Source organism: Cognatundibacterium rugosum (assembly GCF_014284365.1).
Lineage (GTDB): Bacteria > Pseudomonadota > Gammaproteobacteria > Burkholderiales > Burkholderiaceae_D > Undibacterium > Undibacterium rugosum.
In genome coordinates, this window is record NZ_JACOGG010000002.1 from 114,592 (window position 1) to 172,262 (window position 57,671).

Genomic DNA, 57,671 nt, shown 5'->3' on the forward strand with positions numbered 1-57,671 from the left:
TCCTTGCCCGCCGTCACGATCAGATCGCAACCGATGACCAGATCCGCCATGCCGGTACCAACCCGGGTCGACTGAATATCACTGGCTTTATCTGCCAGACGCACATGGGACATCACGGCGCCACCTTTTTGCGCCAGCCCAGTCATGTCCAGCACGGAACAGGCTTTGCCTTGTAAATGCGCGGCCACCGCCATGATTTGACCTATCGTGATCACACCGGTACCACCCACACCTGTCACCACGACGCCAAACGGTGTGGCGGTCGATGGCAATGCCGGATAGGGCAGCATTTTCACATCGAGTGCGTTACCCGCTTCAATTTTCAGCTTGGCTGGCTTTTTCAGCTTGCCGCCTTCCACCGTGACAAAGCTAGGACAGAAGCCATTCACGCAAGAAAAATCCTTGTTGCAGGAAGACTGGTTGATCTGGCGCTTACGGCCGAATTCGGTTTCCAAAGGCTCGACTGACAAGCAGTTAGATTGTACTGAACAATCACCGCAGCCTTCGCATACAGCTTCGTTGACGACAGCACGTTTGGCCGGGTCAGGAAAACCAGGTTTACCATTTTTATCGATTTTTTTGCGGCGACGGCGTTTTTCGGAAGCGCAAGTCTGGTCGTAAATCATGGCCGACACGCCCTTGCATTCGCGCAGTTCGCGCTGTACCGCATCGAGTTCTGAACGATGGCGCACCGTCACACCGGCTGCCCACGGATAACCGGCCGGATATTTTTCCGGTTCATCGGTGACGACGATAATCGGATTCACGCCTTCGGCTGCGATTTGACGTGAGATCATGCCCGGATCGAGCGGACCATCGAATTCCTGGCCACCAGTCATGGCGACGGCATCATTGAACAGAATTTTATAAGTGATGTTAACGTCGCCCGACACGGCAGCACGGATCGCCAGCAAGCCGGAGTGATAGTAAGTTCCGTCACCCAGATTACAGAACACATGCTTTTCATTGGTAAACGGCGCCGCGCCTACCCAGGTCACACCTTCACCGCCCATGTGGGTGAAGGTGGAGGTTTCTCTGTCCATCCAGGTCACCATGTAATGGCAACCGATGCCAGCCAGCGCACGGCTGCCTTCCGGTACACGGGTCGAGGTATTGTGTGGACAACCGGAGCAGAAATGCGGTACGCGGTCCTTCATCGGATCAGGCTTGCCGACATTCGCCAGCGCTGCTTCTTTGGCCTCCAGGAAGGCAACGCGCTTCTTGACGCTTTGCTCAACCGGATGACCGGCGAAATAGCGAGTAACGCGCGAAGCAATCGCACGTGCAATCTGGGCTGGGCTCAGTTCATAGGTGGCTGGCAGCAGCCATTCGCCATGGCCGGAACCATGCAGATTGCTCCATTCGCCGCTGTCATCAAACTTACCGACCACGCGTGGACGGACTTCATCAGCCCAGTTATACAACTCTTCTTTGAGCGCGTACTCCAAAATCTGGCGTTTTTCTTCGACGACTAGAATTTCTTCCAGTCCTTGCGCAAACTCACGCACACCTTCGGATTCCAGTGGCCAGGTCATGCCTATCTTGTACAGGCGGATACCGATGTCTTTGGCGACCTGTTCATCAATCCCCAGATCTGCCAACGCTTCACGGGTATCAAGATAGGATTTACCGGCCGTGATAATACCGATCTTGGCATGCGGGCTGTCCCAGATGATCTGGTTCAGTTTATTCGCGCGCGCATAGGCCAGCGCGGCATACCATTTGTAATTATTCATGCGGACTTCCTGCGCCAGCACAGGGTCCGGGGTACGGATATTCACACCGTCCGCAGGCAATACAAAATTGTCAGGAATAACGGGTTGTACGCGGTCAGGATTGATTTCCACCACAGCGCCGGATTCGACGATATCGGTCACGCATTTCATCGAGACCCACAATCCTGTATAACGCGACAAAGCGATACCATGCAGGCCGTAGTCCAGGTATTCCTGTACGGTAGACGGATATAACACCGGAATGCCGCAGGCTTTCAAAATATGCTCAGACTGATGTGCTGCGGTCGAGGATTTTGCAGCATGGTCATCGCCCGCCACTACCAATACGCCACCATGTTTGGAGGTGCCCGCCAGGTTCGCATGTTTGAACACGTCGCCACAACGGTCAACCCCCGGGCCTTTACCGTACCACATCGCAAATACGCCGTCGTATTTCGCATCTGGGAACATATTGACCTGTTGCGTTCCCCAAACCGAGGTGGCGGCCAGATCTTCATTCACACCTGGGTGAAATTTGACGTGATATTTGCCTAAATGCTTCTTGGCTTTGGCGGCGGTCAGATCGACATTTCCCAGTGGCGAGCCGCGATAGCCGCTGATAAAGCCAGCGGTATTCAAACCCGCTTTTTCATCCGCCTGACGTTGCAGCATCATCAGGCGTATTAAGGCCTGTGTGCCCGTCATGAAGGCGTGTCCGCGTTCCAGCGTGTATTTGTCGTCCAGGGCAATAGAATTGTCGATCAGCGCCTGCTGCTCGGCTTGGTGAGGTGCGTTCATGGGGTCTCCGTGCTTTTTATATATGTATCGGCGAATGGTCTTCGCCCTGCTGCAGAATCACCTTGTGGGTGCATCATATCCTGTTCAGTCCGCGCGCACATTAACATGCTGTTTGCACCATCCCCATGTACAGGTACGCATAAAAAGATCGGTACAGTATGACTGACACTTTCGCAAAGTGTACTGGCCCGCTCACAGGAATCGCTTGCTCAAATTTCAGGCATGTTGTTTTTTATCACTATGTGCATTTCCTGATTGAAATATGTAACAATTAGCAACCTGCGCTACTCTGCATACAACAGGAGGATTCGATGTCCACGCTGTTAAGTCGCTTACTCGCACCCGCCGTTGCCCTCATGAGCCGTCTCAGCCTGCGGGTAAAGTTACTGGGCATGTTCGCCACTCTGATGATTCCCATCCTTGGCCTTAGCCTGTTTATTCTGAGTAAAATCAATGCAGAACTCAGTGTGGCAGAAAACGAACATATGGGTGTCACCGTCAGCCACCATGTCATGGCGCTGGTGATACAAACGCAGAAACACCGTGGCCAGGTAAATTTGAAATTTGCCGCAGCACCCATCGACGACGCATTAAACACTACCCGCTCGCAACTCTCTGCCAGTCTGAAAACCATCAACCAGGATGTTAACCAGCACCCGGACTGGAATCTGGATAAAGACTGGGCGGCATTACACACTGAGCTTGCTCAACTCGCGAATGGCCAGATCGCTGCCACTGCCGCAGACAGTATTCGCCAGCACAATGCTTTAGTCAGCCGCATTCTGGAATTTTCCAATCTGCTCGCTGAGCAAAGCGGCTTGCTGCTCGATCCGGCCGCGAACACCTATTTTCTGATGGATGCGACGATATTAAAAATCCCAGTCTGGGCCGAGCATCTGGCTCTGCTGCGTGGTTTAGGTGCGGGCTATATCCGTAGCGGCAAAATGGAATTCAATGAGAAAGCGGGAATCTACTCGCGTATCGACGCACTGCGCGCAGCCATGAAAGCACTCTCCAGTCTGGAAGGACCCTTGCAACGTTCTGGAGAAACCATACTGAGCTCCCGTAAAGACGCGTTTGAAGCGAGTGAGTCCTTTATTGCACTGGCGACCAAATCGCTGCTGGCAGATGAAGTAAGTGGCGATGCCACAGCCTACTTTGCACAAGGCACGAAGACCATAGAACAGGCATTGGCATTACAGGAAAAGCTGGAAGACCGGCTGGCTAGCTTACTGAGCGAACGTGTCAGCGACTTGCAATTCAGTCGCAATACCATTGTGGTCACGACTGCGCTGAGTTTTATCGCTGCGCTGTACGCACTGATGGCATTTTATTCGGGTTTTATGGTGGCCTTACGTGCACTCAATATCTCCGCTCAGTCAGTTGCAGCAGGCGACCTCACACGACGCATACATATTGACGGGAAAGATGAACTGGCGCTGACTGGTGGCAAGCTGGAGAGTATGAATGATCAGTTGTCGACACTGGTGGCCAATGTACGCAGTAATTCCTGCATGGTATCGCAACTGGGTGAGGACCTGGCGGCCGGCATCAGTGAGCTGTCAGCACGCACGGAACAACAGGCCTCCAGCCTGGAACAGACGTCTGCCAGCGTGGAAGATTTGGCAGACACGGTTAGAAAAAATGCTGACAGTGCGACTGCGGTCGATCATTTGGCCTCAAAAGTGCAGGCTATTGCGGAATCCAGCGGCACCACCATGCAGGAAGCGGTTGTGTCCATGCAAGGCATACAAAGCAGCGCCCTGAAAGTGCAGGATATCATCAGCATCATTGATGACATTGCGTTTCAGACCAATATCCTGGCGCTCAACGCTGCAGTCGAGGCAGCCAGGGCCGGTGAACAGGGACGCGGATTTGCAGTGGTCGCCTCAGAAGTGCGTGGACTGGCACAACGCAGTGCTGATTCATCGCGCCAGATCCGGCAACTGATCGAGGAATCTGTCCATCAGGTAAAACATGGTGTAACACAAATCAATCAGGTCAATCAGACCCTGACTGATATCGTAACCGGCATCCGTGAACTGGCCAGCAATATCAACCTGATTTCCAACGCCTCCGTGGAACAAAGTAACGGCTTGGCTCAGATTTCAGAGGCCTTACATCATTTGGATGAAATTACGCAAAGCAATGGCAAGATGGCGGATCATGCCAAATTCAATGCAACTGAACTGGAAGAACGTGCAGGCTTGCTGGCCAGGTCGGTATCCACCTTCAAATTGCGCCAGGGCACTGCCGATGAAGCATTGCATATGGTAAAGCTGGCCGTCGCCCTGTATCGTGACAAATCCCAGGCAGCCTTGTCACTGATTACCGCCAACCAGCAAAAGCAGTTTGTGGATCGCGATATGTATGTATTTGCGTTTGACCGCCAGGGTCAATACCGCGCATTTGGTGGCAATCCGGAAAAACTGAAAGTCAATTTATTCCATGTTCCCGGCCTGAATGGTCAGGCATTAGTACAGAATGCGTTCGCATTGCCCGGGAAAAGCGGCTGGGTTGACTACAGCATAGTCAATCCACTGTCTCAGAAAGTCGAAAACAAGAGCTCTTACATCGAACGGGTCAGCGAAGATCTGGTGATAGGCTGCGGTGTCTATAAACCCTGAACACCAATGAAAAAAAACGGCTACTGAATACAGTAGCCGTTTTTTGACAAAACCCAGACTGAAAAACTGACTCTTAGAACGAGTAAGTTACGCCAGCGCTGAAGTTTTTAGTGTCGCTAGCTGGTTTTTGGAATTCCAGACGTGCACCGATGTTTGCTGTGAACTGGTACTGAACGCCAACGCCATACAGGACGCCGGAATCAGTTCCAGAGCCGCTACGGCCAGCGAAAGACGCACTGGCTTTCAATTGGTTGTAACCCAGGCGACCAAATACCTGGAATTCTTTACTGATAGGAGCGATACCCAGAACGGATACGGCAGTCTGTGTTCCGTCTACGGAAACAGGACCTACATCTGTTTTGAACAATTGACGGTAAGCGACTTCAGCCGCAAAATTTTCGCTGAATTTGTAACCAGCGAATGCACCGTAGCTCGTTTTGTTATCTGTCAAACCGTCAACTTTAGTGGAGCCAATATCAGCACCAACATAGATTGGATTTGCTGTCTGAGCCTGAGCAGAGATAGACAGAACTGCGATAGCAGCTGCAATACTCAATTTTTTCAACATTTTTTATCCTAATAATTATTAATAATACAATCATTTAAAAATGACAGGCGCTGATTCTACAGCCAAAGTATGCATAAAGTCACAATTTTCAACAATTTTACGTTGTTTTATTTGCACATCCACTTCTCTTGCCGCATCGTCCTCCCCAGTCTGTCAGACTGAAATGCTTTAGCGCTTACCGTTGAGCGCAGTTTCACGCGATATAATGGACGCATGAAACTCAAATTCACGAAAATGCATGGTGCAGGCAACGACTTTGTCGTCATCGATGCCATCAACCAAAACATCCAGCTGAGCACAGAGCTATGCCGGCATATCGGCGATCGTCGCTTTGGCATTGGTGCGGACCAAATTCTGGTGGTCGAAGCCAGCGTAACACCAGATGTCGATTTTCGCTATCGCATATTTAATGCCGACGGTGGCGAAGTTGAGCAATGCGGCAATGGTTCGCGCGCTTTTGTGCGCTACGTCACAGACAAAAAACTGACAGACAAATCCTGCATACGTGTAGAAACCATGTCCGGTATCATCGAGCCACGTCTGGAAGCCGACGGCAGCATTACCGTGGATATGGGGGCGCCTGTACTGGAAGCAGCCAGGGTCCCGGCTGACGTCAATGGCTTAGTGGCTACACCACAGGGTGACGATCTGTTATGGCCGCTGCAGATAGGCAGCAAAACCACGCTGTTTTCTCTGGTGTCGATGGGCAATCCACATGCAGTGCAGGTGGTAGACGATATCGACAGCGCACCAGTGAGTCAGGATGGACCGTTAATTGAAAACCATAGGTGTTTTCCAAAACGTATCAATGCTGGCTTCATGCAAATCATAAACCGCCATCATATCCGTCTGCGCGTATTTGAACGGGGTGCAGGTGAAACCTTGGCCTGTGGCACCGGTGCCTGTGCAGCAGTCGTCGCTGGCATTCGCCGCGGTTTGCTGGATAGTCCGGTTCGCGTCTCAGCACGTGGTGGCGAACTGTCTATCGCCTGGGACGGACCTGGACAGGCGGTCATGCTCAGCGGTCCTGCTGTGACCGTATTTGAAGGTGAAATTAATCTGTAAGATGGCAGCGTTTTGCCTGTCGCAACTCTGTAACCAGCTATAGCCCATGAATCCAACTGATATCGCAACCTATCTTATCCAGCACCCACAATTTTTTGAAGAACATGCTGAATTACTGAGTGCCATCAAACTGACCAGCCCGGTGATGGGTCGTGCCATCTCGCTACAGGAAAGGCAGATGGAAGTGGTACGTGAAAAATACCGTACACTGGAATTGAAATTGTCTGACCTGATGCGTAATGCTGAAGAAAATCACGATATCACCAGGAAATTCCAACGCTGGACGCGGGAATTGCTGATGGCGCGTAATGACGTTGATCTGCCACATATACTCACCCGTGGTCTGCAGGATATCTTTGACTTGCCACATGCGACTTTACGTTTGTGGAATGTGGCGCCTGAATTTGCGCATACCTGGTTTGCGGAACCCGTCAACGACGATGCGCGCCTGTTCGCCAAAGGGCTGCAAGCACCATTCTGCGGCGCGAATCAGGAATTTGAAGCCGCCAACTGGATAGAAAGCGATGCCGCGGTTCAATCCGTTGCTATGCTGCCGCTGCGCGTACAAGCCGGCGCTGCAGTGTTTGGACTGCTGGTATTGGGCTCACCCGATCCTGCACGCTACACTAAAGACATGGCAACTGATTTTCTGATACAGATTGCGGATACCGCGAGCGCAGCGCTGACTTGCCTGATCCAGCAATAATCTGTCATGAGCGAGTCTGAATCTGCCACAGATATCGCCGCCTATCTGCATATCCTGCATAGTCAGCGCCGCTTATCCGCACACACACTGGATAGCTATGCACTGGATCTGCGGGAATTAGTCGCACTGGCCCAGCCCCATCCTGCCGCTACATTAACCACCACGCAGTTACGCCGTCTGACGGCGCAACTGCATGGCAGCGGTCTGAATCCGCGTAGCATTGCACGCAAGCTGTCGAGTTGGCGCGGTTATTTTCAATGGCTGTGTGAGCAGCAGAAAATAGCGATCAATCCGTTGCAGGGTCTGCGTGCGCCGAAAAAAAGCGCCCCGTTACCTGAGGCGCTGGGACCAGATGACGCATCGCGCCTGGTATCGCAGCAAAGCAGTGATACGCCCACCGCATATGCCAATCGTGCCATGTTTGAATTGCTGTACTCCAGCGGTTTGCGGGTATCGGAACTGGTTAGCCTGGATATAGAAGCGGTGCACACAGGAAGTTATCAATCCACCGCCTACGTCGATCTGGAGCAGGCAGAAGTACATGTGACCGGCAAGGGAAATAAACAGCGCATCGTCCCCGTGGGCAGCCATGCCCTGAAGGCGCTTCGCGCCTGGATAGCCGTGCGCGGAGCATTGTTGAAAGCCGACCCACATCCCTTGTTCCTGACTGAGCGGGGCACCCGCATGTCAGCCCGGCTGGTACAGCTAAGAATCAAGGCCCACGCGCAAATGCTGGACATTCCCGCCAATGTGCACCCGCATATGCTCAGGCATTCATTTGCATCACACGTATTGCAATCCTCAGGCGATATCCGTGCCGTGCAGGAAATGCTGGGGCACAGCTCACTGGCAGCGACGCAGGTGTATACCGCACTGGATTTTCAGCATTTGGCTAAGGTCTACGACCAGGCACATCCACGCGCCAAGAAATAGCATTCGCCAATACTCACGTCACCTCCTTGTAACAAAGTGTCGTTATATTCGTGCCTTTTAATAAGGCAGGATAAATGACTATGAAACGTTCTCAGTTAAGCATTGCTGCAATAAGTACTGCGGTTACCGTGTTATTCGCCGGATGTAGTAACACATCAAATACTGCCCCTGATCCGGTTCCACCAAAGAATGTAATTTTCTTTTTAGGTGATGGCATGGGCATGACCACGCTGACTGCTGCGCGTATATACGGTGCGGGTGAGGATGGTGAATTAACGATTGATACTCTGCCTGAAACCGCGTTTGTGAAGACTTTTTCTAATGACGCACAGGTTACTGACAGTGCTCCATCCATGTCTGCCTACATGACAGGCGTCAAAATGAATAACGAAGTTATTTCTATGAGTAGCGATACTCAGGCAATTGATCCTGGCCTCGACGCAAACAACGGTAAATATGCAAATAATTGTGGGCAGAATAATGGAAAACCGGCTCCGACCCTAATCGAAGCCGCTAAAGCACAAGGCCTGTCTACAGGCGTGGTAACCACAACCCGCGTAACACATGCAACACCAGCTGCAACCTATTCCCACATTTGCCATCGCGATCTGGAAAATGACATTGCAGCGGCAGCAGTACCTGGTGGTACAGGTTTTAATGCAGCGTTGGGAGCAACTGGATTAGACGTGTTGATGGGTGGAGGCAGGCAATTTTTCACGCTGCCAAAAGATGGTGGTAAACGAGCAGACAATCGTGATCTGATCGCCGAAATGAAAGCAAAAAATTACACGTACGTCAGTAACAGCAGTGAGTTTAATGCGGTCGACGGAACCAAAACAGATAAGCTTTTTGGCTTATTCACATCCAGTCACATGAGCTACGATCTGGATCGGGATCCGGCAAAAGAGCCTAGTCTTGCTGAAATGACTAGCAAGGCAATGGATGTACTTTCAAAAAATCCAAGGGGCTATTTCCTCATGGTCGAAGGTGGCCGTATTGATCATGCCTTACATGAAACTACGGCAAAAAAAGCACTGCATGACACGCTGGCATTCGACAACGCCATCAAAACAGCAATTGCCAAAGCGAGACTGACAGACCCTGATCTGAAAAATACACTGATCGTTGTCACAGCAGATCACGACCATACACTGGTACTGAACGGTTACGCAAAGCGCACGGGTAAAACTTCTCCAAGCAATGCGGGCGTACTGGGCGTCGTTAAGAATTATGTGACTGGTGCTGTAGAAACGGATCTGGACGGTGCACCGTATTCCATCATCGGATTTGGTAATGGTGAAAACCGCACACAGGCAAACCGCAAGAGTATGTCAAGTCTGGACGATAGTACGACCAGTGCTAACACCTACCATCAGGAAGCCGTCGTACGCGTCAGCGTTGGCAATGAGACACACGGCGGCACAGATGTATTTCTTGGCGCGATAGGAAAAGGTGCAGAAAATTTCCAGGGAACGATAGATAACACCAAAGTATTTACCTTGGTCAAAACTGCTGCCGGCCTGTAATTCAATTCAGATTAAGACAAACGGACATTCAATATGAAATCAAGAATTCTAACCGCAGCGATTGCGCTTACCTTCGCGAATTTTGCTCAGGCTGCCGGCGAAGCTAAAAATATTATCTTCTTCTTAGGCGATGGCATGGGACCATCCACCATCACAGCCTCCCGTATTTATAAATATGGGGAAGACGGTAGTTTAAATATGGATAAATTCGAACGTACTGCTCGTATCAAAACATATTCTAACGATGCGCAAACTACCGATAGTGCACCGTCCATGGCCGCCTATATGACCGGCGTCAAAATGAACAACGAAGTAATTTCCATGAGTCCCGACACGGTTGCTACCCCACCGGGAAAAGACGTGAATGGCAACTCTGGTGGTGTCAATAAATGTGCTTCAAATAATGGCACATCTGCACCAACGATCCTCGAAGTTGCAAAATCGAAAGGCAAAGCAGTAGGTTCTATCACTACAACCGAACTGACACATGCAACACCCGCCGCTACTTTTTCGCACATCTGTAACCGCAATGCTCAATATGCGATCGCAGCCCAATTAGTCCCTGGCGGCGCAGGCTATAACACTGCACTGAATGATGGTGTGGATGTCTTGATGGGCGGTGGACGTAACCATTTTCTTCCTTACGATACCAGCATCAGCACAGGGAAAGCAGGTCGTGCTGACGGACGTAACTTGTTAAATGAACTTGCGGCACAAGGATATACGGTCGCAGCAACACGCACCGATATGCTGGCTGCGCCAACGAATAAAAAATTCATAGGCATTTACAGCAGCGTGAGCCACCTTGAATACGAGCTGGACAGAACGGCGACGCCACCCTCGGGCGAAGGGGCAAACCAACCCAGTCTTGCAGAAATGACGACTAAAGCTATCGATATTTTGTCGCAGAACAGTAATGGCTATTTTTTGATGGTAGAAGGTGGACGCATTGACCATGCACTACATGCAACCAATGCAAAACGCGCACTGGTTGATACGATCGCCTTCGACGATGCAATCAAAGCTGCTTTAGAAAAAGTCAAATTAACAGATCCTACGCTCAGCAACACCTTAATCGTCGTCACTGCAGATCACGACCATACACTGGCATTCAATGGATACGGTAAACGCGGCAATCCTATTCTGGATATCAATCGTGATTACAAAACTGGACAAGCGTCTAAAGATGCAGATGGCAACACCTATACCACCCTTGTTTTTGGCAACGGCCCTAATCGCCCCGATTTGCGGGTCAATCTGGATAGCACGACGGTTTTGACGAATAATTATTTGCAAGAAACTGGCGTACGTTTAGCAAGTGAAACGCACGGCGGTGGTGACGTCAAGTTATTTGCCACAGGTGCAGGTGCCAAAAGTTTTAAAGGCACTATTGACAACACTAAAGTCTTTAGCCTGTTAAAAGCTGCTTTTGGATTTTGACGATAGTTAGTATCGCCGTAAAGCAATATGTCATGGCCGGATACTCGGGTCTCCGGCCATGAATGTTTGTTGATTCATGTTCCTTCAAAAAATTTCTCATTATTCATTCTTCATGCGCAAACCCTCAACATCATTATTACTTCTGGTGGCTTTACTCTCCGTGAGCCATCATCTATGCGCCGCAAGCACATCAGGGTCGATACAAGCGCAGCCGGACAATACGGCACCGGCATTGGATTTACGTATCAACTACTATAATAAAATTTTAACCCCGGAAGGCGTGACCAAAGAAACCCGATACGAGGAAATCATGCTTCGTCGCCCCGGACATGTGTGGATAGAGCGGATACTGCCCAAGCAATCAAATGCGCATTTAACTGAGTCTGCTGAAAAAGGACACACACACAAACAGTTCAACCACGTAACAACGCCACGTCATATTTTTATCGATAATGGTCAGACTAAAATTGAATTCATAGATAAAAATCAGAAAGAACTGATTTCGATTCCTGCTGCTGAATTCAATAATGTGAATTTTGATGGTTCTTGGGATAACGCTTTTTATTTGCTTAATCCAAAACTCATAAAAGAAATTCCACTTTCAAAACGCCAATCTACTATTACCAATGCAAAATGGCATGAACGGGAAATAAATGGCTCATTCCAACGTATACTTTGGGACGAGCAAAAACAGATACCTCTCAGCATAGAGACGGGAGATAAACACGGATTTATTTTCCGCAAACTGGATATTCAAATTGAGAACAAACTGAATGCACAACTGCCTTGGAAGCAAGCGCAATCCTATTCCAGAAAAGAGTATGCAGATTTTCTGGATTGATTAGCTAAAAGTGCAGTTGAGCCAAGCAGACAATCTATCTGCAACTCAATTGCATTTATTCAGGCATAATATGGCTTTTTTGCATCGGGAAGGCCATGAAGATCCCTGCTACGCAACCAGTAAAAGTCGCGCTACCCAAGCTCGCGAATAACCTGCTGGAAACCAGCGGCATCCGCAACACCGATGCGCGCCGCAATGTGCTGACCATGCTGCTGGGCGCCAACCGCGCGCTGACTCATCTGGAAGTGCAGGAAGATTTTCCATCCATGGACAGAGTGACTTTGTATCGCACGCTGGATTGTCTGACGGAAGCCGGGCTCATCCACAAAATTTCTGGTGACGACCGCGTATTCCGTTACAGCGCCAGCCATGAGGTACATACGCAAGGTGCGCCACAGCAGCACCAACATGGACATTTCAAATGTACCCGCTGCACCCGTGTGTTTTGCCTGACCGGGACTGAAGCGCCACTTGCACTACAAAAGCAATTACAACATAGCCTGCAAGCCACGCTGGGTAACGGCTTTCAAAGCCACGAAATTGAACTCACGATCAAGGGCTGGTGTGCTTCCTGTGCACAGACCTGACGGACCTAATCCTGAATCATTAAGTACTAATTAAGCAGAAAGACTGTATGGCACTTATTCCCACCACGATCCTGACCGGCTTCCTTGGCGCCGGCAAAACAACTCTGCTCAACCACATCCTGCAAGAAGAGCATGGCTTGCGTATCGCCGTGATTGAAAATGAATTTGGCCAGGAAAATATCGACAATGAAATTTTGCTGCAAGACAGTAATGAGCAAATCATAGAGATGAACAATGGCTGCATTTGCTGTACGGTACGTGGCGATCTGATTGTCGCGCTGGCCAAACTGATAGAACAAAAACAGGCTGGCAAGATCGATTTTGATCATGTGTTGATAGAAACCACGGGCCTGGCCAATCCTGGCCCGGTCGCCCAGACTTTTTTTGTTGACGAGGAAGTCGGCATGCATTACATGCTCGATGCGGTCGTCACTGTGGTAGATGCGCGACATGCCATGCAGCAACTTGATGAGCATGAAGAAGCTCAGCGCCAGGTCGGTTTCGCCGATAAAATCCTGCTCTCGAAAACGGATCTGGTCGACGCTGCGACGGTGTCTGGATTACGCGCACGGTTGTTGCGTATGAACCCGCGTGCTACCGTCAGCGAGGTCCATTTCGGTCAGGTCGCCATCAAGGAAGTGCTGGATCTGAAAGGCTTTCATTTAAATGCCAAACTGGAACTCGATCCAGACTTCCTGAAAGCTGAAGAAACGCATGTGCATGGCGATTGCGACGAACATTGCACCCATGAGCACCACCATCATACACATGAGACGGGCCATGAGAACCATAAGGGCCATGCGCACCCTGCACATAATCACCATCATGCCCATCACTCAGACGATATCGCAGCCTTTGTATTTACCAGCGAGCGGCCGTTCAACACCGGACAGCTGGATGAATTTCTGGGCGGGCTGGTGCAGGTTTTTGGCCCGCGCATGCTGCGCTATAAAGGGGTGTTGTATATGCAAAACGCTGACCGCAAAGTGATTTTTCAAGGAGTACATCAAATCATGGGCACAGATGTCGGCATGAAGTGGGCGGAAGACGAAATTAAGCAAAGCAAAATGGTATTTATTGGTAAAAATTTACCAAAAGAGATATTTATTCAAGGATTGGAGCAGTGTTTGGTATAAACTAACGGGCTACCAATAACGATTCTTGTCTGGACTACAAGTGACAGATGCTGCAAAATGCGTCTGCCTGTTTGGTAAGGGGAGGATATTCCTGCTGAAGCAATACTGTGTTCAGCGTGTCCTATGTACTAACCCGTTGTATCGAAAGTAAGCGAAGTGGCAACCAAATCAACTAAATCGACTGCTACAGTCAGCGCCCCCGAAGCTCTGCTCACCGAGGAACAAATCCTCGCGATGGGAGAGCAGGATTATATGAACGCTGCTCAACTGGCATTTTTCAAGGCCCGTTTGCAGCAGCTTGAAAAGGATTTATTGAAGAATGCCGACGAAACAACCGAGCATCTTCGCGAAACCGTACTTGTTCCTGATCCGGCAGATCGTGCCACGATAGAAGAGGAACACGCGTTAGAGTTGCGTACCCGCGACCGCGAACGTAAGTTGCTGAAAAAAGTTCAGCAAGCCATCGCCAGCATTGATGAAGGTGATTATGGCTGGTGCGAAGAAACCGGTGAACCTATTGGCATTCCACGCCTGCTGGCACGCCCGACAGCGACTTTGTCGCTGGAAGCACAGCAAAGACGTGAAATGAAGCAAAAACTGTACGGCGATTAATCCTGGCGTCATTTTTGACTGGAATAATAAAAAGCGTGTATGCATTACACGCTTTTTTCTGACGCGATATCGCAACTATGTTGCATATATGTCGCGAGTAGCGGAACTTCGGCAACAAGCAAACGTCTGAGATCAGACGCTTGCTTGTTGCTTTCTTCCGCGCGCATGCACAGTAAGCGCAAACCACGGAACCCTCTTCTGACTGAATCACACTGAACATGTCTTTACCGCATGCACAACGCCAACATCAACGCCGCCTGTGGCTGCTTTGGTGTCTGCTGCCCGCATTATTGCTGGCACAGTGGACCGGCTTGTCGCACCGGCTCGCCCATGCGAACTGGATAGGTGGTAAACCACAATTGCAGCTGATCAGCCAGGCCTATTCGGTCTGGAATATTACGGACAGCCAGTCCGATGACAGCGTCATGCACTCCTGTGCATTAACTGACGCCAGCACCAGTGCTGCTTATCTGACGTTTTTACCACCGGATGTACCGCTGCTCAATTTGCAGCCAACGTCAATTAGGTATGCAGTGGAGCTCGAATGGCTGGCTCAGTTGCTGCTGGCATTCGCCTCCCGCGCACCGCCTGTCACACGAAATACCTTCCTCTGAGCCAGTGGGTGGCTGCTGTCACCTCAGGAGCGTGCCTGTCTGTGTGCAGCGCCACGCACCATTATTTCGTATTCGTGTTTCAGGAAAAACTATGTCTTACCAACTTCGTCTGGCTGCCGCGGCAGTCCTCAGTGCCTTCGCCTGCCCAACTTTTGCAGAAACTATTTCCACCGTTACCGTCACCTCGAATCCTTTGGGTAAAGGTGAGGATATGCAGGTGCTGACACCTGCCAAAGTACTGGCCGGTCCCGAATTACGTAATAAAATCAGCACATCTCTGGGCGATACGCTGGGCGGCGAGCTCGGCGTATCGGCATCCGGTTTTGGTGCCGGCGCCTCGCGACCTATCATTCGCGGCCTGGAAGGGCCACGTATCAAAATTCTGCAGAACGGGATGGGTGTCGCTGATGTCTCCAGTCTGTCGAATGACCATGCGGTGGCCAGTGAAAGTGCAACTGCCCAGCAAATCGAAATTCTGCGCGGCCCGGCTGCATTATTGTATGGCAGCGGCGCCATAGGTGGCCTGGTGAATGTGATCGATGGCCGTATCCCTACCACCCTGAGCAAACAAGTGACGGGTGAAGCGGAATTGCGCGCCGGTAGCGGCAATCAGGAAAAAAGCGGCTCGTTTGGCCTGGATGGTTCCAGTGGTGCGCTGGCCTGGCATATCGATGGCAACGCCCGTCAGACTGATAACTATGCAATTCCCGGCAAGGCAAATTCAGGAAACCCGAATACTGCCGTCGGCAGACTGCCATCCAGTTTTACCCGTGAACATAGCCTGACGCTAGGCGGCTCATATATACAGCAATGGGGCTATGTCGGTGCGGCCATGCAAACGCTGAATGATCATTACGGCATTCCGACTGCAGAAAAATCCTTTATCGACATGCGCCAGAACCGCTTTGATCTGGACAGCAAAGTACGCACCCCTTGGTCAGGTTTCGAGTCACTCAGCATGAAACTGAGCACGACGGACTATCAGCACACTGAAAAAACCGAACAAGGCAAACCCAATACTAACTTTAAAAATCAATCTACCGAAGCACGTCTGGTCCTGAATCACCACACCTGGCAAGGCTGGCAGGGCAGTTGGGGAATGCAATTTGAAACAGTTAAATTTTCTGCCTTATCCGCTGCCACCGGACGTGCCGATACGGTACCCGTGACAAAATCAAACTCTGCCGCTGCCTTCGTGCTTGAACAAAAACAAATTGGCGACGTCCTGACCAGTGCCGGACTGCGCCTGGAAAACGTGAAACGCACACCTGAGGCCATCGCCAGCCTGCCAGCGCGTCAATTCCATCTGTACTCAGCATCGTTAGGCGGCCTGTGGCAATTGACACCAGGTTATGCAGCCGGGCTCAGCTACTCATTGGCTCAACGTGCCCCGGCGACGGAGGAACTGTATTCCAATGGCCCGCATGAATCTACCGCGACTTTTGATATTGGAAATGCCAATATGCAAAAAGAGAAATCACGCAATCTGGAACTCAGCCTGCAGAAAACAAACGGCCTCATACGCTGGAAAATCAATGCTTTCTACAACCAGGTGCAAAATTATGTCTACGGCCATACTGATGGAGTGAAAGTGAACGAAGAAGGCAACCCAGCCGATGACGCTGAATTCAGCCGTCGCTACTGGTCGCAGGCACGCGCCAATATCCATGGTGCTGAAGCTGAGCTCAGTTTCAATCCAACTGGGACGGGTTTTTCTGCACGTGCATTTGCTGACATGTCGCGCGGCCGTCTGGACAATGCCGGCAATCTGCCACTGCAACCGGCTATCCGCACGGGTGTTGACCTCGGCTATCGCGAAGGCGCATGGCGCGGCTCGGTTAAAGTACTGCATGCGCAAAAACAAGACCGGCTGGCCAGCTTTGAAAATTATGTCACGCCCTCCTATACTAAAGTCGATCTGGACCTCAGCTATACCCAGGTGTATTCAGGTGCACAGCTAACCTGGTTTGTGATGGCGAAAAATCTGCTGAATCAGGACATACGGATCTCGACCTCGGTATTGCGTGACAGTGTGCCTCAGCCAGGACGCCACTTCATTGCGGGTGTCAGAACCAGTTTTTAAGTGAGAATTCGGCGACTTTTTGTTACGAATTGTAATTCCGGTACCGAGCCGCCAAGTCTGAAATCAGCTTGGGGCGCCCAAAAGCGCCCCAAATTGCCGGAAATCAACAGGATCGTCTCTTAATTGCCGCTTATTTCCATAAAACAACTTTTAACTTTAGTTAAAAATCTCTGACAGGCTTGGAGTCTAATTACATTTCACTTCTAAATCAGAATATACTTGAACCTCAGTAAATATTTTGTCGTTTAACAGCTACAGTTCAGCTACAATTTTTCGGGATCAAAGTGGGGATTTTTTCTCTGTTCGGTAAAAAGGGTGGAAAAAAAGATGAGCGCGCCTCTGAGCGCAGTACATCTAAGAAAACCCGTGCTAAAACTGGAAACACTGTGATTACAGGCTTCCAGGATAGTGAGCTGTTTACCAATTCCATCATTGCACAACGCCACATTGCCCGTGCTACTGAAAGAAAAATTGATGCCATCGAGTTTGAAATGTCACGCGACATCGTCAAGACCCGACCTCCTGTTGCAACCAAAATCGATGTAAGTAAGTCCGCTAATGGCAGCAAAAACGGTGAAATTACGCTCACAGCGGACACTTTGCCGATAGAAAAACGCGCATCCGTCATGGATTTTCAGACGACGTTACCAATGACGATGCCCTCCGATTATCTGCTTGGCGGGCACACAGAAATTCACGGTAGCGCGATCGCTTACAGCGAATCGGTACCGGTATTAGAAGAAGCCGCCATTCTGTTCGCCAATGGACAGAATGAAGTCGCTGAGCACATGTTGCAGGCAGCGGTACATCACCAGAATTTAGGTAGCGCGACTGAAATTGGCTGGCAAATGCTGTTCGATTTGTATCGCCTGACCAATAACCAGCACATGTTTGAAAGCCTGTCGCTGGACTATGCCAATAAATTTGAGACCTCCCCACCACTTTGGCCAGAGCAAAGCAGCGCTGCGGATCAGGACATCGGCCAGGACAGCCATGTCGCTACACCGACGATTCTGTTTCCGGTCAAGCTCGATGCGGGCATCATCAAAGTCATAGAAAAGATCAATATTCAGGGCGCAAAAAGCCAAAGCCTGAAACTGGACTTTGGACGTATCAAAGAAGTCGATCCGGTAGGTTGCGGCCTGTTGTTACGCTGTCTGAAGAATTTAAAAAAATCCGATCACGATCTGATGCTGGCAGGCGCGCAGGATCTGGCAGACCGCATACGCGCTATTTTGCAAGTCGGCCGCCGTGATGAGACGGAAGCTCCCTGGTTGCTGCTGCTGGAAATACTGCAATTGCTGCACTTTGAACGCGCATTTGAAGAAGTCAGCATGGACTACTGTGTGACCTTTGAGGTTTCACCACCTTCGTTTGAAGCGCCCAAAAATAATATCACCAGCGCCTTCCCGGAAATCACACTCAAGGAAGACCAGGAAGAGGAAGCGGTTATCTCTGATCGCTTCACGATGCCAGCCTTTATACAAGGCAAAATGGACGCCTTACTCAAAAAAATTGCTGATCAGGCCAATCACACCAATCCGCTGATACTCGATTGCTCACATCTGGAACGGGTAGAGTTCAGCGCTACAGCCGAATTACTCAATGGGCTGGCTCCGATTGCGGGCAAACCTGGTATGTCTATCCAGTTTACCGAGGTCAATTATCTGGTCATGATGCTGTTCAATGCCATGGGTCTCAAAAACATCGCCAGCATCAGTCTGCGCAAACATTAATTTCACTCCGAATCCAAACGCCACCTCCCATTCATTGGCGTGAAATTTATCTGAATTCTCCCTGCAAACAGCAGATAGCAGCACTACACTTCTTGTAATTCTGCAGTTACCCCCCATTTTCTAGCCATTCGGAAGTCCACTTCCTGTGGCATTCGTTGTGCGACGAATGCCTTTCCCCTTTTGAGAGGTTCATATGGAACAATTTCACGGCACCACTATCCTGACTGTGCGACGCGGCAATGTCGTTGCCCTCGGTGGTGATGGACAAGTCACACTTGGCAATATCGTCATGAAAGGCACGGCGCGCAAAGTGCGTAAGCTATATCACAACAAAGTACTGGCAGGCTTTGCCGGCGGCACCGCTGATGCATTCACACTGATAGAACGCTTTGAATCTAAACTGGAAAAACATCAGGGGCACCTGATGCGTGCCTCGGTTGAGCTGGCTAAGGACTGGCGTACTGACCGCATGTTACGCCGTCTGGAAGCCATGTTGCTGGTAGCAGATAAAGACACGACACTGGTTATTACCGGCAATGGCGATGTACTGGAACCGAATCAAGGGATAGGCGCGATCGGCTCTGGCGGCAGCTTTGCCCAATCCGCTGCGATTGCCTTATTTGAAAATACCGATTTATCGCCGGTAGACATCGTTAAAAAATCGCTGACGATCGCGGGCGAAATGTGCATTTATACCAATTTATCGCACACCATAGAAACCTTGGAATAATCCTCACCTGCAGCGAAATGCAGGCGAGCACAGAAGCAGACAGGAAAAAACATGAATATGACCCCACAGGAAATCGTGTCCGAACTGGATAAACATGTCGTCGGACAAGGCAAAGCGAAACGGGCCGTCGCCATCGCCTTGCGCAATCGCTGGCGTCGTCAGCAGGTGCAGGAGCCGCTGCGCCATGAAATCACGCCCAAAAATATCCTGATGATAGGCCCGACCGGCGTCGGCAAAACAGAAATCGCGCGACGTCTGGCCAAGCTGGCCGACGCACCCTTCATCAAAATCGAAGCAACCAAGTTCACCGAAGTTGGCTACGTAGGTCGTGACGTGGATACCATCATCCGCGATCTGGTTGATATCGGCATCAAACAAACCCGCGAATCTGCTACGCGCAAGGTCCGCCTGCGTGCGGAAGATGCGGCAGAAGACCGCATCCTCGACATCCTGTTGCCACCGGCACGTGATTTCGGTATCCATCCGGAAGGTGAACAAAATCCCGTGGATAACACGACCCGTCAGACTTTCCGCAAACGTCTGCGTGAAGGCGCGCTGGACGATAAAGAAATCGAGCTGGAAGTGGCTGAACCGGCAGCACAAATGGAAATCATGGCGCCGCCAGGTATGGAGGAAATGACCGAGCAAATCAAGACCATGTTTTCCGGTATGGGCAATGGTCGTAAAAAAGCCCGCAAACTCAAGATCAAAGAAGCCTTCAAACTGCTGATCGACGAAGAAGCCGCCAAGCTGGTCAATGAAGAAGAACTAAAGCAGGAAGCCATCCGCAATGTGGAACAGAACGGTATCGTGTTCCTGGATGAAATTGATAAGATCGCGTCACGCTCAGAAACCGGTGGCGGTGAAGTTTCGCGCGCCGGTGTGCAACGTGATTTACTGCCGCTGGTAGAGGGAACCACCGTCAATACCAAGTATGGCATGATTAAGACTGATCATATCCTGTTCATCGCCTCAGGTGCCTTCCATCTGGCCAAACCCTCGGATCTGATTCCGGAGCTGCAGGGACGCTTCCCTATCCGGGTCGAGCTGGAGTCCTTATCCATCGCGGATTTCGAACGCATACTGACCAGTACCGATGCCTGCCTGACACGTCAGTATCAAGCGCTGCTGGCGACCGAAGATGTGCACATAGAATTTATGCCCGAAGGTGTGGAACGTCTTGCCGGCATCGCATTTGCCGTGAATGAAACCACGGAAAACATCGGTGCACGCCGCTTATACACAGTGATGGAAAAGCTGTTGGAAGAAATTTCTTTCGACGCGCATCAGAATTCCGGCAAGACCATCCGCATTGACGCCGCTTACGTCGAAGAGCGGCTGGGCGCCTTGTCGGTCGATGAAGACTTGTCCCGTTATGTGTTATAAGCTTCAGGCAGAGCAGGATGGCCAATAAGGCGCTGGCAACACGCCAGAGAATGCGGCACAGGGTTGAGCCGTCTCAGCAGGCGCCGCGTCACTATGTGGCGCGGCCAGCGCAAAAAAATCATCCCGCTGCAACACGCTTAATACCCAGCACCGTCAGCAAAATAAGCGCTTTGCTGACGGGATTTCATTCACCCTCTTCCACAACCGGGACACCTATGTTTGAAACCTCCGCAGCCAGTGACAAGCCTGACTACGACCTGCTGAACAAACAGCTTGCCAGCATACTGGACGGCGAACGTGCACTGATGACGAATGCTGCGCAATTTTCTGCTCTGATTTTTAATAGCATCAGCGATCTGAATTGGGCAGGTTTTTATTTCTGTACCGAAGCTAAGACCGCCACTCAGGAAAAACCCTGTGATTTATTACTCGGCGCTTTTCAGGGCAAGGTAGCCTGTGTACGCATTCCTCTTGGTCGCGGTGTATGCGGCTCGGCAGCGCAGGAGCGCAAAACCTTCCTGGTGCCGGACGTGCATGCCTTCCCTGGCCATATTGCCTGTGATTCTGCATCTAACTCGGAAATCGTGATCCCTGTGATTAAAGATGGCAAGCTGTATGGTGTGCTCGATATCGACAGCCCGCGCCTGGCGCGCTTCAGCAGTGACGATCAGACCGGACTGGAAACGATGCTGGCCAGCTTCATCGCAGCGACCGACTTCAGTGCGCTGCCTTCAATCTGATACGGGTACCGAAAACAGCCCTGGAATTTTTCCGGGCTGACTTCTACACTGCTTGCAGGAGGAAGTCATGCCCGGATGCCGACACCGCAAGACCCGCAGAAAACATTTGCAACCGCTGAGGCGACGCGATATCACTACACGTATGCTGGTAGAAATCGGCATTCAATACGCAACCATACTCGGCACAGAACTGGCTGCCGTGTTTCTGCGCCGGCAGGCGATCCCCGAAGCGGTCATCAACCGCGTACTGTTACTGCCACTAACCAAGGCCTCACACCGGTTTTGAACTGATCTCATGTTTGGCGTCGCGCGCCATTAACTGGCGTATCATCTGCTGCGCCGGAACCTGATCAAACAAGACACTGGCTACTGCGTTAGTAATCGGCATCTCAATCGCCAGACTGGCTGCCAGCGAGCGTACTGCCTGAGCACAACGCACACCTTCCGCCACATGCCCCAGCTCCTCGACGATCACTGCCAGGCTTTTTCCCTGTGCCAGCGCCAGCCCGACTTTGCGATTACGCGATAAATCTCCGGTACAGGTCAGTATCAGATCGCCTAAGCCAGTCAGACCAACCAGGGTTTCGGAACGTGCACCAAGTGCGACACCAAGCCGGGTAATTTCCGCCAGACCGCGCGTGATCAGAGCTGCACGTGCATTCAGCCCCAGCCCCAGGCCATCGGCTACACCGGTCGCAATCGCCAGGATATTTTTGACGGCACCACCAACTTCAACGCCGACCAGATCATCACTGGAATACACCCGCATCGCATTCACGTGCAAAGCCTGTACCACGCGCTGACACAGATCCTGCGATTTGGACGCGATCGTGAGCGCACATGGCAAGCCTTGCGCCACTTCCTGTGCAAACGAAGGGCCAGACAAAGCACCCAGCTGACATGCCTGACCTAAAATTTGTTCTGCCACCTGATGCGGCAATAACTGCGTGCCTTCTTCAAAGCCTTTACACAACCAGACCACACGCTGCGGCCGGTGCAGCTTGCACGCCTCCAGCGTGGGACGCAGACCGGAAACAGAGGTCGCGATGATCAGTAAGCCATCCGGGCCACTGGCATGCGCAATTGCTGCATCAAAATCAGCGCTCAGTTGTAAAGACTCCGGCAAAGGATAGCCAGGCAGATAATGGGTATTCTCACGCTGCTCCAGCATAGACTGCATAGCTTGCGGACTTCTGCCCCACATCAGAACCTGATTTTTCGCAGTCAGTGCAATCGCGACCGCAGTTCCCCAGGCACCGGCACCTAAAACGCTGATATTCATGTGCTATCCAAATGAAATAAATAGTGATGTTCTGCACCTGTTCATCAGGTACAGATAAAAAAAGGACAGCACGCTGTCCTTTTTTTATCTGCTACACGCCGTTTGGACGGGTGTGCGAACAGTCCCGGAATTATAAACCCCAGACCTCGCTGACTTTCACAAATCCCAGCTGGCCATCGCGATGTTTGACTTTCACCCAGCCGGCCGTGGCGGGCTCAGCCATTTCTAACAACACATGCTTGTCTGCGCTGAATACCAGCGCTGCACTCTCATCGGCTGCAGCACGCACTTTCGCATTTGCAACCCGGATCACCAGATTACGACGTGCGACTAAATCCTTACTTTCTATCCAGCTCAACTCACCGGATGCATCGCGTACCTTACTCCAGGCACCCGACGTAAACACCACTTCAACCGGCATACCGCGTGGCGCGACCGCCAGTTTCCCGCCTTTAAGCGAAGGCGCATCATACATCACGACCGGTGCTGCCCCCACGGAACGGAATTCCAGCGCATGTGCCAGTCCGGCAGACAGCAACGCGGTCATAACGATCAGGTAACGGGGGAAATGTGTAGACATAGTAGACTTCAAACAATTGAGCCTGGTCAGACCAGGCTCAATATTGCGATTACTGGATAGTTGCCGGTGCTTCAGCAGCGTTGGCTTGTTCTGCAGCGATCTGCAGACGTTGTGCGTAGAACGATTCGAAATTGATTTCAGACAGGTGGATCGGTGGGAAACCGGCACGTGTGATCGCATCCGCTACGTTGGAACGCAGGTAAGGATAAATAATGTTCGGGCAACCAATACCCAGCAGAGGATCGAGCTGATCTTCAGGGATATTGCGTGCTTCGAAAATACCAGCCTGTTTGCCTTCAACCAGGAATGCTACTTTTTCGCCAATTTTAGCGGTGACAGTCACTGTTACTGTGGCTTCGTAGATGCCATCAGCCAGCTTTTCAGAGCCGACATCGAGGGATACTTCGATACCTGGGTTTTGCTGTTCCAGGAAAATAGCTGGAGAGTTAGGCTGCTCAAGCGACAAATCTTTCAGATAAACGCGTTGAATTTGGAATACGGGCTGCAGATTTTCGTCAGACATGTGAGACTTTCTTAATTTCTAAAAGATTAATAATGAACAGCGAGACGCCTAGGTCTGTTGAAAAGCTTGATCTCCATCTCTTCCCAACGAGCCACAGATAAGGCCGTTTCCGACCATTTCAAGATCGCGCGCAGCTATTGTAGCAAGGAGACTGCAAATTCAGCAATTTGCAGTACAAACGTGAAGAAAATCTTGCAAAAACTGCTTTTTAAGTCGCAGGATTCAGCAAACTATCCAATTTACCCGCGCGGTCGAGTGCGGACAGATCATCAAAGCCGCCCACATGGGTGTCGCCGATATAAATCTGCGGCACGGTACGGCGTCCGGTTTTCTGCATCATCGCTTCGCGTACCGCCGGATCGAGATCAACCCGGATTTTCTCGATGTCATCCACGCCCTTCGATTTGAGCAGGCGTTCGGCCATGGTGCAGTAAGGGCAAACTGCGGTGCTATACATCGTGACTTGAGGTTTCACATTATTCTCCGGATCATTTAGTAATAGGCAAACCCTGTTCACGCCAGGCGTTAGTGCCGCCTTCCAGGCTGAACACCTGGGTAAAGCCTGCCTTTGCCAAGATGGAGGCAGCGCTGGATGAGCGCACACCAGAAGCGCACACGGTGATCACCACCTGGTTTTTTGATTTTTCTATCTCTTTCAGGCGATTATTCAATTCAGGCAAAGGAATATGCTTCGCATTCGGCAAATGACCGGCCGTAAATTCTTCGGCATTTCTGACATCCAGTATCAGTGTCTTACCCTGATTGATATACTGTGTCGCCTGCAGCTGTGTTACTTTTGCGCCACGGCGCTGCAGCATAGGAAAAAATAAAGCGCCACCGGAAATCAGGGCGATGCCAATCAGAAAAATATTATCAATAATGAATTTCACAGGTTTCCAGTAGTAAAAATGGTTATCAGAAGCGCGTCATTATAAAATAGATGGCGACGCTGCATATTATTCCAGATATGCATCACGAAAACAGTGCCTGATTCCAGTTCGGGGCAACCAACTGAACCGCCTCTGCCATTGGGATAAACACAGGCTTTTTTCGTGATGCTTTTCTTTTTAATTATTTGACGAACTTTCACTCACTGACATCATGTACAAAATTGTTCTTATGCGCCATGGCGAATCCACCTGGAATCTGGAAAACCGTTTCACTGGCTGGACCGACGTTGATCTGACACCGAAAGGTGTAGCGGAAGCCGCGCAGGCGGGTAAATTGCTAAAGGAAGCGGGTTACACTTTCGATCTGGCGTACACTTCGGTACTGAAACGTGCGATCCGCACCCTGTGGGGCACACTCGACGCGATGGACATGATGTGGCTGCCTGTGGTTAACGACTGGCGCCTGAATGAGCGTCATTATGGCGCCCTGCAAGGCCTCAACAAAGCGGAAACAGCCGCCCAGTATGGCGATGAGCAAGTGTTGGTATGGCGCCGCAGCTACGATACACCACCTAATCCCCTGGCCGCTGACGATGCGCGCACTTCTTTCGATGACCCACGTTATGCAGGTCTGGATCGCGCCCAGATCCCGCTGACTGAGTGCCTGAAAGACACCGTCGCACGCGTGATGCCAGCCTGGGACGACAGCATCGCACCCGCTATCCGCGCCGGTAAGAAAATTCTGATTTCCGCCCATGGCAACAGCCTGCGTGCACTGATCAAAATGCTGGACGGTATCAGCGATGAAGACATCGTGAATCTGAATATTCCGAACGGACAGCCACTGGTCTACGAACTCGACGCAGATCTGAAACCGATACGCCACTACTATCTGGGCGACCAGTCTGCGATAGAAGCGGCACTGAATGCTGTGGCCAGCCAGGGTAAATCCAAGTAAGAGCGGATGCGTCAGACCACACATTTATGGACTTGTGCGCTGCTATGCCTGTCATTGGCAGGCGGCAGCGTATCCGTGTCGGCAGCGACACCGACACGTGCGCAGCAAAAATCGAAAGCTGAAGCGGATCGTGCCGAATTACAGCAGCAACTCAAGGCACTGAAAACCGATATCAATAAAACGGAAAATGCCAAAGACCACGCAGAAGATGTGTTAGCGGAATCCGAAAAGGCAATCTCCGAAGCGAATCGTTCCTTGCGCGATCTGCAGCAGGAACAAGCCGATACCGAAGCAAGGTTAAAGCAACTGACAGAACAGCAGCAAGCCTTACAGGCGCAAGTCACGCGGCAAAAAGACCAGTTGTCCAGCTTCCTCAAGCGTCAGTACATGCATGGCGACAGTGATCGCCTGAAACTGCTGCTGTCCGGTGACAATCCCAACCGCATCAACCGCGATCTGCAATACATGGGCTATGTATCGCAAACCCAGGCCAAAATGATAGAAAGCCTGCGCAGCAGCATGAAGGCGGTTGAGCAAAATACCAAGGAAGCGCAGCAGGCGAAACAAGAGCTGGATGAAATCGCCGAAGAGGAAAAAGAACACAAGGCGGCGCTGGAAAAACAAAAGAAAAAGCATGCCGGTCTGGTCGCACAGTTGTCGGATAAATTACACGCACAAAAAAAACAGGCGGACAGCCTGCAAAAAGATGAACAAAGGCTCAGCAATCTGGTCTCACGTCTGAATCAGTTAATTGAAGAACAGGCCAAAGCTGAAAAAGCACGCGCCGAGCAGGAAGAAAAACAACGTCAGGAAAGAATCGCAGCACAAAAAGAAAAAGCCAGGCTCGCTGCGCTGGAGAGTAAAAAAACTGGCAAACCTGTGGTGGTCAAGCCAGCTGAGCCGGAAGAAGCCCCTAAGCAATCCAAGTCCAGTTTGCCGCCAGCCGGTGAGTTTGACAGGCTCAAAGGGCAAATGCGCTTGCCGGTCAAAGGCGATGTTCTGGCGAAATTTGGCAGCCGCCGCGGTGATGGCCCCAGCTGGAAAGGCTTATTCATCAAGGCTGGAGAAGGTGCAGAAGTGCGCGCCGTAGCACCGGGTAAAGTGATTTTTGCCGATTGGTATAAAGGCTATGGCAATATGGTGATCGTCGACCATGGCGATTCCTACATGAGCATCTATGGCAGTAATCAGTCCGTATTCAAACACGTTGGTGATACCGTTAAAGCTGGTGATGTGATTGCCAGCGCAGGTAACAGCGGCGGTAATGAAGAATCAGGTTTATACTTTGAGATCCGTCATCAGGGACGGGCATTTGATCCGCTGAACTGGATCGTCGTTAAATAGGCTTTAGGTGAAACATGGGCAGCAAATTTAAGAATTTCGGTCTGATCGGCCTGGGCATGGTGGCTGGCGTAGCGGTCTCTATGCAATTCTCCGCATTGGCACAAAAAAGTGCGGGGAGCCCCCTTCCTGTGGAAGAAATGCGCCAGCTGGCCGATGTGTTTGGCCTCATCAAAACCGACTATGTAGAGCCGGTCAGCGACAATAAACTGCTGACTGAAGCCATTTCCGGCATGGTCGCCTCACTCGATCCGCATTCTGCTTATCTGGATAAGAAAGCATTCAAGGAATTAAAAGAAGGTACTCAGGGTAAATTCGTCGGACTGGGTATCGAAGTCGGCATGGAAGATGGCTATGTCAAAATCGTGTCGCCGATAGAGGACTCTCCGGCTTATCGCGCTGGCCTGAAGCCAGGTGATCTGATCACGCGCCTCGATTCACAAACCGTCAAAGGCCTGACGCTGGATGAAGCCGTAAAAAAAATGCGCGGCGAACCCAATACCAAGATCACGCTGACGATCGCACGCAAAGGTGAAGACAAACCTATCGTCGTCACCATTACGCGCGAGCTCATCAAGCAGCAAAGTGTCAAAGCCAAATTGGTCGAACCGGATTACGCCTGGGTGCGTATCTCGCAATTCCAGGAGCCGACGGTCGAAGACATGTCTAAAAAAATCCAGGCACTGTATGCACAAAACCCGCATATCAAAGGTCTGGTACTCGATTTGCGGAATGATCCGGGTGGCGTGCTGCCGGGAGCAATCGGTGTTTCAGCCGCCTTCTTACCTAAAGATGTGGCGGTAGTCTCTACCAATGGTCAGCTGGCGGATCAAAAAGCCACCTATTATGCAAAACGTGAGTTCTATGCCGGCCGTACTGCGTCTGATCCTTTAGCCAAGCTGCCGGACGCGATCAAACAAGTACCGATGGTGGTACTGATCAATACCGGCTCAGCATCCGCTTCTGAAATCGTGGCAGGTGCGCTGCAGGATTACAAGCGCGCGATCGTCATCGGCACACAAAGCTTCGGTAAAGGCTCAGTGCAAACCATACGCCAGATTTCTGCTGACACTGCAGTCAAGCTGACTACCGCACGTTACTACACACCGAATGGCCGCTCGATTCAGGCCAAAGGCATCGTGCCAGATCTGAACGTGGAAGAAACCGCAGAAGGTGATGGGCTGAACAGCTTCCGCTCACGCGAAGCCGATCTGCAAAAGCACCTGAGCAACGACAAGGAAAAGGAAAACACACGTCCTAAAGTCGATGAACTGGAAGAAGAACAACGCCTGATCGCACTCGCGAAAAAAGTCAAACCGCTGGAATACGGCAGCAAGGAAGACTTCCAGTTAGCACAGGCGCTGAATCATCTGAAAGGTTTGCCAGTTAAAGTCACCGAACCGAAAGACAGTAAAGACGGTGACAAGGCCGTGGAAAAATCGGATAAAGCAGACAAAGCTGACAAATCCGGTAAAGATGCAAAAACCGACACGAAGAAAAAATAATCCGCTTCATCAGGCCGCCCGGTGCGGCCTTTTTTTATCCTATGAATGACCAACAACTGCTGCGCTACTCACGTCATATCCTGCTCGAACAGATAGGCATAGAAGGGCAACAACGACTATTAAATGCGCATGCACTGATCATCGGTGCCGGTGGTCTGGGCTCACCGGCTGCACTGTATCTGGCCAGCGCGGGCGTAGGTCACATCAGCATCGTCGACCATGACGAAGTGGATCTGACCAATCTGCAAAGGCAGATCTTGCACACGACGGCGCGGGTCGGCATGCCTAAAGTGGAATCAGCCCGCCTCAGTCTGCAGCAAGTCAATCCCGATATCCAGGTTTCCGTATTACAGGAAAAGGCAGATGCCGTACGCCTGTCTGAACTGGTTGCTACCGCTGACGTGGTACTTGATTGCAGTGATAATTTTGCGACCCGTCATGCGGTGAATCAGGCATGTGTACAGCATGGGGTGGCGCTGGTATCCGGCGCCGCGATCGGTTTTGATGGTCAGATCAGCGTGTACCAGCCTGCGCAGCCGGCATCGCCCTGCTATGCCTGCGTGTTTCCGCCTGATCAGCAATTTGAAGAAGTGCTATGTTCACAAATGGGCGTGTTCGCACCTCTGGTCGGTATCATCGGTACCATGCAGGCAGCCGAAGCATTGAAGCTACTGCTACAAATCGGACAAGCTTTGCAGGGTCGGCTGTTATTGCTTGATGCCATGAGCATGCAATGGAACAGCATTAACATGCAGCGCGACGCTGACTGCTGTGTCTGCGGCGCCAGGCACGATAAAGATTAAGGCAACAGACGCCTCTCTCCCACAGATTCGCTCACACGAAAGGAACATCATGTACACCTTGTACTACAGCCCTGGCACTGCCAGCATGCTGGTCCACCTGATGCTGTTGGAAACCGGTGCTCCGCATCGTTTGCAGCTGGTCGACATCGATAAACAGCAGCAAAAAGATCCGGCCTACCTGCGTCTGAATCCTTACGGTGTGGTACCGACTCTGGTGCTGGATGAACAGCCATATACCGAGGCGGCGGCGATCGCCATGCTACTCGCGGAGCATCACCCTGAAAGCGGTTTGGTACCGGCGCGCGACACAGTCGCCTATGATTTGTGGCGTCAGTGGATGCTGTCACTCAGCCATAATCTGCAAGCCAGTTTCCGGCTCTGGTTTTATCCGCAAGAGCTGGGCAATGTCAGCCATCCGGAAGCACTGAGTCAGGCTATACAACAAAAAATCGCGCGCATCTGGGATCAGCTCGACCGCCATTTGAGCCAGCAAGGTCCGTATTTACTTGGCGAGCAATTTAGCTGTGCCGATCTGTATCTGACCATGCTGATGCGCTGGTCGCGCAATATGCCGCGTCCTGCGACGGAATGGCCAGCTTTACGTGCGCTGACTGGACGTGTGGTACAGCGTCCTGCCTGGCAGCGCATGATGGAAATTGAAGCGGTTGACCCTTGGCCCAGGGATCTTCAGTCGTGAACGGCACTGAGCAGGCCTACCGCCAGGAACAACTGGAGTCCGCACCGGCCGTCACTATCCAGGAGTACTTAGGCGTACGCACCCTGCATCTGTCGTCGGATGCGATACAAGGTGCGATGCGGCTCGCTATGCCGAATCAGATAGAGCTGGAATATGTACAGCAAATGATGATGTGGCTGCTGTTTCGCGAACAGGCTGCGCATATCGTACAACTGGGACTGGGAGCGGCAGCGCTGACGAAATTCTGTTATTACCAGTTCCCGCAAAGCCGGGTCACAGCAGTGGAACTGAATCCGGCCGTCATCACGGCCTGCCGCCAGCATTTCCGTTTGCCACCAGATGATGAACGGCTGCAAATACTGAACATGAATGCGCTGGATTACGTCAGCGATCCTGCGCATGCTGGCCATGTCGACATCCTGCAAGTCGATTTATACGATGCGGCAGCGGAAGCACCTGCTTTGTCCAGTCCGGCTTTTTATCAAGCCTGTGCCAATACCCTGGGTGCGGACGGTATGCTGACCGTGAATCTGTTTGGCAATCCGCGCAATTACCGGCAAAACTGCGATGCCAATATCGCGGCCTTGGAGCAGGCATTCGATGCGGTGGTCTGGCTGCCTGTCGTGCATGACGCCAATACCATAGCGCTTGCGTTCAAACAGGCACCGGTAGTGGATTTCGAGGCCTTGTATGAACGCGCACTCGACATCCGTATGCAAACTAAGCTGCCAGCCGCCAAATGGGTCAAAGGCTTGCAAGCCTGGATGGCCGACGTTAGCGCTTAACTTCAGTGACTCACTTTAAGCTAATTTCAACTCTACAGTGAATGCGCCGCGCAAGGCATTGCACAACAAGATATGCGTGGCGCGCTGCAGATCGGCGCGTGTCAGGGTTTGTTCACGCGCTGCCATCTGCACGTCGTCCAACAATACACTGCGCATGACCCCCGGCAGCACGCCATCCTGTAACGGTGGCGTCAGCCATTGACCATCCACACACAGGAACACATTACTGCGTCCGCCTTCGGTCAGATGACCATGCTGGTTAAAAAACAGCATATCAAATGCGCCCTGCGCTTCTGCCGCCTGCCAGGCCTGATCGTAAATCTCGCGACAGCTGCTTTTATGTCTGAGCAGCGGCTGGTCAGAGCACATCACATGCGGTGACAGCATCACCTTAGGCGCGTCCGGTAATGCGCTCAACACGGCACTGCTGATCATCCAGCTGCCATCCGGTTCTAACTGGAATTTGACCCTGTGCGCAGTGGCTGGCGTCAGCGTAGCGCAAGCCTGTTCCAGCGCCTGCTGCCAGCCAGGCAGATCCTGTGCGATACCCAAGTATGCCGCTGAATGTCGCAAACGCTGCAGATGCCGTCCCAGATGGCGTATGCCCAGTTCGCGCGTGGCATACATGGTTTCAAACAACGCCAGCGGTGCCTGCAGGCCAGTCAGGAAACGCGCTTTGAGCTGGCATTCGGCAAATTCCTCAGCCGCCACGCTGTCATACACAATACCGGCGCCCACGCCCATCACACTGCGCCGTATCTGCTTGCCTTGCTCCAGCTCAGGTGCAGCGAGCTGCAGCGTGCGGATAGGTACCGACAGACAGAAATCACCGATGGCCTGGCTGGCTGTGGGTGGATCAAACCAGCCTATCGCACCCGTGTAGATACCGCGCGCTTCTGTTTCCAGTTCGCGGATAATTTGCATGGTGCGGCGCTTGGGTGCACCAGTGATGGAACCGCAAGGGAATAAGGCCGTCAACACTTCCGTCAGCGCCACCCCGCTGCGCAATTGCGCCTGGATGGTAGACGTCATCTGCAACACGCTGGAAAAGCGGTTGACCTCAAACAAGCGCGGTACAGTCACGCTGCCGGTTTCTGCGATACGACCCAGATCATTGCGTAGCAAATCCACGATCATCAGATTTTCAGCGCGGTTTTTGCTATCGGCTGCGAGCTCAGCTGCAAGTTGTGCATCGCGCGCCGCGTCTCCCGTTGCCGCGGCCGTCCCCTTCATCGGACGCGCGAGTAATTGCCCTTCCTGATGCCGGATAAACAGTTCCGGCGACATCGATAAGATCGCGCCGCCATCGGGCAAACGTATTAATGCGCCGTAAGGTACCGGCTGACGTGCACGCAGCCGCTGATACAGCGCCAGCGGCTCGCCAAAGCTGTCAAAATGCAGGCGGTAAGTGTAATTCACCTGATAGGTGTCACCGGCCCGGATGTAATCCTGCACCCGCGCGATTGCAGCGCTGAAACTGGCCTCGTCCACATTGGCACGGATACCTGCGATACCCGCCACATCGCGGCTTTCAGGCTGTTGCTGCAACCAATCCTGCACTTGTTCCGAGGTCAGACGCAGACAAGCAGAAAACAGCAGGATACGCGACAGCGGCGCTGTTTCACGTGCAGCGATACCATGCAATTCTGCACCGGTTTCATACGACAGCAAACTGACTGCGTACAAACCCTGTTGTAACGCCTGTTCCAGCTGCAACAGGAACAGTGGCCAGCCAGCTGCATCGCGGCATTCAAGGACGCTATGTAACTGGTGATACAGACGGGAGTCCGCCTGCGCAGACTGGGCATCGTCGAGCAAAGCAAAGCAGCTGGTGGCATTCACCTCAGCTTGCCTTGCATGTGTGGAGAGACTGGTAGTGGTCACGGCTTAGAAGAATCTGAAAAGTGGTACGCAGTTTACCTGCAGTTGTACGATTGTGCAGCGCTGCCTTCGGTATGAGCCAGCAAGAATTTAGCGCCAATCCGATAAGGGAAACTACGGATTGAGGTCATTTTTACAAATGATCATGTGACAGAGAAACCACAGCAGGGTATATTGCGCACGCAATTGCCAAATAAGCTCGTTGCTAAACAGCCATAATACAGATTCCGCCTTACCAGAGTTTCACATGAATATACTTCCCTTCGGATTACCAGTCGGACAGAAGCTACTCCGCTACAATCTGATTTACACCCTCATCGCAGCGCTGACCACCTTACTTTGTACAAGTCTGGTCTCTACTGCTCTGATGCAGCAGCATATGCGGGAAGAATGTTTGATCATTGCGAGGACGCTGGCCAGCAATCTGTCGGACAGCATCATTACCGGCGATTTACGCGGAGTACAAAATCTGGCCCTGAATGCCACGCATGATAAGCGCCTGTTATCGGTTGCTGTTTTCAATAAAGAAGGTGCAGCTATTGTCGCCTGGGACAAAGGGAATCTGCTGAACCCCGATGGCATGAAAACCACCGAGCTCAGTACGGAAAGCCTGGTTTCTGCGCAATTGACTACGATCACAATACGCACCCCGGTAAAGGATTCGGTCGACGTGCGTGGTTACCTGTATGTTGAAGTCAGTCAGGCAGCGCTGTATCTGCATTGGGTGCTGCTCGTATTAGCGGGCTTACCATTTGCACTGGCTGGCGCCGCCTGTGCCACCTACCTGCTCACCAGAAGACAGTTACTGACCCTGCAACCGATGGCTGACCTGGCTGGCGTATTAGAAAAATCAGCTACCCTGAACGACTACAGCCTGCGTGCACCGGCCGACCGGATACGCGACTTTGGCAGCCTGCATACCCATTGCAATCTGATGCTGGCGCGCATGGAAAGTTGGGAATCCGATCAGCATGCTGAGGCCAGGGAAAGACGCGAAATGGAAAATCGCATCAGCATATTGGAAAACCACGACAGTCTGACCAAGCTGCCCAACCGGCATTATTTCCATAAGCTGATTACCAATTGCGTGGAAGAGGCGATCAATAATGATGAGATGATGGCGCTGATGTTTATCGACCTCGATCAATTCAAAACCATCTCAGATAAACTCGGGTATGACGTCTGCGATCAGGTACTGATCGCCATGTCTGAACGTTTGATGGAAGTTCTGCGCAGCACCGACACCCTGTGCCGGGTCGGCGCCGATGAATTTGCGGTGATTTTGCCAGCGGTCGGCTCTCTGGATACGGTGCGTCAGCTAGCCGAACGTCTGCTGCAGGCCTTGCGCCGGCCCTTGATCATGAATGGCAGTTCCCTGCTCATCACAGGCAGCATTGGCATTTCCTGCTGTCCTTTACATGCACATGAACAGCGCCTGTTCCTGCGCAATACCGACCTCGCATTGCAGGCAGCAAAAGCCGCCGGTCGTAATACCTGGCGCCTGTATGATCCGAACAGCAGCTTGTCAGAAGGTGACACAACGCCTTAAGGAAGCGATCTGTTCAACGTCAGTCAATAACTGATGCCGAGGCGACGGTACAAGAATCCCAGCACAAACAAGGGGCCAATCAGCAAAAAACGCAGGTCATCAAAAAACGAAGGTTTTTTCCCTTCTATGCGATGACCAATAAACTGACCTATCCAGGCCAATACAAAAACCGCGAGCGAAATTTGCCAGATCCCCTGCTGCGGCAGTTGCTGCAACATAGCGAGCATCGCTGCCGACATCAGCAACATCCCCAGCGCAAAGCGGGTAGATAGCGAAAAATAGTAAATCAAGCTAGTCATCACCATGGCGTAAGCCGCCAGCGGATGTACTGCCCAGATCATACCAAGCAGGGAAAATACGATAGCGGGTACGCAGATACAGTGAATTACTTCATTGGTCGGATGCAGATGGCTTTCTGCATATTTGCTGAGCAATACATCAATCTGGCGTCGTTTAGCCGGTAGCCCTGTGGTTTCCATGTTGTCTCCTGATATGTCCGTCTGCGCGGATTAAACCGTGAATTAGAATGACATTGCCCGAAAAACAGGCAATGTACTCAAATCATACTGGGGAATGGGAAACTAAAGGGAGAAAACATTTCATGCAACGCAACAAACACGCAGTGCATATGCGGGATGCCTGACGTTGCGACTCAGTGCAACAGGATTGCAATCTGTAAGGCCGCACCCTCAGTCGGGGAATGTTTAAATCCGGTTTTGGCGAAACGTAAGCAACGTCCGAATACCAGACTGGTCAACATGCTGGCACGCGCAGCAGCTTCAGCCTCGGCGATTTTTCCCTGGCTAACGGCAAGCCGCAAAGCCTGACGAAATGCCATTTCTATACGGTCAGCAAACTGATTCATTCTGGCTTGCAAACGCTCATCTTCGTTGACCAGCGCATCACCAGTCAGCACCCGGGTCATGCCCGGATTTTTCTCTGCGAAGTTCAGCAACATCTGGGCAATCGCCTGTGCCTGTACGATGCCCTCTTCCTGTTGTTCCGTGATCTGATTAATCAATCCGAACACCGAAGCTTCGATAAATTCAATCAGACCTTCAAACATCTGCGCCTTACTCGCGAAATGGCGGTACAGCGCCGCTTCTGACACTGCCACTCGCGCAGCTAAGGCTGCCGTCGTGATTTTCTCGCCTTTCGGATTTTCCAACATTGCTGCCAGCGTCTGCAAAATCTGTAGTTTACGCTCGCCGGGTTTGGTACTAGCCATTTTTCTCTGATCTGTTTAACTGGGTACAAAATGTACGAAGAACATCCATGCACCATAAAGATGCATGTATTTTCAGCTGTTCCGCTGCTTGCTGCAATTGATACTGCGGGGGTTCAGATTCTATGTGAAACCCACGGTCTGTGTGAAGCAATCTTGCAAACTTTAATTCTTCTACGGTACTTGACAGTGCAGATTCGGTCAGATCTCACAGCGTATTGCCAGCTTAGTACGCAGTCCGTTTACCGCAGACTATAACGACGATAAGCATTGACGTACAGTTTAGGATCAACGTCGACCACATTCTGCACACGGATATTCTGTAACACCGCTTTGTGTTCTGCATTATTCATCATGCTCATGACGGCCATGCGTAACTGATCTACCTGCTCATCACCCATTTTTTTATTGGCTAACATTACCCATGGTGCGGTTTTTTCGCCATCAGCCAAAACTACGTGACCAGCAGCAGTTAATTTGGCAAACACAGCGGCATCTGTTCTGACCACACCAACATCGGCCATTTTATTGTCGAGCGCAAAAGGAATCGTCGCCTGCAAATTCACGTTATACACTGTCAATGCTTCCGGGTTCACACCCATACCAGCCAGCATACGCAACGCCTCACGCGTCACTTCACTGTCAGCCGGTGGCATGGCAAAACGCAGTTTCTTTAACTCTTCTGGCGACTTGAGATGCTTTTTCAGACTGGCGGGTCCTATCAGCACGGTCTGGCTTCTCACGCCGGAATCCAGACCAACTACGGTGCTATAGCCCAGTGTCTGTATTGCCATACCCGCTACCGCATTCGGACGTGCAATCAGAATATCAGCCTGACGCAAAGGATCTGCATCATATTGACGGGATGGCGACAAGCCCGTTACCTGAACTTCACGTTTCAGATAGGTGCTGAGCACGCTGGCGAGTTGCTGGTATTTACGGGTGCTGTAATCCGAATCACCGCTGCTGGTCGTGCCTTCCTGCACCACCATGCGCAGTGCCGGTGCCGCATTGACCAGCAAAGGAACAGAGGCACACAGAACGAACAAGCTGGCGGACAGGGACTTCATTAAGTTTAATTTCATCGTCTCAAACAATTTAAAAAAAGTGGGCCACGCCCGGTCTGGGAAGCCGGGCGGGATCGGATAATCAGGAGAATCAGCGTTTTGCGCGTAGGCGTACAGCAGGTCTGCAAATTGCAGATAGGTGATTCTGAGGACAGTCGCAGCAACACGACAGCGTTATTGAGGCCAAGGGTCGTCCGTGCTTGGTTTTACCTCGCCGGAACAAGATTGCGTCTATCCAGTCTGAATTAAATATTTCCACATGGAAATTTAAAGCAGGGATTTTACGGGATAAATCAAGCTTCTGCTCAAAATTTAAGCATTTTATTGTTAAATGTCTGTTATAAGCCTGATGTATGACTGTAACAAATGTTATCAGGAATATTTCTAATAAGGCATGAAAAATAGTAAAGGACTGACGCGAAATTACGCTGGCAACACCTGGCGACGCAGACCGGGCACTGAATACGGCAAGTAGCCATAACGCCGGTACGGCTGCATCAGTCCCGTGACGACATGCGTCCCACAGCCCGTAATAAATGCCGGACTGAGGCATAGCGATAGTCGATACAGGCGGCGCGATGCTGGGCAGGCGGACGCTGTTGCTGCTGCCGCGGCACATAGCCATGCAGTAGTACCGTCTTCAAGCCCTCACGCTTGGCGGCGCGCAGATTATCGACACTGTCTTCGACCAGGATGCAGTTAGGTGCTGACCAGCGATGTCTGGCCAGCAAACGGCGTAAAAAAGGGCGGGATGGTTTGGGTTGCAGCTTGCCATGCACACGCATGGACTCGACCGCGATGTGGTGGGAAAAATGCTTATGTAACCTCAGATGCTGCAGCACCTGACGTGCATACTGCTGAGGCGCATTGGTTAGCAGGATTTTTTGACCTGGCAGTGCACGCAGTCGGCGTGCCAGTCCGCGTTCGGCACGGATCATGCCGCGTAGATCATCGAACTGATGCGCCTGCTGTAAAAACGCTTCGGGTTTGACGCCGTAGTGTCTGACCATGCCCAGCATGGTCACACCATAACGCTGGTAATACAACTGACGCAAGGCGTTGACACTGGCTTCATCGTCCGGCTGCCCGGCAGCACCCAGTACACGGGCGATGCAGGCGTTCATATTACGGTTAATCTGCGGGAAAATCGCATGCGAGGCATTGTGCAGCGTATTGTCCAGATCGAATAACCAGATGCGGCGCCGCGCCGACGCTGTGCTGCGCAAAGCCGCTTGCCGGACTATCAGCATGGTTTAGTGGCTGCGGATCATGGTACCGAACGCCTGTTCGGTCAACACTTCCAGCAACAATGAGTGCTCGATACGCCCATCGATAATGTGGACGGTGTTCACACCCGATTTGGCGGCATCCAGTGCAGAGGAAATCTTAGGCAGCATGCCACCGGAAATCGTACCATCAGCGAACATTTCATCGATTTCACGTGCTGACAAATCCGTCACCAGATTACCCTGTTTATCCAGCACGCCTGGAATATTGGTCATCATGATCAGCTTTTCTGCTTTCAGGATTTCCGCGATTTTACCGGCGACCAGATCCGCATTGATGTTATAGGCCTGACCGTCTTCACCGAAACCGATAGGGGAAATAATAGGAATGAAGGCATCGTCCTGCAACGCTTTGACGACCGCAGGATTGATGGCGTCGATTTCACCGACATAACCGATATCGAGCATTTCACCCGGATTTTCGCGGTCAGGCATCATCATCTTACGTGCACGGATCAGGCCACCATCCTTACCGGTCAGACCTACCGCCTGGCCACCATAATGATTAATCAGCATCACGATATCCTGCTGCACTTCACCGCCCAGTACCCATTCCACCACTTCCATGGTTTCTTCGTCGGTAATACGCATGCCTTGAATAAAAGTCCCTTGCTTACCCATCTTTTTCAGTGCATTGTCGATCTGCGGACCACCGCCATGCACCACCACCGGATTCATACCGACCAGCTTGAGCAAAATCACATCACGTGCAAAGCCATGCTTCAGACTTTCTTCTGTCATCGCATTACCACCGTATTTCACAACGATCGTTTTACCGTGAAATTTACGGATATACGGCAGCGCTTCTGCCAGAATTTCTGCTTTAATAGCAGGTTCAACGCCAGCTAATTTATCGATAGGTGGGTTGGGTGCAGCCGCGTTTGGGTTCAAATCGCTCATAATGACGGTATCCTGAATATCATGAAGGGTAGGAACTCTGTTGACCGAATAGCCTGATACGAGTTCTTGTTCGTCCCGAATTTTACAGGAAACTTCTGCTCAACCTGACGCAAATTCTGAAATCGCCGCCATCATGCCTCTGACCCGTCTGCATCAACAATTAGAAGAATTACGGCCAGCCTTACTGCGCTTTGCTTTTTTGCAATTACGACAGGAAGCCGCCGCCGAAGATGCGGTGCAGGAAGCGCTGCTCGCGGTACTGGAAAAACCAGACAGCTATGGCGGGCAATCCAGTCTGCGCACCTATGTGACCGGTATCCTGAAATTTAAGATCATCGACCATTTACGCGCCTCCCAGAAGGAAAACCGGCTGGAGACCAATGAAGACGGGGATGACAGCGATCTGATCGATCAGCTGTTTCTGGCCAACGGACATACTGTCACCACACCGCAAGCCTGGGCACGCCCCGACAGCGAACTGGAACAGAAGGATTTTTTCCGCGTGCTGGAAGCCTGCCTGGAAAAACTGCCGGAAAAAACGGCCCGGGTTTTCATGATGCGAGAATGGCTGGAGCTCGACACCGAAGAAATTTGTAAGGAATTGGGCTTAACTGCGTCTAATCTGTGGGTAGTGCTGTATCGCGCCCGGCTGCGCCTGCGCGAATGCCTGGATCTGAACTGGTACGCCAGCTAAAGTGCAGCCCTCAGCATGGCATCGATTACTCACTCATCCCTAACAGTAACCGCTCACAGAATACAGGTAACACATGCGATTTCTACTCAGTTGCAAACAAGCGCATCAAATGGTTTCAGAAGGTATGGACCGGCGTCTGCCGTTCTCTGCGCGCACCCGCCTGCAGCTCCATCTGTCCATGTGCAAGGCATGTACCAATTTCAATCAGCAGATGCAAAGCTTACGGCAAGCAATGCGCGAATTGCCCAGGCACCTGGGCTCAGATCAGCGTCAGGATCCGCCATGAGCCAGTGTGCACGTTGTACTGAGCCGTTCACCTGTGCCATGGCCGACCAGACCGGACAGGATTGCTGGTGCGTGAGCCTGCCCGCCATCGATGCTGACAGCCTGAAAACGCTGGCAGCGCGCGGCCTCAGCAGTTGCCTGTGTCCGCGCTGTTTGCCACAGGTGCTGCAAGAATTGAAAGAACAGCAGGAAATACAGCAAGGACAGAAAGCGCAAGCGGAAAAAACACAAACAGATTAATTCAGTTACCATACGCGCTCTGGCAAATCGGCCTTCCTGATAGGAATTCAGTATGTCTAACGAGACCCCCATCGCCCCCAATACAACGATCGCTTATAAAGCGGTCAATATCCCTGTGTCACAGCGCATACGCGAACGCATTGTCGCCAGCAATACGCGCTTTCATGCCAACGACAATATCGCGCGCTTCATCGAGGCCGGCGAACTGGCTGAACTGCAGGCAGAGGTGGAAGAAAAAATGCGCGCCGTGCTGCAAAGCCTGGTGATCGATACTGAAAGCGATCACAATACGCAGGATACCGGCCGCCGTGTCGCCAAAATGTTTATCAATGAAGTATTCGGTGGCCGCTATGTGCCCATGCCCTCCGTCACCGAATTTCCGAATGCCTCGCATCTGAATGAGCTGATGATCATTGGTCCGATCACTGTGCGCAGCGCCTGCTCACATCACCTGTGTCCCATCATCGGCAAGGTCTGGATAGGTGTGATGCCAAACGAGCATTCCAATCTGATCGGTCTGTCCAAATACGCGCGTATCGCCGAGTGGATCATGAGCCGTCCGCAGATTCAGGAAGAAGCTGTCGTGCAGCTGGCTGACACCCTGCAGGAAAAAATGCAGCCGGATGGCCTGGCCGTGGTGATGGAAGCCGATCATTTCTGCATGCACTGGCGCGGTGTGAAGGATTCCGAATCCAAAATGATTAACAGCGTGATGCACGGTTCTTTCCTGAAAGACCCGAATCTGCGCCGTGAATTCTTATCGCTGATCAAACGCTGAATCTGTTGCGCCTGATACCGTACTTATGCGCTGATTTACTCTATTCCACGCTCATCCAGACAGGGAATCATCATGCTAGTCCGTTTGTTATACGCCAGCCGTCCGACCGAAACCAGTCCTTGTGACCTGGTGCAATCGATCTTGCAGGCTTCACGCAGCCATAATCCGGCCCATGGTATTACTGGCGTGCTATGCCATACCGAGCAAGTGTTTATTCAGGTACTGGAAGGCGGCCGCGAAGCAGTCAATGCGCTCTACGGTCAGATACTGAAAGACACGCGCCACAAAGATGTGATGCTGCTCGATTACGAAGAAATCCAGGAGCGGCGCTACCCAAGCTGGACCATGGGTCAGGCCAATATGGCGCGTATCAATCCATCCACCGTGCTCAAATACTCGCCACTGCCGGTACTGGACCCGTACACCATGTCCGGCAAAATGCTGTTATCGCTGATCGACGAATTGATGGCGACGGCATCTATCGTCGGGCGTACCTGAGTTGCTTCAAATATCGTCAACAAGGCTGCCTGCGGGCAGCCTTTGTTTTGAATCGCTCAGGTGACAGACGCGAGACAGGTCTGAAATACCGGAAATGCAGATTTCAGAGGTGAAAGGACAATCAATGCGCCAGCGTGTCGCGCATGCTGTGCAAATCGGGGATAGGTACATCGATGGCGGCACAGACGCCGCGTAATAATTCCTGCTGACGCTGATCATCCAGTCCCTGCTGTGCCTGGGCCGCAGCCAGCATGGCGCGGATCAGCAAAGGTTTGGCGAGCGGCGCCAGCTGATTCAGCTGTACCAGCGCCTGCCTGACTTCCTGATAATCGAGCTGGCCTGGCTGAGCGAAGACGCGCAAATCTGTGGGCTGCAAACGCAATGCCGGTAACACGGCACTGGCAGCAGCAAAACCCTGCGCACGCTGGCTGGCACTACCGCTGAGCAGCAGCGAAATCAGCAATACGGTTTCAGCTTTGAGCATCGTCAGATCGGCGTAACGCACTTTCACCGCACGCGCGGCATTCGGACTTAAGCGACGTTCCAGCACAGTTTGTAGCACAAACTCATTTTCACTGAGCTTGCCATCGGCGCCGGTCAATTGTGCGACCAGTTGTAGCAAACTGGCTTTTTGCTGTTCAGAGCAGGATTTGAGTGCAGGCATGGCCAAATCGATCCAATGCAGACGTGCACTGTTACCGCTATTGGCAAGCGCGATCTGCAAGGTCTTGACCTGCGTAGCGAGTTCAGGTGCCGCTTGCTGTATGTATTGCCACTGCAGCTGATACGCCTGTAGTTGCGTCACATCCAGCAGCAAAGCACACATCAGCGCACGTGCAGATTGCGGTTCGCGGCATGCAGATTGCAGCAAACTCATATCGTCTGTAGCCGACGCGGCAGCTTGCGGAAATGCGGTGCCAGATGCGGTTGCAGCATTGCGGTGATGTCCCCATTGCACATCCTGGTTGCCACCTGATGGGAAGGCTGAGGTTGAGGCTGAGACTGGAGCTGAAGCTGCGGCGGCGAAACCGGATGCGGCCGCCGGTGTATCACTAAACTCGTTGTCGTTCAGTTCTTCGGCCTGCACAAAGCGTACCTGACGTCCGTACACGCGTTGTAGCCGCTCTTCCAGCGGTGGATGGGTGGCAAACAGGCCAGACAAAAAATTAGGTCTGGCGGCTCCCAGGAATAAATGCGATAACTGTTCAGCACGCTGGCTCTGAATCGCTGAACCACAGCCGGTTTCTTCTGTGAGGCCACCTATTTTTTGCAAAGCGCCGCCTATGCCCTGAGGATTACGCGTGAACTGCACTGCACTGGCATCGGCCAGAAATTCACGCTGACGTGAAACGGCGGACTGGATCAGGCGCCCGAAGAAAATCCCCAGATAACCAAGTACAAATAACACGACGCCAGCCGCCAGCATCACCAGACCGATAGGTGGCCCTTTATCATCACGATTGCGCGAGCCGCCGAAACGTGCGCCCCATTCGATCAGCCCACGACCAAACAAGGCCAGCATCTGGATGCCGAATAAAACCCCGATTAACTGGATATTCATGCGCATATCGCCATTCAGGATATGGCTGAATTCATGTGCGACTACGCCCTGCAATTCATCCCGCGTCAGCCGATGCAAGGTACCCCGCGTGACCGCTACCACCGCTTCGTTCTGGTGATATCCGGCAGCGAAAGCATTGATCGCATCTTCTTCATCGAGCAGATACACGTTCGGACAAGCGATACCGGCTGCGAGCGACATTTCCTCCACCACGTTGAGCAAACGGCGCTCGTGCATATCGCGTGAATCGGGTGCCACCAGCCTGCCGCCCGCCATCTGCGCCACTGCGTCGCCACCATCGCGCAGACGGAACATTTCAAACGCGGTACCGGCACCTATGCACAACAATACCGCAACCGAAGTCATCAGATAAAAACCTGCCGGCAAGCGGCCGCCACCTGGCTGGCCGGCGCTATACCATTGCCACAACAAGGCCAGACTCAGATTAATGGTGATCACGATGGCAATCACCGCGAGAATAAAAAGAAAAATCAGCTTCTTACTCTCACGGTGAGCGTGATCCTGCTGTTCGAAGAAATTCATAGGCTGTCGCGCCAGTGTCTGGAGTGAATCAGAACGACACTTTGACTGCTTGACGCTCTTCCGGGGCCTCAGTCGCCTGTAACAGTTCAGCGGTATGAAAGCCAAACATACCGGCAATCACAGAACCCGGGAATTGTTCGGCACTGGTGTTGTACTGCATGACGCTGTCGTTATAGGCCTGACGGGTGAACGCAATTTTGTTTTCGGTACTGGTCAGCTCTTCGGTCAGCTGTATCATGTTCTGATTTGCCTTCAGGTCAGGATAGGACTCCGACAGCGCGAACATCTTACCCAGCGAAGCCGTGAGTGTGCCTTCCGCTGCCGCCAGTTGCTGTACCGAGGCGCCATCCGCCGGGTCCAGCACCGCTTTGCTGCTGGCGCTGACTGCCTGATTGCGCGCATGGATCACTGCTTCCAGGGTTTCACGCTCATGCTTCATATAGCCTTTAGCGACTTCGACCAGATTCGGAATCAGGTCATAGCGGCGCTTGAGTTGTACATCGATCTGGGCAAAACTATTTTTAAAGCGGTTACGCAAACCAACCAGGCGGTTGTAGACACCGATAGCCCAGAAAGCCAGTACAGCCAGGATCACAAGAATTACGATCAATGCAGTCATCATACACTCCATGCAAAAAGTAAAAACCGATGCGCTGGCATCGGTTCAGAAAACATTCAGTTGTTGGTCGTCGTGCTCGGATTGGTATTCGGTTTCACCGTCATTTCCTGCAGCTCGGCTTCAGAAATGTATTCGAACACCTTCACTACTTTCCTCACGCCGCTGATGCTGGCTGCCACCTGAGCTGCACGATCACCCTCACGCTGGGTCACACGTCCCATCAAAAACACGACGCCACCTTCAGTAACGACCTTGAAGGCACTCGCAAACATGTCTTTGGTATCGACGAAAGTGGCTTTCACCTTGGTGGTGATCAGTGCATCATTCGAACGTGAAGACAGGTTGGAAATACCCGATACCTGTATCTCATTCATGACAGCGACTACACCTTCAACCGCACGCATTTCGTTTTCAGCGCGCAGGCGCGCTGCCTCGTCGGCGACTTCACCAGTCAGCAGGGCACGGCGGTTGAACGCATTCACATTGACATGCGCGTTATCGCCGAGTGCTTTGGAAATACGCACCTCACCTTTAAACACGATACTCTTATCTTCCGTCTGGGCACCGAAAGTACGGCGGTCTGTAGCGGCAAAGGTACCCATCACGGCACTGCCTATCACCAGTTCAACGCAGCCCTGCAGACTGGCGGCAGCCGCCAGGCACAGGCTAATGGTGGCGACCGGGCGCGCCAGAGTCTGCCATTTAGTCTTAGTCATCCACATCTCCTCCAAACAGCGCGGAATCTATCCCGTCGCATAAACAATGTATCGTCAGCAAATGTACCTCCTGGATACGTGCAGTTCTGTCATGCGGCACACAGATATGCACATCGGCATCGCTGAGCAGTTGATTCACCGTACCGCCGCCTTTGCCGGTCAGCGCTACGACCCGCATATCGCGCTCCAGTGCAGCATTGATCGCATTGATCACACTGACTGAATTACCGGAAGTCGTGATGGCCAACAGGATGTCACCGGACTGGCCGAAGGCTTGCACCTGCTTAGAAAACACTTCCTGAAAGCTGTAGTCATTCGCCACCGCCGTCAAAATTGAACTATCGGTAGTCAGCGCCATCGCTGGCAGCGGCAGGCGCTCACGTTCGAAGCGTCCAACCAGTTCAGCTGCAAAATGTTGGCAATCAGCGGCGGAACCACCGTTACCGCAAGCCATAATCTTATTGCCATTAGACAGCGCCAGGAACATGAGTTCCACGGCCTGCTCTATAGGCTGCGCCAGCTCTTCGGCTGCACGCATTTTTAATTCGGCACTTTCTTTGAAGTGCGCCACAATTCTTTGATTCGTCATAATGAGTCGGATTCAGGCATGACACCAGTTGCTACGGGCTTGGACAACATGCAGTCCAAACCGGTTCCCTCTGGCGACCATCCCGGGATTATTAAAGGACGACGTTCTGTAACCACGTGATTTTACCCGCTTCTATGGCAATTACGTCAAAACGGCAGGCAGGTTGTGAACGAAGCCCCATCAGGTACACCTGAGCAGCATGTTGCCACTTTCTTTGCTTGGCCGGGGTAATGCTGGCCAAGGCCCCGCCAAAACTGGCTGAGGCACGGCTGCGCACCTCCACAAAGACCAGTGTCTCACGGTCTTGCATAATCAGGTCGATTTCTCCGCCCTGACATAGAAAATTCTTTTGCACCAGTCTGAGTCCTGCCTGCTCCAGATGAGCTAAGGCCTGCGCCTCGCCTGCATCCCCCTGGCGGCGCTGCGGTGTTCTGCGGTCCTCTGCAGCAGTTTGCGGTCGGGTTTCTCGCTTCATGTCGTACAATGCCTGATTGAGCGTTTGATTTCACAGAAATGGACAGTTATGAGCCTTACTGAATCCACCCCATTCACACACCCTACCTTAATCGAAGCAGTCACCCGACAGCAATATCCTGCCGGTACTTTTTACGTGGTTGCCACACCGATAGGGAATATTGCCGACATTTCGCTGCGCGCGCTGCATCTGCTGTCGCTGGCCGATGCAATCGCCTGTGAGGATACCCGCAATACCGCGCAATTGCTGAGCCGTTACGGCATACAAAAGCCGTTGATCGCCGCACATCAACATAATGAGCGTGAAATCGCAGGCAAAATCCTGCAACGCCTGCAGGCAGGAGAGCGCATCGCACTGGTGTCGGATGCGGGCACGCCCGGCGTTTCTGATCCGGGAGCCAAGATAGTCAATGAGCTCAAAGCGGCCGGGATTCCGGTCACCCCACTGCCTGGCGCATCGGCTGCGGTATCGGCCTTATCCGCCAGCGGTCTGCTGGATGAACATTTTTACTTCGCCGGTTTTTTACCCAGCAAAACGGGGCAACGCGCCACCAGTCTGCAACAGCTGGAGAGCATGCAGGCCAGCCTGATTTTTTATGAAGCACCACACCGCATCGAGGAATCGGTGCTGGCCATGCTGGAAGTTTTCGGGGGCGAGCGCCGCATCGTGTTTGCGCGTGAGCTCAGCAAACTGTTTGAAGAAATCCATCGTTGTCCCTTAGCGCAGGCACCCGCCTGGCTGGCGGCTGATCCGCATAGGCTCAAGGGGGAATATGTGCTGATCATCGAAGGTAAGGCACAGGCGGAACAGGCCGATCAACTGGAAGCACGGCGCGTACTGCAAATTCTGCTGCAGGAATGTCCGGTTAAACAGGCTGCCAGCCTGGCGGCGCAGCTGACTGGTCAGAAAAAAAATGCCTTATACCAGCTCGCGCTGAGCATGAAATCAGAGGCCAGTGAAGAGGAATAATCCTTCCTCATCGGCGTAAGCGCCGCGCCACATGACAGCGCTGATCATCGCTGTATCACGATAGGCCGTCCAACTCCGAGATCGCCGACTTGCGCTAACACTTGCTGGGCTTCAGCGCGGCTGTTGAACGGCCCGCTGAGCAAACGGTAGAGACTACCCTGCTGCACGATATCAAAGCCCGGCAAGCGATTGTCTGCCTTGCCTTTCAGATGTCCCATGATGTTTTCTGCATTCGCACGTATCGCATAGGCACCAAATTGCAGATAAAAGCCGTTGGTGGCTGGCGTGGTGGCGACCGTACTCAGTTTTTCTACGGGTCTGACGTCCTGAGCAGTATTTAAGGCTTCCATACTCACGCTGGCAGGCGCTGGCACCGGTGAGGTGCTGACCACGGCGGCAACTTCCGGCACACGTAACGGAACAGTATTATTCACCAAGACGGATGTGGGCTGACTGACTGGAACGGGTTGATTTTTACGGTTTTCCGCCATGCGTTCTATATCGGCTGGCAGCAAACGCTCGACTTCGATCTGACTGCTACCCTTACCCAAAATTTGCAGCTTCAGTGCAGCAGTGTAGGACAAATCAATGATGCGGCTGGAATGGAAAGGGCCACGATCATTAATACGTACGATGATTTGTTTGCCATTACCCAGATTAGTCACGCGCGCATAAGATGGAATCGGCAGCGTAGGATGGGCCGCGGTGATTTTGTACATATCATACGGCTCGCCCGATGAAGTACGCTGACCATGAAATTTCTTGCCATACCAGCTGCCCACGCCGCGCTGAATGAAGGGCGTGGTGCTGTCGGCGATCGGCGTGTAGGTTTTACCAAACACCACGTAAGGCTTGTTCGCGCTGCGCGAAAAACTCTCCACGACGGGAATCGGATCAACTGTGAATTCCAGGCCTTCCGGTGGATTATCACCGGGGCCATCATCCTTGTAATAAGCGCCCTTCCCTGAATTCGCTTTAGGCAGCACCGGGGCAGTAGCTGGCTTACCGGTCACAGGGCGCGCTTCTTGCACCGGTGCAGGGGCGTGTGGTGTGCTGCCACAAGCAACCAGCAAAGCGGTACTGAAGGTAATCGCTAAACGCTGCTTTACGGGCCACGATAAACTGATGCTAGTGACGGAAGAACCAAAAGCGCTGGCCTGTAAGGGTGATCGCTGTCTCATATCTGCACCTTTATGTCTGCACCAGTTTACGGTTACGTTGTACGCTCATCATCATGCCTGCGGCCATTCCCAGCGTCACCAGTGCGGTCCCACCATAACTCATGAAAGGCAAAGGCACACCGACCACCGGCAAAATGCCGCTGACCATGCCCATGTTCACAAAGGCATAGGTAAAGAAAATCATGGTAATCGATCCCGATAGCAAGCGGCTGAACAGCGTAGGTGCGTTCGCGGCTATCATCAGACAGCGTATGATGAGCAGGAAGTACAAGCTCACCAAAATGGCATTGCCGACCAGACCGAACTCTTCCGAGAACACCGCAAAAATAAAGTCGGTAGTATGTTCAGGGATAAATTCCAGATGGGCTTGCGTACCTTTGAGCCAGCCTTTGCCTGTCATCCCGCCTGAGCCTAGTGCAATGGTAGACTGAATAATGTGAAAGCCTTTACCCAAAGGGTCGCGGGTCGGATCCAGCATGGTCAGTACGCGGTCGCGCTGGTAATCATGCATCAGGTAAGGCCAGACCAGGGTAGGCATCACCACCGCAGTAAAACCCAATACCGACAATAATACCTTCCAGGATAAGCCCGCTAAAAAAATCACAGTAAAACCAACCGCGACCACCAACAAGGCGGTTCCCATATCCGGCTGTTTCGCAATCAGCGCAACCGGAATACCGAGTATCACACTGGCAATCACGAAATCCTTCACCCGCAAAGCGCCTTCGCGTTTTTGAAAATACCAGGCCAGCATCAGCGGCGTCGCAATTTTCATCATTTCTGACGGCTGTATCACCATGCCGACATTAATCCAGCGGCGCGATCCTTTTTTCACCATACCGAACATGGCAACGGCCAATAACATTGCCACCCCAAACGTATAGATGGGAATAGCGAAGCGCATCAGGGTTTGCGGCGGTATATTGGCCATCACCCACATAATAAAAAATGACACCACAATATTGCGCATCTGGTCTTCCACCCGTCCCGGGAAGTCCATACCTGCGGAATACAAGGTGATAATGCCGCAGGACAGGATCAGAAAAATCAATATCGCCAGCGGTGCATCAAACACCATCAGGCGGGAACGCAATGCGCGCCAGTGAACACCGTGATTATTCATACTTAATCCTTGTTTCCTTGGGTTTCACCACCGGGCTTTGGCCCCGGCTCAGGCTCTGCAGGCGCCTTGACTTCGGTATCAGATCGGTACAAAGCCATATCGCTTTGCGGCTTGGGCAAAGGCTGGGGATCTTTACGCTCTTTATCCTGTGGTCGTTTGCCGAGCAGGTAATAATCGAGCGCCTTGCGTACGATAGGTGCTGCGGCATCCGCCCCGAAACCACCGTTTTCGACAATAATGGCGATCGCAATTTTAGGTTTATCCGCAGGCGCAAAAGCGATGTACAAAGAGTGATCGATATGACGTGCAGCCATGCGCTTGGCATCATATTTTTCGTTTTTCTTCAGACCCACCACCTGCGCAGTGCCAGTCTTACCACCAGACTGATATTCGGTGTTAGCGAATACCCGCGCTGAGGTTCCCTCTTTGACCACGCCGACCATCGCATTTTTGATGATATCGATATTTTCCTGCTTCAAGGGAATGCGGAAACTCTCCTTAGGCACAGTCAGTTCGCGTTGCCTGGTTTTCGGGTCCTCGATAATCTTGACCAGATGCGGCTTCATCACGATACCGTTATTGGCCAGCGTTGCCATCGCATGCGCCATCTGCAAAGGGGTGAAGGTATTTTGTCCCTGCCCAATACCGAGCGAAATCGTATCACCCGACACCCAGCGTTGCTGTGCTGGCTTCTTGAAGGCATTGCGTTTCCAGGTGGTGGAAGGCAGTAAGCCGGAGCGTTCATGCTCCAGATCGATGCCAGTTTTTTGACCGAATCCGAAAGGCTTCATAAAGTCATGCATGGCATCGACCCCCATGTCGTTAGCCAGCATGTAGTAATAGGTATCACAGGAATGCACGATAGATTTATACATGTCGACCATACCGTGACCACCAGGCCTATCGTCTTTGAAGGTATGGTTACCGAAAGTAAAATAGCCAGGATCTGCAATAGTTTGATTCGGGGTACGCTTACCGAGCTCCAGCGCAGCCAATGCCATGAAAGGCTTGTAGGTTGAGCCAGGCGGATAAGCTCCGGTCAGCGGTCGGTTTAACAGAGGCTTGTCTTCAGAGGTATTGAGTTCATTCCAGCTTTGCTGATCAATACCTTCGACGAACAGATTCGGATCGTAAGTCGGCTTGGAGACAAAGGCCAGCACATCGCCGGTTTCCGGTTCGATCGCGACTAAGGCGCCACGACGCTCACCGAAAGCCTCTTCCACCACTTTCTGTAATTCTATATCAACTGAGAGGATCAGGTTTTTACCCGACGTCGGCGGTGTGCGTGACAGCGTGCGCACCGCACGGCCGCCGGCGGAGACTTCTACCTGCTCGAACCCTGTGGTCCCGTGCAGCAGGTTTTCATAACTCTTTTCCAGTCCTTCTTTGCCGATGTAATCCGTGCCGTTGTAGTTGGCAGCATCTTCCCGCTCATCGAGCAGTTCCGCATCCTTCTGACTGATGCGGCCTATATAACCGATCACATGCGAAGCCGAATCGCCCTGCGGATATTGGCGGAACAGGCGGGCCTGAATATCGACACCCGGAAAACGGAAACGCTGGGCGATAAAGCGCGCCACCTCATCATCGGTGAGCCGGGTACGGATGGGCACACTTTCGAAGTTTTTGGAGTCTTCCAGCAGCTTACGGAAACGCTTGCGATGCTTAGGCTGAATATCAACCAGTTCCGCCAGATTATCGATCAGCGTGTCCATGTCCTGTTTGATCTTGGACGGTGTAATTTCCAGCGTATAGGCCGAGTAATTGCGCGCCAGGATCACGCCATTACGGTCCATGATTAAACCGCGGTTAGGCACGACCGGTACCACATCTATACGGTTTTCATCTGCCAGCAACATGTAATCATCGTGTTTGATGACCTGCAGCCAGATAAAGCGCGAAATCAATAGCGCGAAGCAGAAAAAAACAAAGACGCCAATAAAAATCAGGCGCATACGGAAGAAGTAAATCTCACGTTCCGTGTTCTTGAGTTCATTCATCATGATTCAGGTCGCTTCCAGGCAGACTCAGATTGGACGTGTGTCATCTTTGTCGATGGCGCGACGCTGCGGCGCGAGTAACAGATAACCGGCGATTGGCCACAGTGCGGTCGTGACCAGACTCTGTGCAAAATACAGCCAGCCAGGAAAATGGGCGTCAGGTGCAACGATCAGACGTAGCGCAATCTGCAAACTCTGTACAAACAAAAACAGTGGAAACACGTGCAGCGCTTGCGTCAATGGTGCAAACCAGAGGACGCGGCGATGGATAGTGATCGCAAAATACGATAACAAGGTATACGCCAGCGCGTTCTCACCCAAATGAATCGCATCATGCACATCCATCAGCAAACCCATCGCAAACGCAACACCTATGCCGACTTTACGCGGTTGATGGATAGTCCAGAATACCAGCACCAGTGCAACAAAGTCCGGGACGCCCATGGCGGAACCCCAGGGCAGGAAATTGAGCAGGAAGGCAAATGCAAAACTGAAGGCGATAAACAGCGGATTCACCGGCAACAGAATGTAATGCGGGTGGGTCATTTCGGCGCATCCTTTCTTTCATCTTTGCCGCTCACTTTGGCCGCCGCTTCTTTGACCGGCAATGCTGCAGTATTCGGTGGCGGCACTAAGGCATTCGGGTTTGGCACTACGGCAGCGGCGGGTTTCACGCTGTCAGCTGGTGGCGACTGCGCCTCACGCGAGGCTGGCTGAGCGGCCGGATTCTGATCAACCGGTTTGATATCATTCGCTACCGGCAGACTGTCGCGTGTAACTCGACGGTTAATTTTTTCTTTTTTGGCGCGCACATCTTCGGTATCCGGCTTAGGCAGATTATCCATGGTGGCTTGCAATACCAGTAATTGCTTGTTACGGTCAACACCCGCGGCGGGCAGGCAGATGATGTTTTCAAAGGTCGAGCTAGCTTTGTTTTCTACCTGCTCTACCTTACCAACCGCCAGACCTGGCGGATAAATACCATCCAGGCCAGACGTCACCAGCAGATCGCCCTTTTGTACATCAGCATTGGCGGTCATGCGCATGTCCAGATACGGTGACTGACCACGGCCATAGGCTACACTGCGTAAGCCATTGCGCAGTATCTGCACCGGTATCGCCTGATTTTTATCAGTCAGTAAGGTTACTTCTGCAGTCAGCGGAAACACGCGCGTCACTTGTCCGACCACACCCTGATCGTCAATCACCGGTTGGCCGGTTGCGATCCCATCCTTGATACCACGATCAACGATGACTTTACGGGTGGCAGGATCACGTGCGTCGTAGATAATTTCGGTCAGTACCGACTTGACCGGCTGGCGTTCACGCGCATCCAGCAAGCGGCGCAAATGGGCATTTTCTGCCTGTAACTGGGCACTCTGCTGCAAGGCATCGGCATGCTGAGTCTGTTGCCGCCGTATGCGTGCATTTTCTGACTGCAGTTCAGTGGTACTCACAAAATAATGCGAAACGTCACGCGCCGCCTGGCTGGGAACCACTGCCAGCATCTGCACCGGATACAGCACCGTACCGATCACCTGACGCACCAGATTCAGTGATTTGAGACGGGAATCAACAACTAACAGGAATATCGCCAGAACAGCAAAAAAGATGGCGCGGGCACGCGCTGATGCGCCTTGTTTGAAAAGTGGTGGCGGACTGTAATCCATACTGTATCCATCAACAAAAACCGGTTGGTCCGTCCCGACCGCAGTACAGCCAGTGCAGTCTGTGCTCCTGAAAACAAAAAGCCGACAGATCAGCAGCCGGCTCTGCAATATGTTCAGTGACTGTCCATGGCGTGTTTGTCACGGACAGTCCGCTGTTCAGATTACTCGTAAGAGAAAATCGAACCCAGCTTATCCATGCGTTCCAGCGCCATGCCGGAACCACGTACCACGCAGGTCAGCGGATCTTCTGCAACGATGACCGGCAAGCCGGTTTCTTCCATCAACAGGCGATCCAGATCACGCAGCAAAGCGCCACCACCGGTCAGCATCATGCCTTTTTCAGCAATGTCCGCACCCAGTTCCGGCGGTGTCTGTTCCAGCGCGTTTTTTACGGCCGATACAATGTTATTCAGCGGATCTGTGAGCGCTTCCAGAATTTCATTGCTGGAAATCGTGAATGAACGCGGGATACCTTCGGACAAATTGCGGCCTTTGACTTCCATTTCCTTGACTTCGGAACCCGGGAAAGCAGAACCGATCGCTTTTTTGATAGCTTCTGCGGTTTGTTCGCCGATCAGCATGCCGTAGTTACGACGGATATAGTTGACAATCGCTTCATCAAACTTATCACCACCGACGCGTACCGAACCTTTATAGACCATACCACCCAGCGAAATGATGCCGACTTCTGTCGTACCGCCACCGATATCGACGACCATGGAGCCGGTCGCTTCCGATACCGGCAGACCGGCACCGATCGCAGCTGCCATCGGCTCTTCGATCAGATACACCTGGGAAGCACCTGCGCCGAGTGCAGATTCACGGATCGCGCGGCGCTCAACCTGGGTAGAACCGCAAGGAACACAGATAATGATACGTGGCGAAGGCTTGAAGAACTTGGTGTCATGCACCATGCGAATGAACTGCTTGAGCATTTGCTCGGTCACGGTAAAGTCAGCGATCACGCCATCTTTCATCGGACGGATGGCTTCGATATTGCCAGGTACCTTGCCCAGCATCTGCTTTGCTTCTTTACCGACAGCCTGAATCGTTTTTTTACCGTTAGGGCCACCTTCCTGGCGTATCGCCACGACGGAAGGCTCATCCAGGACGATGCCCTGGCTACGGACATAAATCAGCGTATTGGCAGTACCCAGATCAATGGCGAGATCATTCGAGAAATAACTACGTAAAAAACCAAACATGTATTGTCCTGTATTTAACTATTGAGGTGTCCAGCCGCGCTGGGGGGCTGGGCCACGGAATTTTTTCTCCCTACGGCACACAGTATTACGCTGACAAATCCATTCTGCATCGACTTACAGGATTTAGCGTGCCATTTAGGGCATTAACCCATCATTCTACCTTATAATCTTCTTAAATTTACTCGATACCAATGCCTAAAAATGCGCATATCGATGTTTATAAATAATTAATTGACTTTGATGCAAAATTAAGCGCAGACCGATTTAAAAAACTTCGCTCTCTGCCACGGAATTTCGCGTATTTTCCGATAATTTGCACCGGGCCACTGATCCCTTTTTGACACTTTGATGCGTGCGAACGCCGATTAACTATGTCACTGACACTTGATGATGTAACGCGTATTGCCAAACTGGCAAAGCTGAATATTTCTGGCCCTGAAGCCGACTCCACCCTGGAAAAGCTCAATGGCATTTTCTCGCTGGCTGAACAACTCAAAGCCATCGACACCACGGGCGTCGCTCCCCTGAGCCACCCGATTGCAGCCTTGCTGCCGGAACTGGCCTTGCGTCTGCGTGAAGACGTAGTCACCGAAAGCAATCAGCGCGCAGCTTACCAGCAACCTGCTCCTGCGACCCAGGATGGCCTCTACCTGGTTCCTCAGGTTATCGAATAAGTATTCCGGAATTGATTATGCATACCAAAACTCTCGCCCAATTATCTGCCATGCTGCAAAGCAAGCAGGTGAGCGCCACTGAACTGGCCCAACATTTTCTCGACCGTATCGCTGCCAGTGATCTGAATGCGTTTTTGCATGTAGATACCGCACTGACCCTGGAACAAGCAGCCGCTGCGGATGCACGTATCGCAGCGGGCACAGCCACGGCACTGACTGGTATCCCAATTGCTCACAAAGATATTTTCGTGACTCGCAATCTGCGCTCTACCGCCGGCTCACATATGCTGGAAAACTATGTCAGCCCTTTCGATGCGACGGTAGTCGACAAACTGGCACAGGCAGGCATGGTCACGCTGGGTAAGCTCAACTGCGATGAATTCGCGATGGGCTCGTCCAATGAAAACTCCTATTTTGGCCCGGTACGTAATCCTTGGGACAAATCTGCTGTGCCTGGTGGCTCCTCGGGTGGTTCCGCAGCAGCGATTGCTGCGCGACTGGCACCAGCGGTCACTGGCACCGATACCGGTGGCTCTATCCGCCAGCCAGCCTCGTTCTGCGGCATCACCGGCATCAAACCTACCTATGGCAGTGTTTCACGCTATGGCATGATCGCCTTCGCGTCCTCGCTGGATCAGGGTGGCCCGATGGCGCAAACGGCGGAAGATTGCGGTCTACTGCTGAACGCGATGGTCGGTTTCGATGACAAAGATTCGACCTCGCTGGAACGTCAGCCGGAAGACTTTAACCGCGACTTGCATCAGTCACTACAAGGCTTGCGCATCGGTGTGCCGAAAGAATTTTTTGGCACCGGGCTGGCACCGGATGTAGAACAGGCAGTACGCGCGGCTCTGGACCAGTATGTGAAACTGGGCGCAACCCTGGTTGATATTTCGCTGCCAAAAACAGAACTGTCCATCCCGGTTTACTATGTGATTGCACCGGCTGAAGCCTCTTCCAATCTGTCACGTTTCGACGGTGTACGTTATGGCCACCGCGCTGCCAGTTATACAGATCTCGACGATATGTATCGCCAGTCGCGCACTGAAGGTTTTGGCGCTGAAGTGAAACGCCGCATTTTGGTTGGCGCCTATGTACTGTCGCACGGTTACTATGACGCCTATTATCTGCAGGCGCAAAAAATACGCCGTCTGATCGCTCAGGATTTCGCCGCTGCCTTTGAACAGTGCGATGTAATTATGGGACCAGTTGCACCGACGGTAGCCTGGGACATAGGCGCACAATCCGACGATCCGCTGGCGAATTACCTGGCTGATATTTTCACCTTGTCGACCAGTCTGGCTGGCTTGCCTGGCATGTCTATCCCTTGCGGTTTCGGTCAGGGCGAAAAAAATGCGCGTCGTCCGGTAGGGCTGCAACTGATCGGCAATTATTTTGCGGAAGCGAAGTTACTCAATATCGCGCATCAGTATCAGCAAGTCACAGACTGGCATCAGCGCAGCCCGGAATAAGTGCTCAAACAGTTAGCCTGACTGGTCGTGTACGCTGCGACAGTGACTTGCAGCGACAACTCAGTCAGGTGCCGCTGGCAAACTACAGCGTTTGCCAACGCCAACCAGATACGAAGGAATACATATGCAATGGGAAGTCGTTATCGGTTTTGAGACACATGTGCAGCTCAAAACCCACTCCAAAATTTTCAGTGGTTCATCCACCCAATTTGGCGCAGAACCAAACACGCAGGCCAGCCCGGTAGACTTAGCTCTGCCTGGCGTGCTGCCGGTCATGAACAAAGGTGCCGTAGAAAAGGCGATACAGTTTGGTCTGGCAGTCGGTGCCACCATCGCGCCAGAATCCATCTTCGCACGTAAAAACTATTTTTATCCGGATCTGCCTAAAGGCTATCAGATCAGCCAGTTTGAAATCCCGGTAGTACAAGGTGGTTATGTCCCCTGTATCGTGGAAAAAGACGGCAAAGCGGAAGTACATCAGATACAGCTGACCCGCGCTCACCTTGAAGAAGACGCCGGTAAATCTTTGCATGAAGATTATCAGGGCATGACAGGCATCGATCTGAACCGTGCCGGCACGCCTTTGCTGGAAATTGTGACTGAGCCTGTAATGCGTAGTGCAACTGAGGCTGTGGCGTATGCCAAGGCGCTGCACTCACTGGTAATGTGGCTGGACATTTGTGATGGCAATATGCAGGAAGGCTCCTTCCGTTGCGACGCCAATGTCTCGGTGCGCCCGGTCGGCCAACAGGAATTTGGCACACGCTGCGAAATCAAAAACCTGAACTCTTTCCGCTTCCTCGAAGAAGCGATCAATTACGAGGTAAGACGTCAGATCGAATTGATCGAAGATGGTGGCCGCGTGGTACAGGAAACCCGTCTGTACGATCCGGACAAAAAAGTCACCCGTTCCATGCGCAGCAAAGAAGATTCTCAGGATTATCGCTACTTCCCAGACCCGGATCTGCCACCGCTGCGCATCAGCGAAGCCTGGATCAATGAAGTACGCAAAACCATGCCGGAATTGCCAGCTGCGATGCGTCAGCGTTTTGTTGAACAATATGCGCTGCCGGACTACGACGCGACCATACTGACCCAGTCTAAAGGCATGGCGGATTACTATGTCGCGCTGGTTGAGACAGCGGGTGTAAGTCTTGCAAAAACAGCCGCTAACTTCATGATGGGCGATGTGGCATCCACCCTGAATCGTGAAGGCGTGGACATTGCCGCCATTCCGGTCAGTGCCGCCCAAAGCGGTTTACTG

57 protein-coding genes (2 of these 57 only partly in view) are annotated in these 57,671 nt (G+C 52.1%); 33 read left to right on the top strand and 24 right to left on the bottom strand.

Going from position 1 to position 57,671, the window contains the following annotated elements:
• Positions 1-2,513, bottom strand: partial view of an indolepyruvate ferredoxin oxidoreductase family protein gene (locus tag H8K47_RS02170; protein WP_186879792.1) — the 5' portion only. 1,069 nt of this gene lie to the left of the window's left edge; 2,513 of the gene's 3,582 nt are visible here — the first part of the coding sequence; the start codon lies at positions 2,511-2,513; its stop codon lies off the left edge, out of view.
• 311 nt (positions 2,514-2,824) lie between these two features.
• Between H8K47_RS02170 and H8K47_RS02175 the strand changes: the two genes are divergently transcribed.
• The gene (locus H8K47_RS02175; protein WP_186879793.1) at positions 2,825-5,140 is read left to right on the top strand and encodes a methyl-accepting chemotaxis protein; all 2,316 of its coding nucleotides are present in this window, start codon (positions 2,825-2,827) and stop codon (positions 5,138-5,140) included.
• 73 nt (positions 5,141-5,213) lie between these two features.
• Here the strand turns inward: H8K47_RS02175 and H8K47_RS02180 are convergent, their stop codons facing one another.
• Positions 5,214-5,708, bottom strand: a complete 495-nt coding sequence (locus tag H8K47_RS02180) for a porin family protein (RefSeq protein ID WP_186879794.1) — start codon at positions 5,706-5,708, stop codon at positions 5,214-5,216.
• A 213-nt stretch (positions 5,709-5,921) separates the two neighbouring features.
• On the opposite strand from H8K47_RS02180, the gene dapF reads away from it, so the two are divergent.
• The 16 genes from dapF (at position 5,922) to H8K47_RS02260 (ending at position 22,129) form a co-directional block, all read left to right on the top strand.
• The gene (gene dapF / locus H8K47_RS02185; protein ID WP_186879795.1) at positions 5,922-6,773 is read left to right on the top strand and encodes a diaminopimelate epimerase; all 852 of its coding nucleotides are present in this window, start codon (positions 5,922-5,924) and stop codon (positions 6,771-6,773) included.
• Between the two features lie 46 nt (positions 6,774-6,819).
• On the top strand, positions 6,820-7,479 hold the full coding sequence (locus H8K47_RS02190) for a DUF484 family protein (protein ID WP_186879796.1): 660 nt from the start codon (positions 6,820-6,822) through the stop codon (positions 7,477-7,479).
• A 6-nt stretch (positions 7,480-7,485) separates the two neighbouring features.
• Positions 7,486-8,412: a tyrosine recombinase XerC gene (locus tag H8K47_RS02195; protein WP_186879797.1), complete on the top strand. Its 927-nt coding sequence runs from the start codon at positions 7,486-7,488 to the stop codon at positions 8,410-8,412.
• An 80-nt stretch (positions 8,413-8,492) separates the two neighbouring features.
• The gene (locus H8K47_RS02200; protein ID WP_186879798.1) at positions 8,493-9,938 is read left to right on the top strand and encodes an alkaline phosphatase; all 1,446 of its coding nucleotides are present in this window, start codon (positions 8,493-8,495) and stop codon (positions 9,936-9,938) included.
• 33 nt (positions 9,939-9,971) lie between these two features.
• Positions 9,972-11,378: an alkaline phosphatase gene (locus tag H8K47_RS02205; protein ID WP_186879799.1), complete on the top strand. Its 1,407-nt coding sequence runs from the start codon at positions 9,972-9,974 to the stop codon at positions 11,376-11,378.
• Positions 11,379-11,490: 112 nt separating this feature from the next.
• A complete protein-coding gene (locus H8K47_RS02210) occupies positions 11,491-12,219 on the top strand; it encodes a hypothetical protein (RefSeq protein WP_230410135.1) in 729 nt (242 codons plus the stop codon).
• 95 nt (positions 12,220-12,314) lie between these two features.
• Complete coding sequence (locus tag H8K47_RS02215; RefSeq protein ID WP_186879800.1) at positions 12,315-12,806, top strand: Fur family transcriptional regulator; 492 nt, start codon at positions 12,315-12,317, stop codon at positions 12,804-12,806.
• A gap of 47 nt (positions 12,807-12,853) precedes the next feature.
• Positions 12,854-13,942 carry a CobW family GTP-binding protein gene (locus H8K47_RS02220; RefSeq protein WP_186879801.1) on the top strand — a complete coding sequence of 363 codons (1,089 nt, stop codon included), beginning with the start codon at positions 12,854-12,856 and terminating at the stop codon, positions 13,940-13,942.
• A 207-nt stretch (positions 13,943-14,149) separates the two neighbouring features.
• On the top strand, positions 14,150-14,554 hold the full coding sequence (gene dksA / locus H8K47_RS02225) for an RNA polymerase-binding protein DksA (RefSeq protein WP_162019428.1): 405 nt from the start codon (positions 14,150-14,152) through the stop codon (positions 14,552-14,554).
• Positions 14,555-14,772: 218 nt separating this feature from the next.
• Positions 14,773-15,168 carry a hypothetical protein gene (locus H8K47_RS02230; protein WP_186879802.1) on the top strand — a complete coding sequence of 132 codons (396 nt, stop codon included), beginning with the start codon at positions 14,773-14,775 and terminating at the stop codon, positions 15,166-15,168.
• A 91-nt stretch (positions 15,169-15,259) separates the two neighbouring features.
• On the top strand, positions 15,260-17,251 hold the full coding sequence (locus H8K47_RS02235; protein ID WP_186879803.1) for a TonB-dependent receptor: 1,992 nt from the start codon (positions 15,260-15,262) through the stop codon (positions 17,249-17,251).
• Positions 17,252-17,535: 284 nt separating this feature from the next.
• On the top strand, positions 17,536-18,987 hold the full coding sequence (locus H8K47_RS02240; protein ID WP_186879804.1) for an STAS domain-containing protein: 1,452 nt from the start codon (positions 17,536-17,538) through the stop codon (positions 18,985-18,987).
• A 193-nt stretch (positions 18,988-19,180) separates the two neighbouring features.
• Positions 19,181-19,717: an ATP-dependent protease subunit HslV gene (gene hslV / locus H8K47_RS02245; RefSeq protein ID WP_186879805.1), complete on the top strand. Its 537-nt coding sequence runs from the start codon at positions 19,181-19,183 to the stop codon at positions 19,715-19,717.
• Positions 19,718-19,768: 51 nt separating this feature from the next.
• Complete coding sequence (gene hslU / locus H8K47_RS02250) at positions 19,769-21,103, top strand: ATP-dependent protease ATPase subunit HslU (RefSeq protein WP_186879806.1); 1,335 nt, start codon at positions 19,769-19,771, stop codon at positions 21,101-21,103.
• A gap of 215 nt (positions 21,104-21,318) precedes the next feature.
• Entirely contained in the window at positions 21,319-21,843 is a 525-nt protein-coding gene (locus H8K47_RS02255) for a GAF domain-containing protein (protein WP_186879807.1), read from the top strand.
• 106 nt (positions 21,844-21,949) lie between these two features.
• Positions 21,950-22,129, top strand: a complete 180-nt coding sequence (locus H8K47_RS02260) for a hypothetical protein (RefSeq protein ID WP_186879808.1) — start codon at positions 21,950-21,952, stop codon at positions 22,127-22,129.
• On the opposite strand, the gene H8K47_RS02265 is transcribed toward H8K47_RS02260, so the two are convergent.
• From H8K47_RS02265 to H8K47_RS02285, 5 genes are all read right to left on the bottom strand, one after another.
• A complete protein-coding gene (locus tag H8K47_RS02265; RefSeq protein ID WP_186879809.1) occupies positions 22,115-23,125 on the bottom strand; it encodes an NAD(P)H-dependent glycerol-3-phosphate dehydrogenase in 1,011 nt (336 codons plus the stop codon). The genes H8K47_RS02260 and H8K47_RS02265 overlap by 15 nt on opposite strands.
• Positions 23,126-23,255: 130 nt before the next feature.
• Positions 23,256-23,705, bottom strand: coding sequence for an SH3 domain-containing protein (locus H8K47_RS02270; RefSeq protein WP_186879810.1), 450 nt, complete (start codon positions 23,703-23,705; stop codon positions 23,256-23,258).
• A gap of 49 nt (positions 23,706-23,754) precedes the next feature.
• Entirely contained in the window at positions 23,755-24,228 is a 474-nt protein-coding gene (gene secB, locus H8K47_RS02275) for a protein-export chaperone SecB (protein WP_162019101.1), read from the bottom strand.
• A 208-nt stretch (positions 24,229-24,436) separates the two neighbouring features.
• Entirely contained in the window at positions 24,437-24,703 is a 267-nt protein-coding gene (gene grxC, locus H8K47_RS02280; protein ID WP_186879811.1) for a glutaredoxin 3, read from the bottom strand.
• Between the two features lie 13 nt (positions 24,704-24,716).
• On the bottom strand, positions 24,717-25,118 hold the full coding sequence (locus H8K47_RS02285) for a rhodanese-like domain-containing protein (RefSeq protein WP_186879812.1): 402 nt from the start codon (positions 25,116-25,118) through the stop codon (positions 24,717-24,719).
• 211 nt (positions 25,119-25,329) lie between these two features.
• On the opposite strand from H8K47_RS02285, the gene gpmA reads away from it, so the two are divergent.
• Genes gpmA through H8K47_RS02315 form a run of 6 tightly spaced genes read left to right on the top strand, consistent with a single transcriptional unit; the run spans position 25,330 to position 31,207 of the window.
• On the top strand, positions 25,330-26,076 hold the full coding sequence (gpmA, locus tag H8K47_RS02290; RefSeq protein ID WP_186879813.1) for a 2,3-diphosphoglycerate-dependent phosphoglycerate mutase: 747 nt from the start codon (positions 25,330-25,332) through the stop codon (positions 26,074-26,076).
• A 6-nt stretch (positions 26,077-26,082) separates the two neighbouring features.
• Entirely contained in the window at positions 26,083-27,420 is a 1,338-nt protein-coding gene (locus H8K47_RS02295) for a murein hydrolase activator EnvC family protein (protein ID WP_186879814.1), read from the top strand.
• Between the two features lie 14 nt (positions 27,421-27,434).
• The gene (locus H8K47_RS02300) at positions 27,435-28,922 is read left to right on the top strand and encodes a S41 family peptidase (RefSeq protein ID WP_186879815.1); all 1,488 of its coding nucleotides are present in this window, start codon (positions 27,435-27,437) and stop codon (positions 28,920-28,922) included.
• Positions 28,923-28,963: 41 nt separating this feature from the next.
• On the top strand, positions 28,964-29,725 hold the full coding sequence (locus H8K47_RS02305) for a HesA/MoeB/ThiF family protein (protein ID WP_186879816.1): 762 nt from the start codon (positions 28,964-28,966) through the stop codon (positions 29,723-29,725).
• Positions 29,726-29,774: 49 nt separating this feature from the next.
• On the top strand, positions 29,775-30,422 hold the full coding sequence (locus tag H8K47_RS02310) for a glutathione S-transferase family protein (protein ID WP_186879817.1): 648 nt from the start codon (positions 29,775-29,777) through the stop codon (positions 30,420-30,422).
• A complete protein-coding gene (locus H8K47_RS02315; RefSeq protein ID WP_329604127.1) occupies positions 30,419-31,207 on the top strand; it encodes a spermine/spermidine synthase domain-containing protein in 789 nt (262 codons plus the stop codon). The genes H8K47_RS02310 and H8K47_RS02315 overlap by 4 nt, the downstream gene beginning before the upstream one ends.
• Before the next feature lie 15 nt (positions 31,208-31,222).
• Here the strand turns inward: H8K47_RS02315 and pabB are convergent, their stop codons facing one another.
• Positions 31,223-33,049 (bottom strand): aminodeoxychorismate synthase component I, encoded by a 1,827-nt coding sequence (gene pabB, locus H8K47_RS02320; RefSeq protein ID WP_186879818.1) that lies wholly within the window; start codon positions 33,047-33,049, stop codon positions 31,223-31,225.
• Between the two features lie 286 nt (positions 33,050-33,335).
• Between pabB and H8K47_RS02325 the strand changes: the two genes are divergently transcribed.
• Positions 33,336-34,637, top strand: coding sequence for a sensor domain-containing diguanylate cyclase (locus tag H8K47_RS02325; RefSeq protein ID WP_186879819.1), 1,302 nt, complete (start codon positions 33,336-33,338; stop codon positions 34,635-34,637).
• Positions 34,638-34,660: 23 nt separating this feature from the next.
• On the opposite strand, the gene H8K47_RS02330 is transcribed toward H8K47_RS02325, so the two are convergent.
• The 5 genes from H8K47_RS02330 to argB all read right to left on the bottom strand — a co-directional run bounded on the left by H8K47_RS02330 (position 34,661) and on the right by argB (position 39,115).
• Complete coding sequence (locus tag H8K47_RS02330; RefSeq protein ID WP_186879820.1) at positions 34,661-35,116, bottom strand: Mpo1 family 2-hydroxy fatty acid dioxygenase; 456 nt, start codon at positions 35,114-35,116, stop codon at positions 34,661-34,663.
• Between the two features lie 173 nt (positions 35,117-35,289).
• Positions 35,290-35,865 (bottom strand): nucleoid occlusion factor SlmA, encoded by a 576-nt coding sequence (slmA, locus tag H8K47_RS02335; protein WP_186879821.1) that lies wholly within the window; start codon positions 35,863-35,865, stop codon positions 35,290-35,292.
• Positions 35,866-36,104: 239 nt separating this feature from the next.
• Positions 36,105-36,947 (bottom strand): PhnD/SsuA/transferrin family substrate-binding protein, encoded by an 843-nt coding sequence (locus H8K47_RS02340; RefSeq protein ID WP_186879822.1) that lies wholly within the window; start codon positions 36,945-36,947, stop codon positions 36,105-36,107.
• A gap of 479 nt (positions 36,948-37,426) precedes the next feature.
• On the bottom strand, positions 37,427-38,179 hold the full coding sequence (locus tag H8K47_RS02345; RefSeq protein WP_186879823.1) for an HAD-IA family hydrolase: 753 nt from the start codon (positions 38,177-38,179) through the stop codon (positions 37,427-37,429).
• A gap of 3 nt (positions 38,180-38,182) precedes the next feature.
• Positions 38,183-39,115 carry an acetylglutamate kinase gene (gene argB / locus H8K47_RS02350; protein WP_230405239.1) on the bottom strand — a complete coding sequence of 311 codons (933 nt, stop codon included), beginning with the start codon at positions 39,113-39,115 and terminating at the stop codon, positions 38,183-38,185.
• Between the two features lie 133 nt (positions 39,116-39,248).
• Here argB and H8K47_RS02355 point away from each other — a divergent pair, with 133 nt between their 5' ends.
• The 5 genes from H8K47_RS02355 (at position 39,249) to H8K47_RS02375 (ending at position 41,610) form a co-directional block, all read left to right on the top strand.
• On the top strand, positions 39,249-39,809 hold the full coding sequence (locus H8K47_RS02355; protein WP_186879824.1) for a sigma-70 family RNA polymerase sigma factor: 561 nt from the start codon (positions 39,249-39,251) through the stop codon (positions 39,807-39,809).
• A 73-nt stretch (positions 39,810-39,882) separates the two neighbouring features.
• A complete protein-coding gene (locus H8K47_RS02360; protein WP_186879825.1) occupies positions 39,883-40,095 on the top strand; it encodes a zf-HC2 domain-containing protein in 213 nt (70 codons plus the stop codon).
• Positions 40,092-40,334, top strand: a complete 243-nt coding sequence (locus tag H8K47_RS02365) for a cysteine-rich CWC family protein (protein ID WP_186879826.1) — start codon at positions 40,092-40,094, stop codon at positions 40,332-40,334. Before H8K47_RS02360 ends, H8K47_RS02365 begins: the two co-directional genes overlap by 4 nt.
• Before the next feature lie 52 nt (positions 40,335-40,386).
• Positions 40,387-41,112, top strand: a complete 726-nt coding sequence (folE, locus tag H8K47_RS02370; protein ID WP_186879827.1) for a GTP cyclohydrolase I — start codon at positions 40,387-40,389, stop codon at positions 41,110-41,112.
• 72 nt (positions 41,113-41,184) lie between these two features.
• Positions 41,185-41,610, top strand: a complete 426-nt coding sequence (locus H8K47_RS02375; RefSeq protein WP_186879828.1) for a BLUF domain-containing protein — start codon at positions 41,185-41,187, stop codon at positions 41,608-41,610.
• Between the two features lie 121 nt (positions 41,611-41,731).
• Here the strand turns inward: H8K47_RS02375 and H8K47_RS02380 are convergent, their stop codons facing one another.
• From H8K47_RS02380 to H8K47_RS02400, 5 genes are all read right to left on the bottom strand, one after another.
• Complete coding sequence (locus tag H8K47_RS02380; protein ID WP_186879829.1) at positions 41,732-43,714, bottom strand: M48 family metallopeptidase; 1,983 nt, start codon at positions 43,712-43,714, stop codon at positions 41,732-41,734.
• Between the two features lie 28 nt (positions 43,715-43,742).
• Positions 43,743-44,336, bottom strand: coding sequence for a LemA family protein (locus H8K47_RS02385; protein ID WP_212681795.1), 594 nt, complete (start codon positions 44,334-44,336; stop codon positions 43,743-43,745).
• Between the two features lie 53 nt (positions 44,337-44,389).
• Positions 44,390-45,049 (bottom strand): BON domain-containing protein, encoded by a 660-nt coding sequence (locus H8K47_RS02390; protein ID WP_329604129.1) that lies wholly within the window; start codon positions 45,047-45,049, stop codon positions 44,390-44,392.
• On the bottom strand, positions 45,042-45,638 hold the full coding sequence (locus H8K47_RS02395) for a phosphoheptose isomerase (RefSeq protein WP_186879831.1): 597 nt from the start codon (positions 45,636-45,638) through the stop codon (positions 45,042-45,044). The genes H8K47_RS02390 and H8K47_RS02395 overlap by 8 nt, the downstream gene beginning before the upstream one ends.
• 91 nt (positions 45,639-45,729) lie before the next feature.
• Positions 45,730-46,113, bottom strand: coding sequence for a YraN family protein (locus H8K47_RS02400; protein ID WP_186879832.1), 384 nt, complete (start codon positions 46,111-46,113; stop codon positions 45,730-45,732).
• 48 nt (positions 46,114-46,161) lie between these two features.
• Between H8K47_RS02400 and rsmI the strand changes: the two genes are divergently transcribed.
• Positions 46,162-47,082 carry a 16S rRNA (cytidine(1402)-2'-O)-methyltransferase gene (gene rsmI, locus H8K47_RS02405; RefSeq protein WP_186879833.1) on the top strand — a complete coding sequence of 307 codons (921 nt, stop codon included), beginning with the start codon at positions 46,162-46,164 and terminating at the stop codon, positions 47,080-47,082.
• A 44-nt stretch (positions 47,083-47,126) separates the two neighbouring features.
• On the opposite strand, the gene H8K47_RS18475 is transcribed toward rsmI, so the two are convergent.
• The 6 genes from H8K47_RS18475 to H8K47_RS02435 form a co-directional block, all read right to left on the bottom strand.
• Positions 47,127-48,263: a septal ring lytic transglycosylase RlpA family protein gene (locus H8K47_RS18475; protein ID WP_186879834.1), complete on the bottom strand. Its 1,137-nt coding sequence runs from the start codon at positions 48,261-48,263 to the stop codon at positions 47,127-47,129.
• A gap of 10 nt (positions 48,264-48,273) precedes the next feature.
• A complete protein-coding gene (gene rodA, locus H8K47_RS02415) occupies positions 48,274-49,386 on the bottom strand; it encodes a rod shape-determining protein RodA (RefSeq protein ID WP_186879835.1) in 1,113 nt (370 codons plus the stop codon).
• Positions 49,387-49,388: 2 nt separating this feature from the next.
• Positions 49,389-51,386, bottom strand: a complete 1,998-nt coding sequence (mrdA, locus tag H8K47_RS02420; protein ID WP_186879990.1) for a penicillin-binding protein 2 — start codon at positions 51,384-51,386, stop codon at positions 49,389-49,391.
• Between the two features lie 27 nt (positions 51,387-51,413).
• The gene (gene mreD / locus H8K47_RS02425; protein ID WP_186879836.1) at positions 51,414-51,932 is read right to left on the bottom strand and encodes a rod shape-determining protein MreD; all 519 of its coding nucleotides are present in this window, start codon (positions 51,930-51,932) and stop codon (positions 51,414-51,416) included.
• Positions 51,929-53,056 carry a rod shape-determining protein MreC gene (gene mreC, locus H8K47_RS02430; protein WP_186879837.1) on the bottom strand — a complete coding sequence of 376 codons (1,128 nt, stop codon included), beginning with the start codon at positions 53,054-53,056 and terminating at the stop codon, positions 51,929-51,931. Before mreC ends, mreD begins: the two co-directional genes overlap by 4 nt.
• Before the next feature lie 161 nt (positions 53,057-53,217).
• Positions 53,218-54,261, bottom strand: coding sequence for a rod shape-determining protein (locus tag H8K47_RS02435; RefSeq protein ID WP_110256286.1), 1,044 nt, complete (start codon positions 54,259-54,261; stop codon positions 53,218-53,220).
• Between the two features lie 371 nt (positions 54,262-54,632).
• Here H8K47_RS02435 and gatC point away from each other — a divergent pair, with 371 nt between their 5' ends.
• The 3 genes from gatC to gatB all read left to right on the top strand — a co-directional run.
• Positions 54,633-54,935 (top strand): Asp-tRNA(Asn)/Glu-tRNA(Gln) amidotransferase subunit GatC, encoded by a 303-nt coding sequence (gatC, locus tag H8K47_RS02440; protein WP_186879838.1) that lies wholly within the window; start codon positions 54,633-54,635, stop codon positions 54,933-54,935.
• 17 nt (positions 54,936-54,952) lie between these two features.
• Positions 54,953-56,407 (top strand): Asp-tRNA(Asn)/Glu-tRNA(Gln) amidotransferase subunit GatA, encoded by a 1,455-nt coding sequence (gene gatA, locus H8K47_RS02445; protein ID WP_186879839.1) that lies wholly within the window; start codon positions 54,953-54,955, stop codon positions 56,405-56,407.
• A gap of 118 nt (positions 56,408-56,525) precedes the next feature.
• Positions 56,526-57,671, top strand: partial view of an Asp-tRNA(Asn)/Glu-tRNA(Gln) amidotransferase subunit GatB gene (gene gatB, locus H8K47_RS02450; RefSeq protein WP_408057814.1) — the 5' portion only. 321 nt of this gene lie beyond the right edge of the window; the window shows 1,146 of its 1,467 coding nt (coding positions 1-1,146); it begins with the start codon at positions 56,526-56,528; the stop codon falls past the right edge of the window.

Excerpts from the sequence above, each read along its gene's own strand:
- H8K47_RS02175 (WP_186879793.1), top strand. The coding sequence starts at position 2,825 with ATGTCCACGCTGTTAAGTCGCTTACTCGCACCCGCCGTTGCCCTCATG.
- H8K47_RS02180 (WP_186879794.1), bottom strand. The coding sequence starts at position 5,708 with ATGTTGAAAAAATTGAGTATTGCAGCTGCTATCGCAGTTCTGTCTATC.
- dapF (WP_186879795.1), top strand. The coding sequence starts at position 5,922 with ATGAAACTCAAATTCACGAAAATGCATGGTGCAGGCAACGACTTTGTC.
- H8K47_RS02190 (WP_186879796.1), top strand. The coding sequence starts at position 6,820 with ATGAATCCAACTGATATCGCAACCTATCTTATCCAGCACCCACAATTT.
- H8K47_RS02195 (WP_186879797.1), top strand. The coding sequence starts at position 7,486 with ATGAGCGAGTCTGAATCTGCCACAGATATCGCCGCCTATCTGCATATC.
- H8K47_RS02200 (WP_186879798.1), top strand. The coding sequence starts at position 8,493 with ATGAAACGTTCTCAGTTAAGCATTGCTGCAATAAGTACTGCGGTTACC.
- H8K47_RS02205 (WP_186879799.1), top strand. The coding sequence starts at position 9,972 with ATGAAATCAAGAATTCTAACCGCAGCGATTGCGCTTACCTTCGCGAAT.
- H8K47_RS02210 (WP_230410135.1), top strand. The coding sequence starts at position 11,491 with ATGCGCAAACCCTCAACATCATTATTACTTCTGGTGGCTTTACTCTCC.
- H8K47_RS02215 (WP_186879800.1), top strand. The coding sequence starts at position 12,315 with ATGAAGATCCCTGCTACGCAACCAGTAAAAGTCGCGCTACCCAAGCTC.
- H8K47_RS02220 (WP_186879801.1), top strand. The coding sequence starts at position 12,854 with ATGGCACTTATTCCCACCACGATCCTGACCGGCTTCCTTGGCGCCGGC.
- H8K47_RS02230 (WP_186879802.1), top strand. The coding sequence starts at position 14,773 with ATGTCTTTACCGCATGCACAACGCCAACATCAACGCCGCCTGTGGCTG.
- H8K47_RS02235 (WP_186879803.1), top strand. The coding sequence starts at position 15,260 with ATGTCTTACCAACTTCGTCTGGCTGCCGCGGCAGTCCTCAGTGCCTTC.
- hslV (WP_186879805.1), top strand. The coding sequence starts at position 19,181 with ATGGAACAATTTCACGGCACCACTATCCTGACTGTGCGACGCGGCAAT.
- hslU (WP_186879806.1), top strand. The coding sequence starts at position 19,769 with ATGAATATGACCCCACAGGAAATCGTGTCCGAACTGGATAAACATGTC.
- H8K47_RS02255 (WP_186879807.1), top strand. The coding sequence starts at position 21,319 with ATGTTTGAAACCTCCGCAGCCAGTGACAAGCCTGACTACGACCTGCTG.
- H8K47_RS02265 (WP_186879809.1), bottom strand. The coding sequence starts at position 23,125 with ATGAATATCAGCGTTTTAGGTGCCGGTGCCTGGGGAACTGCGGTCGCG.
- H8K47_RS02270 (WP_186879810.1), bottom strand. The coding sequence starts at position 23,705 with ATGTCTACACATTTCCCCCGTTACCTGATCGTTATGACCGCGTTGCTG.
- secB (WP_162019101.1), bottom strand. The coding sequence starts at position 24,228 with ATGTCTGACGAAAATCTGCAGCCCGTATTCCAAATTCAACGCGTTTAT.
- gpmA (WP_186879813.1), top strand. The coding sequence starts at position 25,330 with ATGTACAAAATTGTTCTTATGCGCCATGGCGAATCCACCTGGAATCTG.
- H8K47_RS02295 (WP_186879814.1), top strand. The coding sequence starts at position 26,083 with ATGCGTCAGACCACACATTTATGGACTTGTGCGCTGCTATGCCTGTCA.
- H8K47_RS02300 (WP_186879815.1), top strand. The coding sequence starts at position 27,435 with ATGGGCAGCAAATTTAAGAATTTCGGTCTGATCGGCCTGGGCATGGTG.
- H8K47_RS02305 (WP_186879816.1), top strand. The coding sequence starts at position 28,964 with ATGAATGACCAACAACTGCTGCGCTACTCACGTCATATCCTGCTCGAA.
- H8K47_RS02310 (WP_186879817.1), top strand. The coding sequence starts at position 29,775 with ATGTACACCTTGTACTACAGCCCTGGCACTGCCAGCATGCTGGTCCAC.
- H8K47_RS02325 (WP_186879819.1), top strand. The coding sequence starts at position 33,336 with ATGAATATACTTCCCTTCGGATTACCAGTCGGACAGAAGCTACTCCGC.
- H8K47_RS02330 (WP_186879820.1), bottom strand. The coding sequence starts at position 35,116 with ATGGAAACCACAGGGCTACCGGCTAAACGACGCCAGATTGATGTATTG.
- slmA (WP_186879821.1), bottom strand. The coding sequence starts at position 35,865 with ATGGCTAGTACCAAACCCGGCGAGCGTAAACTACAGATTTTGCAGACG.
- H8K47_RS02340 (WP_186879822.1), bottom strand. The coding sequence starts at position 36,947 with ATGAAATTAAACTTAATGAAGTCCCTGTCCGCCAGCTTGTTCGTTCTG.
- H8K47_RS02345 (WP_186879823.1), bottom strand. The coding sequence starts at position 38,179 with ATGCTGATAGTCCGGCAAGCGGCTTTGCGCAGCACAGCGTCGGCGCGG.
- argB (WP_230405239.1), bottom strand. The coding sequence starts at position 39,115 with ATGAGCGATTTGAACCCAAACGCGGCTGCACCCAACCCACCTATCGAT.
- H8K47_RS02355 (WP_186879824.1), top strand. The coding sequence starts at position 39,249 with ATGCCTCTGACCCGTCTGCATCAACAATTAGAAGAATTACGGCCAGCC.
- H8K47_RS02360 (WP_186879825.1), top strand. The coding sequence starts at position 39,883 with ATGCGATTTCTACTCAGTTGCAAACAAGCGCATCAAATGGTTTCAGAA.
- H8K47_RS02365 (WP_186879826.1), top strand. The coding sequence starts at position 40,092 with ATGAGCCAGTGTGCACGTTGTACTGAGCCGTTCACCTGTGCCATGGCC.
- folE (WP_186879827.1), top strand. The coding sequence starts at position 40,387 with ATGTCTAACGAGACCCCCATCGCCCCCAATACAACGATCGCTTATAAA.
- H8K47_RS02375 (WP_186879828.1), top strand. The coding sequence starts at position 41,185 with ATGCTAGTCCGTTTGTTATACGCCAGCCGTCCGACCGAAACCAGTCCT.
- H8K47_RS02380 (WP_186879829.1), bottom strand. The coding sequence starts at position 43,714 with ATGAATTTCTTCGAACAGCAGGATCACGCTCACCGTGAGAGTAAGAAG.
- H8K47_RS02385 (WP_212681795.1), bottom strand. The coding sequence starts at position 44,336 with ATGATGACTGCATTGATCGTAATTCTTGTGATCCTGGCTGTACTGGCT.
- H8K47_RS02390 (WP_329604129.1), bottom strand. The coding sequence starts at position 45,049 with ATGACTAAGACTAAATGGCAGACTCTGGCGCGCCCGGTCGCCACCATT.
- H8K47_RS02395 (WP_186879831.1), bottom strand. The coding sequence starts at position 45,638 with ATGACGAATCAAAGAATTGTGGCGCACTTCAAAGAAAGTGCCGAATTA.
- H8K47_RS02400 (WP_186879832.1), bottom strand. The coding sequence starts at position 46,113 with ATGAAGCGAGAAACCCGACCGCAAACTGCTGCAGAGGACCGCAGAACA.
- rsmI (WP_186879833.1), top strand. The coding sequence starts at position 46,162 with ATGAGCCTTACTGAATCCACCCCATTCACACACCCTACCTTAATCGAA.
- H8K47_RS18475 (WP_186879834.1), bottom strand. The coding sequence starts at position 48,263 with ATGAGACAGCGATCACCCTTACAGGCCAGCGCTTTTGGTTCTTCCGTC.
- rodA (WP_186879835.1), bottom strand. The coding sequence starts at position 49,386 with ATGAATAATCACGGTGTTCACTGGCGCGCATTGCGTTCCCGCCTGATG.
- mrdA (WP_186879990.1), bottom strand. The coding sequence starts at position 51,386 with ATGAATGAACTCAAGAACACGGAACGTGAGATTTACTTCTTCCGTATG.
- mreD (WP_186879836.1), bottom strand. The coding sequence starts at position 51,932 with ATGACCCACCCGCATTACATTCTGTTGCCGGTGAATCCGCTGTTTATC.
- mreC (WP_186879837.1), bottom strand. The coding sequence starts at position 53,056 with ATGGATTACAGTCCGCCACCACTTTTCAAACAAGGCGCATCAGCGCGT.
- H8K47_RS02435 (WP_110256286.1), bottom strand. The coding sequence starts at position 54,261 with ATGTTTGGTTTTTTACGTAGTTATTTCTCGAATGATCTCGCCATTGAT.
- gatC (WP_186879838.1), top strand. The coding sequence starts at position 54,633 with ATGTCACTGACACTTGATGATGTAACGCGTATTGCCAAACTGGCAAAG.
- gatA (WP_186879839.1), top strand. The coding sequence starts at position 54,953 with ATGCATACCAAAACTCTCGCCCAATTATCTGCCATGCTGCAAAGCAAG.